This is a genomic window from Streptomyces sp. NPDC048383 (assembly GCF_040651775.1).
Classification (GTDB): domain Bacteria; phylum Actinomycetota; class Actinomycetes; order Streptomycetales; family Streptomycetaceae; genus Streptomyces.
The window spans coordinates 1-55410 of record NZ_JBEZKS010000058.1 but is presented as its reverse complement, the minus strand read 5'-3'; the positions used below and the strand labels follow the sequence as shown (position 1 = coordinate 55410).

Genomic DNA, 55410 nt, shown 5'->3' with positions numbered 1-55410 from the left:
CCGGGGAGCTCGGCGGGATCGGGGCGCCGATCGGGAAGGCGAAGAGCCCGCCGGGGCGCAGGGTCCGGCGCACGCCGGCGCCACGTCCGGGGTCAGCGGTCGCTGGGGGCGAGCAGGCTGGTGACCTCGGCGAGGGCGGCCGCGCCGGGCTTGAAGTACTTACGGGCGGCGCTGACGGACTTGTGCCTCGACTTCGCCATGAACAGCAGCAGCGAGACGCCCTGCTCGCCGAGGTGGGTCAGGCCGGAGTGCCGGAACTCGTACGGGTCCCAGCCGGTGCCCTCCTCGCCGCCGACGCAGGTGTGCCGGTCCAGCAGGGCGCGCAGCTGGCCGTAGGACAGGCGGGCCAGGCCGGTGTCGGGGCAGATGTCGCGCGGGGTGAGGACCTTGCCGGGCCCGGGGCGGCGGTGGGTGACGAGCAGCGGGCCGCGGGTCCGGTCGCCGATCAGGCGGGGCAGCAGCCGGGCGGTGGAGCAAACGCTCAGCGATCTCTGGGTCGTCCGAGCCCTCGGGGAGGACATCGACGAGATGGAAGGCGAAGTCGTAGCAAGCAAGGTTCGTGGGGGATCGTCTGGCCAGACAAATACCTGGTTACAGAAACCGGGGTGCCCGGGTTCCTGCACGCCGAGACTTCCTGAACGCCCTGGTTGGACACCAGAACTGGTCCCGGAATCTGGCTCCCGGGCGTGTCGCGGGGGTGTGCGGAAACGGATCGGATCTTGAACACGGTGCCAGAATCGTTTTTTCAGCATAAAGCTGGAGGAACCGACAAAGCAGAGACATCGGTTGCGGTGGGAGGGCAGAGTTGCCGTCGGCACTAGATGCCATCGCTCGATTGGCCCGCCGTCCTGGTCGAGCGTGGCAGACCGATCACACCTGCGGCCCTGGGTGGGGTGCCGCGAATGTCTACGCACAAGATCGAGAAGGAGTACGACGCGCGGTCAGGGCCCTTGGTGCGTCGGCATGCTCTTGAACAATCGATCTGGATTTGCATGGGCTGGGGCGACCGCAGCTTCCTCCCCTCCAGTGATCATGCTCTACCTAGGAGCTCCGTGGTGGGCTGTAGCTTTGATGTCTCTACCTGGTGCTGGGCGCCTTCTTGCTGCGGCGGTCTTCCCTCAACGATCAGAGGATCGATTGGCCTGGTGGCAGTCCTATTGGAACCGTGGCAATGCCACGCAGAGCCGTGATCAGAAGAACCTGGGAAGCGATCAGTCCCAAAACAAGCATGAGCTCGAACGCCCGCAGAACAGGCGTGACTCCGAACGGCCGAGTAGGCAGCAAGGACAGAGCCGGCCCGGTGAGAGGCAGCGACGGGATGAGGCCCAGCGGGTCGTCCCGGGGCGTTCCCGGAACCGTCGACGTCCTCGAAGTAGCTGATCTACCCGATCAGTGGGCTTCGTACAGAAACCCGTCCGCAGTGCTGTCGGGCCAGGCAGACTGGGGAACGGCACAGACGGAACCTGGAGTTGCTGCTGGGGGACCGCCCGCCAGCGTCCTCGGGTCGGGGCGTGGTGCCAGATGACCCTTGTTCTCGGATGTCAGTGGAGGAGTGCGGCGCGCGGTCGGCCCTTTGGCGCGTCGCCATGCCCGTGTACAACGTTCTCCTCGCCGCCCTTCCTGAGTTCCTCGGCAGCCTGGGCGCTGGCCTCGTACTTGCGACGGGAGCCTGGGCCACAGCCCGTCTTCGCAGCCGTCGCGCCGGCCGAGAGGAGGGTCAGGAGCCGGACCGGCTCGCCTAGTTGCTGGCACACTCGGGCGTCATGACGAAGTGCACCACCTGCCGCGAGGAATACGACGAGACCGACGCGGAAGCCGTCAGGCACCACACTGAGGGCGTCGACTGTGGCCAGTCCTGTCGGTGTAGGGGTAAGCCTCGCTGCAAGATGTGCTTCGGCTCCTTCTGCCTCTGCACGGCGCACTGACCCCAGATCTTCGATCTGCTGCTGGCCTGTGAGACTTCGACGGTGAGCACTACGCGCCGCCCCTTGGGCACCGGTCCGAGCATGAGCACCAGGACCCCGACGACGTCCGCCCCGCCGAGGCTGTTCCCTGCCGAACGGGCAGAGACGGATCGGCGGCTGGACGACGTCGTCGGGGACCAGGGCCTGCACTCGGGACAGGCTGGCGGAACCTCGGGCTGGGCTTCGCCTCGGTCCGAGAGCGTCCTGCGCAGCAGTAGTCGGTGCACTGCGCCGGTCTTGTCCGCTCATAGGCGCATGCTCGGCCCGGACTGGGTCGGCGTCGGGACGGTGTACGACGTCTGGTCGTCCTGCGTGGACGTCGTCTGCCGGCGTTGCTCGGCGGCCGCGGCCGCCTGCCTTTGCTGTTCGAGCGCCCGGGCGCTGATCTCCCTGTCGTGCAGCTGCGGGAACTTCATGGAGATCTCCCGGCGCTGCGCCTCCTCGGCCTGGGTGAGTTGGACGTGGCCGCTCCAGTAGACGGCTTGTTCGCTGGCCTTCACCGCGGCGCCGTGGAGACCGGCCGCCTTTCGCTCGTTGATGCCGTCGATGTCCTGGGCGTGCCGGGGCAGGGTGGCCCGCAGGGCGGCAAGGCGCTCGCCGAGCTCGTGGGCCTCCCGGGGCGGGTAGCCCGTGGCGCCGAGTCGCTCGGCGTACTGGCTCCCATGCGGTCCTCTGGGCGTCGTGGCTCGCCCGCCGGGCCCGCTGCTGTTCCGCGTCGCCCTCCAAGACCTGCCCGAGCTGGTGCCCCTCGACGTGTTCGTCGACAAGGGCCGGGAATGTCCCCATCCGCCCGGATCAGTGGGTCAGGTTGGCGAGGAAAGACTCGGCTGCCGACCACGGGGTCAACTCGATGCCGAAGCCGCTGTGTGCGTCGGGCCCTTGAATGTGGACCAATCGGCCGGACAGGTAGACGGCGTCGCCAGTGCGAAATGCCCTGGTGTAGGCGCCGAGGTAGCTGCGCAGGTGGGTGATCCGGGGGGCGAACACGGACGGCTCGTCGATGGTGGACTCCGTGACGGTATCCACCTCGATCCCGTAGAGCGCCGGCGTCGCCAGGCCTTGGGAGTGATCGGTGATCCGGGCAAGAACGGAGATCGCTCCTACTTCTTTGGCAACCACCCCGGCGAACGTCTTGTCGCCGTCGGCCCTGAGCGGCTCACAGTTGATGTGCGCCTCCGCGCCGGTTGTGAGGCCCTGGAGTTTTCGGGCTTCCTGGCGCATGGCGCGTCGAAGCTTCCTCCCACCATGTATTTGGCGCGCCGCACATACAGCCGGGTGAGGGTCTCGCCCTCGTACGGGCGGATGAGGGCCCGTTCGGCGAACAGTTCTCGGGCCGCCTCGTAACCGCGCGACCCGTAGCAGACCAGATCGATGTCGGAGCGGGCGTTGCAGGCGCCGACCAGGAAGGAACCGGTGACCCCGATGACGTCCGCGGCGCCGGCGGCGACGATCCAGTTGATGATGGCGAACAGGTCCTTACCGACCGCCGTTCGGTTCAGGAGGTCGGGGGTTTGGTGCAGGGCGGCGAGGGTCTGGCGGCAGGAGTAGTGGGTGACGATGTCTTCGCGGGGCACGCCGGTGATGACGCAGCCCACGGCGGGGGAGTAGAGGAGCACTCGGGTCGGGCGGCGAGGATTCCGAATGCTTTGGACACGACACTGTTCTGCCGGGACGTCCGGCCGAACAGCTCCCGGTCACCGCGTGCGTCCGGGTAGTACTTCATGTATCCGAGGAAGTGCGTGCCGGAGTGGACATCGCCGATGACTTTGAAAATCACCCCGGTGCGGTCCAGAAGGTAGTCGCGGTCACGGATGGTCGCCAGCACTGTGCCGAGTGGCGAACTCGTCAAGGCCGGGGAAGAGGGCGGTATCGACCGTCCTGGTGCGCTCATACTGCTCGAGTCCCTTCATGAAGAGATGACGGCGGTACTGCCACTTCAGGTGCTTGTCCATACGAGAGGGGTCGGTGGGCCGCATCAGGGCGAGGAAGAACAGGGCCTTGACGAGCAGGTATGCGCCCAGGTTCTGACTGACCGGCTGTCCGACCGTGTTAAGGGCCGCTTCGTCCAGCACGGCGAGGTAGCGACGCCGCTGAGCGGGGCCCGCGGTGTAGCCCTTGCTGCCGCCCTTGAAGGCAATGATTTCCAGGGCGGCTAGGACGTCGTAGCCGAGGGGAACCAGGCCGTGATGCTGCCAGTCGATGACCCCGGCCGGCAGGACATTGGGCAACCCGTAGTCGAGGTGGCCCCGCACCAGCGGAACCGAGCCTAGGTTGTCCAGTGCGTGATCGAGAGCGGCGTGTGTGCGGGTGTTGTCCAGGTCGGGGTTCTCCAGGAAGACGTTCTGGGTGAACCCGGCACTGTTCAGCCACTGCCGCAGGGCCCCGGGCTCGGGCGCGACAAGGTGGGCAGTCTGGGCGCGCAGCAGCCGGGCGCCGACCTGTCCGGCGGCGTCGACGACGTCGTCGTACAGGGCGCGGCCGCCGTCCAGGGATGCCACCGCTCGGTCGTGCAGCGTCTGCTCGCCCAGCGATTCCTCCACGACGTAGTAGTGACCGTCGCCGGTGACGCCCTCCTCCAGGACGTGGGGGACCGGGTAGTCCAGTTCCGCGATCCGGCGCTGGAAGTCTGCCTCTGCCCGGAGCTCGGCTCCGCCGGTGCGTCGGTAGAGCGTTCCGTCGGCCGACACGTACACCGCGCCGTCGGCAGCGGCAGTCCGCCTTTTGACGAACCTCCAGTCGTTCTCGTTCATCAGCTCGCTCCTTCTGGCTCCTTGGCAGAACCCTGGGTGATCGGGTCCTCGGGAATGGCCCGGGACAGGGTCCGGACTTCCATGACCCAGCGCATATCACCCACCGCGACGCGGCGCCGCAGTTCGGTGAGAACGTCACTCCCCGGTAGGTCGGTCCGGGCCAGGTGGGCGCGGCGCCAAAATTTCAGCAGGGCCGGGAGCTGTGCCTCGGTGATGCCCGCCCGCAGGTGCAGGGAGCACACCGGTAGGAACCAGGCGAGGAACAGCTCTCGTAGCAGGGGGCTGACGCGATGCACCTCGCACAGGCGCCGCAGCGCTGCGGTGTCGTCGTAAGGGATGCGCCCGTGCAGCGCGTACCGCAGCCGTGTTTCGTCGTGCCACCGGAACGGGGCCCCGTAGGCGGCGACGTTCGCCGCGGCGTTCTCGGTGAGCGTCATCACCGGCTGCCCGGCGCCATGCCGGGCGGCGGCGGCCAGTACGGCGATGTGCACGCCGGCCCGCGGGTCCAGGACCAGACCGTCCAGCCCGAGCGGCGCGAGACTGATCCCGTGCGCGCGGGTGCGCGACAGGATCAGCCTCTCCGGAACGTTCTGGGCGATGGTCAGCAGATGTCCCGGTGGCCGAGCCTGATGGGCGTGGAAGTCATCACGTACGAGTACCGGCGCGCCGGGGGGCCGGTCCCAGACCAGCAGCCGCCGGGTGGCAGGCCGGGAGCCCTGGTGCCCGCACGACCGGCAGGCGTGGGCGACGGCGCCGCTCATGTGACCGCAGCGGGCACAGAGATGGACTGCCGTAGGAACGACCGTCAAGGCGCTTTCCGCCAGACGGCGTTCGATCATCTCCAGCGCGAGGGCGGCCACGAGGGGCGTGGTGTCGGTGAGAACACCACCGGCCGGGGCAGGGCCCGGCGCGTAACTGGCGGCTATCGCAAGTTCCTCCCGCTCCTGCCGCCCGACGGTAACCCGGTCGTGGGCGTCACGGTGGCGCAGGTCCCCGGCCAGAGTGACCGTGTTCCACAGATGCGGGACTGGCCGGGCACCCAGAAGGAAGTTGAGTGCTTCGGCCGCGCGGATCCCGGCCGCCTTGCCCGGCCGTTCGGCGATGCTGAACGCGCCGTTCTGCACAGGACCGTTGAAGTACAGGACGTTCATGGCCGCAGCCTCCTCAACAGTTCGGCAGGACGGCGCCGCAAGCCTGGAACAGCACCCGGGTCGCGACGGCGAACTCGTCTCCGCCCAGGCGGCCGCCGACTCCCTGCGGCCCGGCCCAGCGCGCCAGGCGCTCGCAGGTCACGGCAAGGGCCTTGTCGCCGGCGGCATGGCCGTGGGTGTCGTTGAGTCCCTTGAAGTTGTTTTCCCGGACTAAGACTCCGGCCTGCAGAAGGTGCGACTGCGCCTGGCTAAGCTCTCGATCATGTGGAGACAAGTGGTCCAGGAGGTCTTTCCCAAGGCAGGCTTCCGGGAGCCTGCTCAGGTGCCCGAGATCGTCGAAGCCGAGAAGCGGCTGGGGCGGGCGTTGCCAGCGCAACTCAAGCAGTTGCTTCTCGAAAGCAACGGGGTGATCGGACGCACCCACGTGGACACGGTCTGGACCGTGGACCAGATCGTCGAGCAGAACCTGCTCTTCTGGTCTGACGAGTCCTTCGCCCAGCTGTATATGCCTTTCGACGCCCTCCTGTTCTTCGGGGACAACGGAGGTGGTGACCAGTTCGCCTTCGTGCAGAAGCCCGAACGGGCAGATGTGTTCGTCTGGGAACACGAGAGCGACAGCCGCAGATGGGTAGCCAACAACCTGCGGGACTACCTCGGTCGTTCGCTGCGCGACAGCGGAGACGACTGGTAGCGGCTGTAAGCCGTCCTGGAGTAACTCTGGTGGCGTTGGAGACGCCATGATGGTGACCTCCATGCGAGTGGAGGCGGGGCGCGACGTGCTTGGTAGGTGGGCCGCGCCCCGCGTGCTGTCAGGGCTTTCAGGTCTGCGGGATTCCGAGATCAGTGATGCGGGTTGTGGACTGTTTCGGGTCCGGTCCATGGCAGTGAGCTTGTTACGAGCGGCTTCGAGGCTGACTCGGAGACCTTCTTCCCGCCGGGTGGCTCTCCCGGGCTTCGGTCAGGTAGGTAACGGCGGCGTCCAGGTCCTCGCTGGCGTCGATCAGGTTGCCGAGGCTGGAGCTGGCAAGGATGTCGCGGGCCCGTTCGACCACGTCGATGAAGTCGGTCGCGGACGGGGTACGCGGCGTCGTCTCCTCCAGGAGGTGAGCGAGGTCCGCCACGAAGCAGCTGATGAGGGGGCGGGGAAGGTGTCGACGGTCTGGACGGGCATGGAGTGCTCCTCGTGGTGTCCGTGGTCCGCGGCCGGTCAGAACTGAAGCTGGATGGTGATGGGGGTGCGGCGGTCGCCATAGTCGCGGCGGGGGTCGTGGACGGTGCGGCGGTGCGCGGCGAGGCCGGCGGCCCCGCCCTGGATTGGCAGGCAACACTCGTCGCAGCCATGCGCCCACGCGTCACCGGCGGAAAGGTCAGCCGGGGTCAGCGGGTGGGGGTGCGGGCCGGGGGCCGCAAGACTCACTGCGGAGCTCCGGCCGCGCCGAGCTCGGAGATCCGGTACACGCCGGTGAAGCCCTCGTCGTATAGGAGGGCGGGGATGGAGAGGAGCTGGTGGTGCTCGCGCACGATGCGTACGGGCACCACCGCGCGGTCGCGGCTCTCGTTGCGTGCCTCGACCGTGGCCAGCGGTACGTCGAATAGGACCGCCACGATCGGGCGCTGCCAGTACCGGGCGCGGGCGAGAAGCCCGTTCCTGACGTGCACGTGCACATTGGTGGAGTCCACGACCGTGGTGAGCCCGCGGGCGAGGCGGGTGTCCAGGAGGAGGTTCTGGATCTCGACGGCGACGGGGGTGGATGACTGGTCGGTCTCGGAATCGGTGGCCAGGCTGCGTAGAGGTCCAGGGAGACGCGCCAGGTGTCGGGGTAGCGGGCGGCGAAGGTGGACTTGCCGGATCCCGGCGGGCCCACCGTCACGCAGACGGCGCCGGCGGGGAGGTCCAGCGGGTCCATCTCGGATCCTTCCGGTCGGTGGGCCGGCGCCTGGTCGCGGAGGTTGTCGACCCGAGCCGCGTCCGCGGCGAGCCGGGTGGCGATCTCGCGGAGGCGGGCGGCCGGTTCGGTGACGGGCTCGCGCCGGATGAGTCCGGCCGCGAAGGTCTTCGACTGGTCGGCCAGTTCGATGGCGGTGCCCGCCAGCTCTCCCAGCGCCTTCTCGACTCCAGGCCGCGTCGGACGGTGAAGGTCTCGGGGCTCGGGGCGGTCATCGGGTGGTCGCCTTGGTGGTGGCGATGAGCGCGGCGACGGTCTCCCAGCCGTGATGCCAGGCGGGGCCCGATCACGTGATCCGCGAGGTTGTGGCCGACGGAGAGAACCGCCCACACCGCGCCGAACGTCGCCAAAGTCGCGACCTGCTCAATGCTCGTCATCGGGCACCCACCAGAAGGCCGTGAGGCGAGCGCTCGGTAGTATCCTTCGTCAAACCCGCCGCCGTCGATCCAGCGGTCAGCCACAACGGAGAGCACTCATGCCGGTCGGTGACTTCGACGCATGGCAGCGAGAACTGCTGTTCACTGGCGGCTTCGTCCCGGACGGTGAGGCCTCCGAGTACGGGCCGGAGGCCCAGGCCCGTTTCGACCGCTACATCGAGCTGGCGGACATGGTCGACGGCACCGAAGGACCCGCAGCGGTTAAAGCCCTGATCACCTCGCTCCACGCCGAGGACGATCACGGTGCCCACGGGGCTGTCTACGGCGCTCTGGAACGCTTCCCCGGTCGAGACCTTGTCAGAGGCGCCGCCATGGCAGTTATCAACCTCTTGGAGATCCCCCGAGACAACAGCGGCCACGTCCTGCAGCTCCTGACATTGCTGACCAGCGACGACGACCTTCAGGCATTCGGTGCCGCCTTCGGTCAGCTGCAGCCCGGGATCCGAGCCGACCTGACGGCACTCATCGCCCACCATGAAGCCGATGAGTGGCTTGCAGACGAGCGCTCCTTCGGACGGCTCCGACTTGCGCAGAACTAACCTCTCGCGCGAGCGTTCAGCACCTTCCGCGTTAGTGCAGAGAACATCGAGGTGGAAGGCGCCGTTGAGTCCGTGCGAGGTGAGCCGGTAGAAGTTGCCCTTGCCGGTCTTGGTGGCGATCTTCTCCAGCAGTGTCGGTAGGTTCGGATATTCGGGCGTGCGGAATAGGGCAGCCGGGACCGATGTCTTCAGCTCGACCGGTCGTGGTGCTGCGGGAAGCACAAAGGGCCGGGGGCCGGGGTTCCTGGCCCACTCGGTAGCGTCTCCATGGTGAATCTCAACCTCTTCAACGATGTGCCCGACGGCCTGACCCGACGAGCCCGATCGTTCGTTCAAGCACACGGCGTCAAGGTCGATGTCCGGCCCTCGCTGAGCACAGGCAGTGGTGGCTTGAGCGAGACATCCCGGCGGCGGTCCTCGACCGGATGGTGGCTTATGAAGAGCGCTGGGGAGGTCTGGTTCTACCACCCGCATCGCAGTACGACGGCGGCCCGCGGTACCTGGAAGCGGACTCTCCCGAAGGCTCTGCATCTGAAGGATGGTGGTTCGAAGCAGGGATGCAGCGGACCGCAGTTCCCTATTCGTTCATGATCGGACCGTCTGGCGAGTTCGGCATTCACGCAGATCAGTGGGTGCCCCTCCATGCCACCGTCGAGGGCTGGGTGGAGTCGCTCGCGCTGACGGACCACGCGTCCACGTGCGCGAAGCAGATCGTCAAGGTCACCGGTGACGATGTCAATGGCATCGTGCTGGACGGGTACGAACAGGTGCGCGAGGTGATGGGTGTTGCCGACACCTGGTGGCGAGGAGCCGACTCACTTGTGGCGGTATATACAGGGGAGGCCGAGGCTCTCTCCTTTCCGCGAGGCCGCACCGCGTTGATCTACTCCGGCCTGGATGAGTGGGGCCTGCGAGGAGGTGTCAAGGACAGCGACAACTGAGAGCGTCATCCGTGGCAGGCACGGCGGTCGTCCTGGAGATCCAGCGACCCCCGGCCACGTTCACCACATAAGAACGAGCGCAGTCGAGTCGTGCCGTTGATGCAGAGAAGGTCGAGGGCGTAGGCGCCGGTGCCGAGGTGCGCCGCGGGCTTGCCCTCGGCGGTAACCGGGTGCACCGGGTGGGCGCCGGTGCCAAGGGAGTAGAACTCGCCCTTGCCGGTGACCTTGGCCAATGTCGGTAGCTTCGGACATTTGAGTGTGCGGAATAGGGCTGTAATCCGGCTCTGCTGCGCTTCACACCCCGCTGGCTGGGAAGCTTCGTGCTGCCTCGGTGAGCGAAGGGAAGGCAGCCGACTCGGCCATCGCACCTTCGCGGTAGCCTCTCGCCATGGGTCACGGGGAGGGCGAGGGCGCGCTGGTTCTGGAGGCGCTGGAGATGCTCGCCGTAGGGCAAAGTGACGAGGAGGTCTTCGCCGAGCTGGCCGCGAGGACCGGCAAATGGGGTGTCTGTCTGTTGGCCGTGTGCTTGGCCCTGGGTATGCCCCGAACTGACGCCGAGGCCCGGCTCCGCGAGGTCGAGCCACTCATCCTCCGAGCTCTGCACCGCGACGAGCAACTGCGTACCGGCAACATCGTCGCAGCAGACCGATCTTGGTTCTTCACCCTGTACTTCGACGCCACTGGGACCGAGCTCCTGGCGTGCAGCGGCGTCAAGAACGAGCGGCCCTCGCGGGGGAACGGTCAGAAGCTCCAGCTGTAGAGGCCGCCACCCGTTTTCGCCGCACACGCTGCGAGGCGGGCAACGCTCTGCAACACCTCAAGGAGATCATCGTCGGTCATATCGTCGCCGTCCTCAGACCGGAGTCGCGTAATCCAGCGGATTGCGAGCTCTTCGAGTTCGGCGGAAGTCGCTTTGCCGAGCGCTCGGGTCAGCCGCTTCGGCAGAGCGAACACCTCAATGCCATCGTTCAAGGGGGCGGTGACCCACTCCGGCCACGGCCGCCACGCATAGATCTGCTCAAGCGGCGGAGCCTCGGCCGAAGGTGCCTCGAAGTACATGTCCCACTCGGCGATGGCGCTGTCCGGCTCAATAAAATGGCAGGTCACAGACTCAAAGTCCTTGCCAGGTCCCCGCAGGCGGGTCGAGGCGGCCGTCTCGTCGTCAGGGGCGAGAAAGAAGATTATGTCGTGGGCCATTCGAGCATGATGGCAGTCTGCCGAGCAGACATCGGTGCTGCTCAATGGGTCTCAGCTGTCTGATCGGAGGGCCACCTCGGCTGCGTATGCGGTCCTGACGGCCCCGGCTGACCAGCGATCGGCAGCCGCAGGGCTGATCCCGAGCAGACGTTGGAGAACGCCCGGGGGGATCTGCGCACAGAGGTCGAGCAGGGCCGCGCTTCGTCCGGCTTCGGTGGGGAGTCCGATGGTGCGGAGGCGGCGGCCGAGTTGCTGGCTGGTCATGTGTCTTCCGGGCATCTGAAGCGATGGGAAGAGCCAGGGCGCGTTGTGCTCGTTCGATATCACCGTGCGTTCGTGGTCGCGTGCGAGGTCGACGAGCTGGAGGACAAGGCCGTCCATAGGCGGCTGGAGCTGCAGCGGGAGCGTGTTGAGGCGGAGGGCGACACTGTCTTCGTTGTGGATGACGTGGTCGACGGTCAGGCGGCAGGTCTTCGCCGGGAACTGGCCATAGAGCAGGACCATCAGCCCAGCGACGCGGTCCCTGGTCTCGATGGAGTCGTCGTTCAGGAGTCTCCGGGCGGTCGACCAGCGTTCGTCGGCGTCGAGCGAGCGGTGGTACGTCCGCTGCGGCTTGCCAGGAATGCTGATGTTGGTGGCGAACTTGCTGCGGACCGCCCAGCGGACGAACGGCCGTGCGACGTATGGGCCATGGTGGTCCTCCGAGGTGAGCCAAAGGTCGATGAGGGGCTGTCGGCAGGTTGCCAACGTCTCCTCCTGGCCCTTGATCCAGTTGAGGAAGGTGATGGCCTTGGCGATCTGGGTCTGGGCGATGTCGCTGGTGAAAGAGGCGAACGGATTGCCGCGGGCTCGTCGTCGGATGCGAGCGATGCGGTCCCAGCGGGCGAACGCGGTGATCAGGCGGCGGTCCTCTGGATCTTCGATGGCCGCGGTCTTCTGCTCGATCCATCGCTCAAGCCGTGCCAGGTACTCGTCCCGGACCGGGAGAATGCCGGCGGAGACCAGGACAGCCCGGAAGTACTCGACGGCCAGGTCCCGATGCTGGTGGCTCAGGCGGGCGTCGAGGGCTTCGTGGCTGAGCTCGCAGGCCCCGGCGGCAAGGTCGGCGACGAGACGGCTGGCGGTGGCTGACTCCCGCAGATAGAGCAGGGTTCGGCGGGGGTTGAGGTCCAGCAGGGCGGCTGCGACCTTGTCGAGCTCGGGACGGCGTTTGCCGTCGGGCGGCGTCAGCAGCGTCCGCAGCTGGCGTTCGCCTGCACATCGGCGGTAAAGACCGAAGTGGAACAGCCGCTCGACCACGCCGCACTGCTGGCAGGACCTATGGGCCTCGGGGGCTTTCTCCCAGCAGTTCTCGCAGACGGGTCCCCGGGCGGTCCTGGCGGTGACGCGGGAAAGACGTCCGCAGTCGATGCAGGGCTCCAGCTTGCGTGAGCATGCCCGGCAGCGAGGCGAGTCAGTCTTGGCGAACATGCAGCCGCGGAGCTTGCCGCAGGAACCGCACTGGACGACCGGCGGTTTGAGGCAGACAGAGCAGAGCGGACCGTCGGCGGTGCGGGCTGCGACGGCGTCGAGCCGCCCGCAGACACTGCACTTCTCCTGGTAGGCGGGCTCCTCCCGACGGCAGGTGATGCAAATCGGGGCGCCCGCATCGTCGCGGCCGGCGACCGGGCGATGGCGTCCGCACCACTTGCATGGCTCGGCCTTCGATCGGTTGTAGCAGGTCCCGCAGACCCGCATCCGCTTGATCGAGTGAGTCAGCCGAACCGCGCGATCGCAGTGTGGACACTTCGCTGCCGGGACGCCCTCGGCTCCGGCCTTGTGCAGCAGGTCGGCCAGCAGCACGGTCCGCGGCGAATGGTGGGGAGCCTGCCCCGCCAACAGGCCCGGTTGGTTCTGGAGGTCCCAGAGCAGACGGCGGGCAGTCGTGGTCTTCCCCTCGGTGACCTCGGCGATCACCGTCTGGAGCACGGCCTGGTCGAGCCCAAAGCCAGACATGTGGCTCAGCAGGTCGGCAGCCGGGTCCTCGGTGCAATCGGCCTTGAAGCAAGCGCGGCAGACCTCACGGCCGAAGCGGTCCAGGCCGTAGCGCGGGGTCTCGCCGTTGCCGCAGGCCATGCAGGCCCAGCCCTTGGCCCTCGTCCGGTAGTTGCCGCATGAATGACAGATCCGCAGCCCAGAGTCGTGGGTGCCCGTCAGCGGCGCCAGTTTGCCGCAGAGCGCGCAGGGCGGGCGGACGACGCGGACGGCTCCGCCCTCCTGCAGGAGGCGGATCAGGCGTTCGACCGAGGCTGGTCCTTCAGCCCGGCCCGAGGTCAGCAGCCCAGGGTCTCCGTCGAGGACCTGGGCCAGACGGACGGCGGCGGCCTTGAACCGAACTGCCTGATCGATTGCCGCGCGGACGGTTCCCGGTGGCAGATCCGGTTCGACCGCGGCGACCAGCTCACATATCACTGCGTGCGGGTCGACGCCGGTCCGCGCACACACGGTCACGACCCGGTGATTCTGGCCCGCTTGGGCCGGAAGTCGCCGACGCCGGTGGTCTCCGTTCCATCCGCGGCCTTCTTCGCCTGCGGCCTGCCCACGGCCACCGGCTCGATCAGGTCGTCCATCGAGCAGTCGAGGATGTCGAGCAGAGCCATCAGAACCTTGAGGTTGAGCCGTTCCGGGACCTCCACCACCAACCGGTAGATCTGGCTGGCGGACAGGTCGATGCCCCGCTCGGCCAGCACTGGCCGCAGATCGGTGGTCGAGAACATGCCCTTCGTAGCCATGACCTCGCGCAGGTGCCACGTGTAGTCGAGCTTCACCGTCATCCTCGTCCACTCCGTTCCAGGGCCCGGTCTCCGGGATCGTTGTCGAAGGCCAAGCCAATGGCCTTGAGCATCATCGTGTTGGCGAAGTCGCTGCTGACCGCGGTGTAGAGGGCGGTCGTGCACGCGTAGAGGTGGCCGACCTGTTCCTGAATGAACTTCGGATCGACGCCGTCCTCGATGCTGTGCGTGACGTACGAGTGCCTTGTGTCCGCAGAGGCCGTGTGCGGACGAGCGAGTGTTGCCATTGAACAGCGGGGAAGCAGTCGGTGGGTTCGCGACGTTCGTTGTCGGCGGTGTTGCATTCCACGCCCTCCGGTGTGACGCGAGTCACTCAGGGCATCAGATCTCGATCCGCCGCTTCCACCAGGGGAGGTCTCGTGGCGCGAACGGGTCGTTGACCGTTCGAGCGATGACCCGTTCGTCGAGAGGCCCGAGTTCTCTTCGCAGCTCTCGCCGGGCTCGTGGCCGCAGGGCCCAGGCGGTCCGTTCCAGCAGAGTTCTGACGTGGTGGTAGCCACTGCCCAGGTTCGAATCATCGTGTCCGTAGTCGGGAACCGGGTCGCGCCGTGGGCGTTTGCCTGAGTGTGCCCATCGCTTGAACGCGCCAGCGACGGAACCAGGGTGCAGGCCGTGGGCGCGTTCGAAGTCCGCGATCTGGCGGTTGGCAGAGAGGGATAGACCTCGTATGACCGCAGGCTGGCAAATAGTTGCAGGTCGGCCGCGCGTACTGCTTCGCGGTAGCTGTGACCTGATCTCGCCCGGTGATCGGCGAGGCATGGCGACTTCCAGGGGAACCGGTTCGTAGGACGCTGTGCCGTTGACCCTAGCGACATGCGACCGGCGAGCTCAAGAGCGTGGTCGGCTGCGGGCGCGGGCCAGGTCGCCGCCCCTGGTCGATGGTCTCGGTGCTGAGCCATCAGCTGCACGAGCCGATCACAGTGGTGCGGGCTGCGGGAAGTTGTGTCACGGATGCCGTCCCGGCGGCTTTGGCCCGGAGATGAACGATCTCATCGTGCTGAGCGGTGAGCCTGGCGAGGGCCTGGATGCGGAAGTCGTTGAGCTCCTCGACGGTGCTGTCCGACAAGGCAAGCCGGGCCTTGAGCTTGGTGATCTCTGTTTTGAGCCGCTCGATCTGGGCGTCCCTCGGGTCGGGGATGTCTCCGGCATCGTGGAGGGATCGCAGGCGGCGTTCGAACTCTTCGCGGAGGTGGGCATAGGGGCGAGTTCCGTAGAAGGCGGTGCGGTCGAGGGCGGCCTCGCGGGCGAGGGTCTTGATGTCGCACTTCCCGCCATGCGGGATCTCTCCGCGCAGGAGCCGGTCCATGGAGGCTCGGATGCGGTTCTCGTTCTCAGTCCGTTGTGCTGCGGTGATCCTCATTCGGAGTCCTCGTCGGGTTGGTCGAGGGCGGCTGCGTCGATCTCGGCGACCACCCGAAGGGCCCGGTCGTAGTCGTTCCGCAGGCGGGCGTGTTCGGTCTTGCGCGTCTTGCCCAGGTCGCCGAGGAACGTCTTCGTCCGTTCGGCGTGCTCGGCCCAGACGGGCCGGTGGCAGGGGTGGTGGGTGGCCTGCGGACAGCGGGCGGAGTCACACATCCCGACCAATGGCCGGTCGGCGGTGGGGGTGCCGGCGAGTTTGAGGCAGAGGGCGTGTGAGGGGTCGGTGAACCAGCAGAAGTTCGCCGGGCCGATGTGCAGGGTCTTGGCGCGCTTGGTCAGCAGGTTCAGCACGTCCCGGTCACTGCGCTGGGTCCTGGGTGCCGGTGCTGCGGCCGGTTCGAGCTTCTTGTCGACGCTGGCGAAGAACTCGGTGAGGCTGCGGGCGCCGGGGCCGGCGGGCAGGATGCCCTGCTGGTAGTTGCGGAACTCGGCCAGGACCAGGTCCAGGTTGCGGTCGCTCTCGTACTTGTTGACCTCGGCCAGGAGTTCGGCCTGGGCTCCACCGGGGCGCGAGCTGTAGCCCTCGGTCGTGGCGACGGCGATGTGCTTGAGGTGGATCTTGGTCGCGAGGACGCCGCCGGGCCGGTAGGCCATTTCCAGGGCCAGAGTGCGCCTGAGCATCCTCAGGTTCGCAGGTCCGTCGGGGATCGGCGCGAGGCCAAGTCGTTGTCCAGCATGTGAGTTGACCCAGTTGCGGAACCAGCGGTAGCGGATGGTGAAGGCGAACCGGCCGAAGATCAGGGCTCCGTCCTCGGGGTCCTCGTGGAGTTGTTCGGCGAGTTCGACGGCTCGATAGACCGGCTCGATGACGACCCATTCGTCGTCGGTCCCGCCGAGCGGCTGGCCTTTGACGACCTTGCTGACGATCCGGTAGCGGGTGAAGCTGGCGATGGGCTCCTCGGGTGGGCGGCGGCAGCCCACGCGCAGTTCCATCAACTCGCTCGCACGCATTCCGGAGATCGCCGCCAGGACGATGAACGATGCGGTGCGAACGATCCCGACCAGGGCGACCGCTTGGAGGCGGTGCAGGGGGACGGTCCACGGCAGGGCGGAGGTCCCGTCGGCGGCGGTGACCTGCTCGGCTTCTCGGGCGAAGGCCTTTTCCACTCCGACCGCGGCAACGGTCGTCTCCAGTCGGCTCCGTAGTTCTGGGAGCCAGCGCGACCAGAACTGGCTGAACCCGGCTTGCCGTGCCAGCACCCCGGTGGCCACCCGCAGCAGCGGATCTTCCGGGGGCCAGCCCTCGGCCAATCGGTCGGTGACGTAGTGCTCGGGCACCATGGTCAGCGGTGTGCACGTTCGCTCGTACTCGCCCAGCAGTCGGGTGACGTCGGCGCCGAAGGTGGGGCCGCCGTGGCTGAGTCCTTCCGTCTTGGTGGAGGAGACGAGGTCGGCCTGCCGCACTTCCCCGGTCAGTGCGACGGCGTGAGGGCCCAGGGTGGAGACCAGGTAGAGGGCGGCGGCGCGCATCGGCTGAAGAATCTGGTCCTGGATCGGCTGGGTCTTGTTCTCGGTTCTGCCGCTGGGCATCTCGGCGACCGCCGAGGCGGTGGCGCCGCCCCAGGGCCGTAGATCCGCGGGAACGCGGTCGGCGGTGAACAGTGCACGGTAGTTGACCAGGTCGACGGCGACCTGAGCGGCAGCGCGCCGGGTGCCTGGGCTGTTCTCGCCGACCACGGTGCCCTGCTCGTCGCGCACGTAGCGGCGGTGGGCCAGGTATGCCTCGCAGATCTGGGTGTCGACCTGCTGCAGGCTCGGGACACCGCGTTCGCCGAGCCACTGGAGGAACCGGGTGAGTTCGTCCAACCGTCCAGCGCAACTTCGCAGGTGAAGGGCTGTGCGGTGGGCGCGTGGCAGCGGGGCGACCGCCGGATGCCCCGGGGCGAGCATGGCAAGGACCAGTTCCTTGGCGACCAGCCGCCATCGCGGGTCGGTGATCACGGTGAAGTCGAAGCGCCGCGTGCAGAGGGCGAGTTGGACTGGCAGGCCGACCACGTCGGTGAAGTCCCAGGCATCGTCCTCGAAGATCGGACGGCGCGTGGTCTTGGGCAGCGTCCCGGCTTCCCGGCAGACGTCGGCGCCGGCGAAGACCGAGGACCGGTCGCGGTCGGGGTAGGCGGTGGCGGTGGTCATGCGGTCATCTCCTCGGGACGCAGGGGCAGTTCGTCGTCCCTGTCGGCGACGTGCGCTGCGGCAGCGGCCAGGAGCGCGGGGTCGAAGCGGCCCAAGACCTGCTGGATCCGGGCGGCGTAGGGGCCGAAGACGGCCATGAACTGAGCGGCGGGCATCTGCTGCCACTGCCGGGAAAAGAACGCCTTGAGCCGCAGCAGATTCACCGTGTGGCGCGGGGCGAACACCGCCAGCGGGCAGAGCAGACAGACCCACGGCCTGGCCGGACAGGGTTTGCCCTTGGGGCCATGCAGTCCCGAGAGCTGATCGCCGCAGGCGGCTGTGAACACGTCTCGCGCTCCACCGACCAGTTCGACGATCGCCGTGTCGTCCAGATCCATCGCCGCCACCAGCTGCGGGTAACCGGCGGCCAAGGCGACCGCGTCGTCCTCGGTGATCACCGTGGGCGGGTGGGAGCGACGCAGCAGATCGTGCTGGGCGTCCTCGACGATCGCCTCGACCGCGTGCTGCTGGGCCGGTGTGGTGGCGGTCAGATAGTGGTCGCCCTCGACGGACGGGGTGTGGTTCGGGTCGATGGTCGCCCTGCCGCTGCCGTTCCAGGTGCTCTTGTCCCGCATGGCCTGGTGGGTGGTGCGGATCCGGGACCGGTGGATCTTCAGCGGGCGTCCGTCATCCCCGGTTAGACCGTGGCGAAGGACCCCGCGCTGGACCGCGACGCGGTCGATCCGCCGCACTCGCCGATCGCCGCCGGCCCGGCTCACCCCCAACCACAGGCGGCCGCGTTCCCCCACGGGCACGAAGCTTCGCAGCAGCTCGGAGGGGGCCAGCCACTGCTCCAGCAGTCGCACTGCCCGACGCGGGAGCACCAGGCTCTCCGCCGCGGTGCGGCGTTTGACGTAGGAGAGCAGGACCGTGGAGTCCCCGGCCCAGTCGATGTCCTCGGACGATGCCGTCGGGGACAATGCCCGAGCAGATGCCGAACAGCAGCCGGTAGGCGATCAGCACGTCCAGGTGCGGGAACAGGGCCCGTGTGGCGTCGTGGAAGCCGCCCCGGTTGTGGACCACCGCCGCCGAGACATCCAAACGCTGCCCGAAGTCGCTGATGCTGACCGGGCCCACCCGGGCCAGCAGCCACCGCAGATTCCCCGGCTTCCACCCGCCCTCCCGGGGATGACGCCCCTCGGCGGCAGCGGCCAGGGCCTGCCGGTGGGCCGTGTAGGAATCGTCGACCAGGGTCCGGCAGACCTCGGTCAGCCGCTGCCACTCCGCCTCCGAGTAGGGCGGCAGAACGTGCCGGTTCGGCTGCGGATTGAAGTGCCGACCCGTTGCAAGCTCCATCACCCCGGCATCGAGGACACCTCCGACCTGGGCGAATCCCTCCCACAAGGCACGGGTCAGAGCTTCGAGCCGCCGGGGGCTGCCCATCCAGAACTCGGCGAGCTGCCCGCGCCGCAGCTGGGCGGCTCCGCCGGTGAACCCCTGCTCGGCCAGGGTTCGCACCATGTTCCGCAGAGCCTGGACGTAGAAAGTGACAGTCCCGGCCGAATCCGCCGTGCCGTGCGGATGGATCAGATCGACCAGGCCAGTGGCCAGATCCCTGGCCAGGCGCGGGTTGGGGAGCCCGTCCAGGGAGTACTCGGCCCGACGGCCGTCGTTGAACACGCAGGCCAGGGAGAGCGGCTCGTCGACGAGCATCGTCGGCATCACACACCCCCGTCCTCGTCGTCGGCGAACTCGGCCGCGGCCTCGTGCTCGGCCTCCGCACCGCTGGCCAACCCCGCCGCCGCCCCGGCGCCCTCGTAGGCGTCCCGGTAGATGCGGGTCGTGTCCAGGTGGCGCAGGTACTTTTCCGTGGTCAGGACGGTGGAGTGGCCAAGAAGATCACGTAGCACCAGCAGCGGGTCGGCCTTGGAGAGATAGAAGACCAGCGCGGCATCGGCGTCGGTGTCCCGCACCAGCTTCGCCGCCTGCCGGTAGTGCCCGCTGACCAGGTATTCCAAGGTCCTCATCGAGAACGTGTGGCGACATCGGTGGGGCCAGACGTGCGGGAACCGGGGCTCGAAGCGGGCACGGATCCGGTCCGAGGTCCGCTCGAAGACCGTGGCCCAGGCGGTGAACGGGCCGCCGCCGGCCTTCACGGCCAGCAGACACGAGCCGCCCTCGGGGGCGACCAGGCGGCGGCGTTCGGCCGGGGTGAGCGAGTCCCACGAGCGGCGCACCCCGTTGACCCGCCCGCCCCGGTGCTCGGGCTCGGTCACCATGAGCGGCTCACCCCACCGCCGCGGCGGCCTCCAGGCGGAGCCATCGGCCGTGGCCGCGCGGTCCAGCGCGAGGTAGTCGTGCAACCCGGCCAGGGCCTCGTAGGAGGTCCAGGTGGTGCGGAACTTCTTCCCCTTGGTGATCCCGGCCGGAACCGGGAACGGGATCGGCACCGCGGTCGGCTCCGGCGGCAGGGCGGGGATCTCCCACGGCAGCAGGTGGGTGAACTCCTGCAGCCGCAGGCCGGTGGCCAGCGCGAGGTCTGCGATCGCGGCGTTGCGGGTCAGTTCCCGGCCGTGGAAGCCGGTGTCCTGCGAGCCGTCATGGGCCAGCCCCCGCAGTCCCTTTCGGAACAGCTCGGTGAAGTCCGGCTCCAGGTACTTGATCGTCACATGCGGCTTCGGCGTGCGGCGGACCGCCAGATTCACCCGCACCTCCCGGCCGGTCCCGGCGAACAGCGCCCGCGCGGACCGGTAGGTGAACGGCTCCGCCGGCGCGTAGTCCTCGGCCATCGCCCACCGGTAGAACAACGACAGAATGCTCATGTGCTGACCCCACATCGTCGCCGCGAACCGCGCCTCGGCCGGCCCCGCTGCCCGGTGCTCGGCATACCGGCTCAAGCCCGCCTTCAACCGCTCACGCGAGTCGAACAGCCCCACCCCGTGCTCGGCCAGGAACTCCGTCCACGCCTTGAGCACCCTCGCGTAGTTCTCCCACGAGCTCGGCGCCGGTGCCCCACTCGCCGGTAGCTCACGTAACCAGCGGTTCACCACCGCCGCCGGGCGCGGCACGGCCGGGCCGTCCTCGAAGCGCAGGTCGTCGTCGACGAGCACGGGCATCCCCTCGGGGATCAACGGCCGGTGCTCGATGTCCCAGGACTGCCAGCCGTGGGACGAGAAGAAGTTCAGGATCACGGGCACTGACAGTAGAAACACCACACGGCCCGCGGCAACTCACAAACCCCAAGGCCAGATGCCTACTTGGAGTCAATCGCCACACGGGAACTAAGCAGAGACAAAATGCCGCAGGCAGTGCGGCACCAGCTCCTCCGGGAGCCCCAGCTCGTCACGGTAGAGGGCGAACCGGTCCTCGATCTCGCCCACCTTCAGCCGGCCACCGCGTTCGGTCAGCCAGAGCGCCGGGTGGGTGGGAAAGCCGTAACGAGGAAGGACGTTGACGACGTAGTCCTCCAGGGACTCCACTGCCCACGGCATGATGCTGGCGACGCTCCGCCTCCGCGGCCCCGAGCCCTTGGTGCCCTTGGCCTTGCGGACGTGCACCATGCCGTACCGGCCGAACTGCGGAGCTTGCGCATTCCTGTAGAGGTCCACGACGTCCAGGCCGGACGCCTCCGAGGCCCGCAGACCCCACCCATAGATCGTCTTGAACAAGGTGGCATCCCGGTAGGCGGTCAGCGCGCCCTTGCGGCCCCGCTTGATCGCTCGCTCCACGCGGGCGTCGATGTGGTCGAAGAGGAGCTGGCACTCCTCCCGCGTCATCGGCCGACGCTCTGCCTCGCCCTCGTAATCCACGAGGTGTTCGCGACGGTTGCCGTCGTGGAGGATCGCCGTCGGGTGCGTGCCGAACCGTTCCAGGCAGACGTCCGCCCACCCGTAGACCGGGTCGAGCAGGTAGTCCATGAACAGGCTCACAGCCCCCTGGTAGGTGCGGAGCGTCGACTTGGCGCGGTCGTGCTGCATCCCCAGGTCGGCCATCCACTCGTCGATGTGGGCGGCCGTCCAGTTCCACGGGTACTCATTCGTGAAGTCCCTGAACTGCTCAACGATCCGCTGGCGCCCGGCGGCCGTTCCCGCCTGGAGGCCGCGGCCGCCAATCTGCTGCCGTGCCCAGCCGGACATCATCGCGTCGAGTACGGCGTCCTCGGGATGTAGCAGATGCACCCCGGAAACCAGCTCAAGCCGCGCGGCCCCCTGCACTTCCCTCGTACCGTCGGACACTCCCACCCTCTCGCATTAGAGGGAAGAATCACGCATCTAACGACTGATCGCAAACAAACTTGCAGGTCAGGACGTCGATCAGAGCGGATGGCGTCAGGTAGCGAGCCGGTACACTTCCCGCAGTCCAGGGCCACTCGCCAACGACCGATCACGCGTCTGATGCAATTCCCGAGGATCGACGCCGCCGGGGACGCGGCGGTCGGCGATGTAGTGGGTGAGCCCGACAGGGCGAGCGCGGCCGCGGCGGCACCGGGGTGCAGTCGGATACCCAGGACCCGGGCGCGCCGGCCCCGACCACGACGGCCTGCGTGGCAGTGTAGGTCAGGCAGTGCCAGGCGCATGCCTTGATCCCGTCCCGGCTGCCGTGCGCGACGGGTTCCGTGTCCGGGCCGGCGGCGGGCATCAGCACCGGCTTGGCGTCGGTGGCGGCCTTAACCCGGGCGCAGTGGTCGTTCTGGATCCAGTGGTCACCGATGTTGGAGGCGGCGCGGCCGAGGCCGAGGACGGCGGCGAACAGGGCGGGGCGGTGATGCGTCATGCCGGGGTTCTCCTGATCTCGAAGGGGTGAGGGAGCAGGGCGCCGGCCTCTTGCCGATGCTGCGGCGCCCGTGATCTCGCCCCGGCCGATCCGGCCGGGGTGAGATGCGTTAACGCGGCCAGCCGGTACGCGGCCGCCGGGGGAGCGATGTAGCTGGCGGGATCGGCCGGGGTGCCGTCGTGGCACTCCAGGCAGCTGGCCAGGGACGTCGGTATTGGCGGAGTGCCCTTGTTCTGCAGCTGTCGTATGCCTGGATGTCGGCTTGGTGGGACAGCGAGCCGTCCTGTCGCGGCCCGGCGGCGGGCTGGCGATCCCGCCATCACCGCTGCGGGGTGGTCCTTGGCTGCAGCCGGTAGATATCCAGTTGGGCGCTTGACCGAGGAATGACAAGGTGAGGCTCATGCTGTCGCCCACCGTCGAAGAAATCCTCCGGGAACTGCACGCCTCGCTCACACTGCGCAAGCGTCCGGAGGATGTAGCCCGGCTCATCCAGGATCTGGATGCGACGCAGGGCACCGAACTCGACGAGGTCACTGAGGCCGCATTGGCCGCCGAACACTCGCTGCGCAACCTTTGGCACGGCTACACCTCCATGCGGGAGGATTTTGCCCGCCCGGTTGGCGCACAGCGCCAGCTCGCCCGTGCGGCAAGCCTGTTCACGGATGTGCCGGAGCTTCCGGACAGCGCCGGAGACGACCCGGACCGGATCGAGGTAGTGATCCGCGTTGCAGGCGAGTCCATAGGCCGCGTGTACGGCCAAAATGACTTCGGCGTGGACCGTCTCGACCGGGCCGAGCGAACTGCTGCCGGCCTCGGCGAGGTCTCCAAGCGCCAGTACAACAAGCGCTTCCGTCTCCTGCGCCGCATGGAGGCCAAGCTGGCGCGGCTGATCCACGAGCAACACCGCCGCGAGGTGACGATGACGGGTAAGGGAGCACTCGCGCACGTAGTGCCGTACGGCCTCTTCGCTGTGGACCCGAACACGGCGGCCTTCATCGCGTACATCACGGCGCGGGGCTACATGCGCAGCGTCTTCACGAACGGTCGCCAGCGCCAGGTCTACGACGAGGTCGCCGAGGCGCTGTTTCAGCGCTTGCGCGCGCAGCCCGAGCAGACCTGCTGGTCTGCGGTCGCGCATGTGCATCCCACGTCGGAGGTGCTCGCGGCAGTCTCCGAGGAGGACCTCGCTCAACTGCTGGTCCGATGGAACGGCTTCCTGCGCCAGGTCGCGGACCTGTTGGAGGACGCCTGGAATCGGCACCCGCTGGAGCGCGAAACGATGATCGTGCGCCGCGGCGACGACTCATCGACGTGGAATCAGGCCGCGCAGGCGTGGAACACGGCCAGAGCGCACTGGTTCGCGATTCTGTCCGAACTGGGCCAGGAGAAGATTCTGGACCGGGTCTGCCCGGGTAAGGTTCCCCGCCTGATGGCTGCCGATGTGGCGTATTGGCACCGCATGAGCGGCGGCGGGCTGCACCCTGACACCTACATCTGGGCAGAGCTGCCGTTGCCCTGGGAGGTACTCCGAGGGGAGAAGGATTGCCCACGTTCGTTGGTCGAGGCAGTCTGTGCCCGTCATCAGAGGGATCCCGTCGCCAGCGCTTGGACCGCCCCCAGGCCGACTGCTGAGGCTGTCGCCTTTCGCCGGACGCCCGAGCTTGTGCACGGTGTTGCCGTTGCGGACCCTCTCATGGCCAGTGCCCTCCGGTCGGCAGGCGTGTTCTCCGGCAATGGCAAGCGCGCAGCGGCGAGGGAGTGGCTGTGACTGCTTGCCCAGGGCGTGGGGAAATTGGTTGCCCCAAACGGCAGCCCCAGCCATGATCGACGTGGCGACGAGGAAGCTCTGCGGAGGAGCGCCCGGCTCTGATCCCGGGTGGACGTAGGTTCGAATCCTGCCCTCGTCGCCACTTCACTTGCCATCGCGTAGGTCAGGCCAACTTTGGGCTGGCGATGCAGTCAAGCCGGTCTCGTTTCGCTCAGCCGGTCCAGCGGAGGGCATTACGGACGCTGGTTCCGGTGCAGTCGTCGAGGACCGTTGGCAGGTCAGCGGCGTCCCCGGATTCGCTGGCACCGCGAGAACCCGCTGGTCTCCGTGTGAGGTCGTGAGCGATGCTGCACACGTGATCGATTGAGAAACAGCAGTTCGGATCGTTGAAGAACAGCTGGAACGCGACTACGAGACGGACCGCTCGGTGCGCCCGGACCCGATGCTCATGGCTGTTGCGGGAGTGGAAAAGCAGGAGCTGGCGTGGATCGTCTCCTGGACGTCCGAGGAGTACCTGCGCACCGGGAACCCGGACTTCATGGTGGTCGGAAACGGTCCCCACCTGGTTGATCGACTCGACGGGAGCCTGCACCAGATCGGCGTCGTCTTGGCGGTGTCTGATGGGTGGCCGGACGACTACAGAAGCCGCATCCGAGGCCAGGCTGTGCGGACGGCGGTGGATGATCTGCACGAAGAGGTTCACGGTGTGGCAGCTGCTCGTGGGCGAATCCACGCCATGCACACCCTGCGTCAGCGGCTGCCGGCGCTGTTTCTTGCCGAGGTCATCGAGTACGTGGGCGCCTTGAAGGACGGCACTGTTCCTGATCATCTTCTAAGGGTCGCTACGGAGGAGCTGGTGCCCCTTGTCAAGCCGGTGCTGACTGCGACGACCATCCGTGGGGGTGCCCGACCTACCGGCTGACCTCGCGTCAGTTTTTCTTGCGTGTGGTGATGCAGTCGAACCAGTCGCGTCTGGCGTATCCGGTCCATCGGGTGGCGTTGCCGATGCTGGTCGCGGTGAAGTCGGCGAGGACGGGTGCTGGCAAGCGGCCAGGGCGAGTCGGGCGCTGTTGCGGCCGGCAAGGGGTGTGATTCCGTGCTGCCGGAGTTTCAGGGTGAGGTGGGTGGCGCCGAGAGGGCGGGCGGGCTCCTGTCCAGGGAACAGTCGAGGGCGATCGGCCTGCCCGAGTCACCGGCCCGGCCGTCCCGGGTACGGGACGGCCGGGCCGGTAGCCAGGCAGGGCGGTCGGAACTGGGGTCAGTGCGCGCCACGCGCCGGATTATCAGCGACCTCACCAACCGTCTCCAAGCGACAAGCCGGTTCCAAGCCGGGGTCGAAGCGGTACACAGAGGATGGATCTCCTGAACCAGCGCGGAAGGAGGGGACCTCAAGAGCCCGCATCGGCCGGCCCAAGTCCTGGTGTGCGGTCAGCCGTCGACGACCCGTCCACCGGTGCCCTGTCCCTCGGCACCATGCCCGTGGACACAACCGTCACCCGGCGCGCCAGGACGGCAACCGCGTGCAAGACGCATCAGATCAACGTTGCCACCTACCCTGGCACCGGCAGCATCGGTCAGGACATCCTCCAGCCCTACCCGGCTCTCCAATCCACGAGCCAGAGCCCTGTGCAGTACGGGCCACGTGCTATCCCCGTCCCCGTGCAACAGCACGGGGACGGGGAGGCCGGCACTGTGCAACACCGTCAGGATCCGATCCGCTTCATCCAACGCACGCTGTCGCGGCATGCCAATGACCTCCACCAGCACACGGACGCACGAGCCGGCCGTCGTGCTCTCAAAGAGGAGACGCGCATCGGCTACCGACCGGATACCGGCCTCGACTCCGACGCCCATCCCGGCGAGCACATCCGCCATTTCACCGAAGCCCGGTTTGCTCAAGTTCAGTGACACGAAGGCAGGCAGCATGTCCGGCCGCCACCGGCTGACCAACTCCAGCCGACGCGACACATCCCCATCGGTGATCCACAGCCCAGTCGATACCCCTACCGGCAGCCGACAGGCAGCGCGTACCACACCGACGGCTTCCGGCGGACGAGGACACCGTGCGTGCCGCCGTCGACGCCCTGGGCCGGCTGTACGCGACGTCTGGACCGGGACGCCTTCGGCGTGCACCGGGCCAGGCCGGCGTCCGGGTGTACGCGGATCTGCTACGGCCCGGTGGCCAGTCATAGAGGAACCTCGCCCTCCTGCCCTGGAGTTGGGGCTGTCTGCGGATCAGCCGGATATCTCACGTTCGGCGGCGCTGCGTCGCAGCGATCAGGATTCCGAGCAGCACCGCAAGATCGGCCGCTTGTGGATTGAGCGCCCGCCTGGACGTGCGCTGGAGCTCTTGTGCTCTTGGGTGAGCTGAGCTTGGCCCCACTGTGTCCCGCGGGTAGTCCGGTGCACTGTTGGCACCGTCAGCCAGTAGGCGCTGGGTCCTGGTGCCTGTCCTTCGGTCCCTTCAGTCCCCGTGACTAGGGACTGAAGGGATAGGCCCCCCAAGCGGTCGTAGAGGCAAGGGACTGATGTGTTGGTTGGTCCCTCCCCTGGCGCTTGCTTTAGTCCCTGCAATAAATCGCAGGTCAGGACCCCCGTCGTCCCGATGTAGGGACTGAAGGGACTCAGTTTCACTACTTCCTCTCTTCGTGTGCGTGTGTATACGCGAGCGTGGAAGAGGAGGCCCTGTTCCTTGGTTGAGTCATAACTACGAAGTTGGGTCCCTTCAGTCCCTGCCGCCGCCCGAGAACTACCCCCAGCAGGTTTGGCAGTGACTGAAGGACTGAAGGACAGAAAGGTGACGGTTCAGGGCGCGCTTCCTGTTTGGGGAGGTGCTGAAGGGGGGCAGGGCGATGGAGGCGCCGAGGGGACCGAGGGGTGAAGGGTCTGAAGGCGCGATCTCCGCGCCACGCCCGGGGTTCATAAGAGGCCATATCGATAAATTCCTCACAGGAGGCTTACTTGGCGCCGGACTGAAGGGACTCAAGGGACTGAAAAGTGACTACGGTCCAGCAAGGTGCGGCGTTCGTGTCATCCGCTGCGCTAGGCTCCGCAATACTGAAACTTCGGTCCCTTCAGTCCCTGTGCCAAGACCAGAGGCTTCACACCAGCATCGAGACACACCGCAGGCAACCTGTCGAGGAAGCAGAACGTGCCAGCCCACTCCTACAACCAGACTCAAGCCACCCCTACTGTGTCCGAGCGGCATCCGGGAGTAGCACGCTGGTTCGCGGCCCAGGGCTATCCCGTACACCCGCTGCTGCCTGGCGTGAAGACACCCCCGGCGAACTGCCCCTCCTGCCGCCCTCCGGCGCAGCAACACGAGCCGCAGACATGCCCCTGCCTCACACAGGGCCTCTGGTGCCACGGCTTCCACGCCGCCACAACGGACCAAGCAGTGATCGAGAAGTGGTGGCGCCAGGCGCCCGAGTTCGGCGTCGCAGTCTCCTGCGGACCCGCAGGGCTCCTCGTCATCGACATCGACGCCCACTCACCCGTCCTGCCTGATCGGCAACGTTTGCTTCCCGGGATTCGCATAGACGAGCGTGTCGATTTGTCAGGCCTCGTTTCCGGGTTCGACACCCTTGCGCTTCTCGCGGCCTGCCGCTCACAGCCGAATCCGGCAGACGACACCGCGACACTTCGCGTACGGACGCCGTCGGGTGGACTGCATGTCTGGTACCGAGTGCCACGCGGTGGCCCTCGCTACCGTTCCTCCAGCGGTTCCAGCCCCCGCGTTGCGCTCGCCTGGCAGGTAGACATCCGGGCCACGGGCGGATACGTCGTCACACCCGGAACCCGAACCAGCTCAGGGACCTACCAGGCACTGCCCGGAGCCCGCACTCCCGCCATCCTGCCTCTCTGGCTGAGCGCCGAACTCATCCGGACAGGTCACACCGGCAACCCCGAGACAGCTCCAGTCGCTGCCCCCGCTCCCGCGCCGATTCATGCCCGCAAAAGGCGTGCCGACGATGCGGACGCCCTCCGGATCCTCAGGCCCCTCCTCGAGGAAGTCCGCGCCTGTGCGACCACACCCTCCGGGACGGCATTCACCGAAAAGCTCAACCGAGCCGCTTTCACCGCAGGAGGCCTGGCCGCGGCCGGCTACCTCACGCAGGCCGATTGCGCCGGCCTGCTGACCGAAGCCGCAGATGCCGCACGCCCCCGACAGAGCCGCAGAAACCAGCTCGTCATCGACTCCGCACTCCGCGCCGGCAGCAACCGCCCGATCCACCCCAAGGGACGTTCATGAGCAGCGCAGGCAGCACCGGATTCGACGCGCATGCCGCAGCCGAGCAGCTCGCCGCCTTCAACGCCGAAGCCACCCTCTCGGCCACCCCGCAGCTACCCGCTCAACAGGGAGTGACCGCCGACGGATTTCGTCCCGGAGACTTCGTCCAGTCCGGGCTGTTGGGAAACCTCACCGATCGCGGCAACGCAAAGCTCTTCGCCCACCTGCACAACCACCGCTTCCGCCACGTCGAGGGACTGGGCTGGTACGTCTGGGACGAATACCGTTGGAAGCGCACCGGCGGCGAGAAGGCCGCCATTTGGGCCGCTGGGGACATGGCCGAAGACATGCCCGTTCACGACCCGCGCGGCGTCTTCACCGACCGGGAACTCAACCAGCACCGCAAGCGGGCGATGTCCACGTCCGGCGTCAAGGCCATGCTCGCCCAGGCGAAGGCCTCACCCGGACTCGCCCTGGACCCCGACACCCTTGACGGCGACAAGTACGCCCTGTGCACCCCCGCCGGCGTCGTGGACCTTCGCACCGGTGATCTCCGCAAGCCCGATCCCCGGCGCGATCTGCACTCCCGCGCCACCTACGTGGCCCCCGAAGCCATGCCCACGCCCCGCTTTGAACGCTTCCTCACCGAGACGTTCGGCGACGACGACAAGGGCAGGGAAATGATCAACTTCCTGCACCTGCTCCTGGGCTACTCCATCACCGGTGATGTCGGCGGCCAAGTCTTGCCCTTCCTCTACGGCATCGGCGCCAACGGCAAATCCGCTCTCATGGACGTAGTCATCAAGATCCTCGGGGACTACGCCGACGTCGCCCCGCCCGGCTTCCTCATGGAACGCGGAAAGTTCAACGAACACAGCACCGAGCTCACCGAACTGCATGGCCGCCGACTGTTCGTCTGCAGCGAGCTCAAGCCCCACGACAAATTCGACGAAGCCCGCGTCAAGCTCCTCACCGGCGGCGACCGACTCAAAGCACGCCGGATGCGCCAGGACTTCTTCAGCTTCGAACCGACCCACAAACTGTGGCTCCTCGGCAATCACCGGCCCGAGGTCGGCACCGGCGGCCATGCCTTCTGGCGCCGCATCCGCCTCATCCCCTTCGACCGGGTCGTCCCCGACAACCGCAAGATCGACAACCTCGCCGAAGAACTCGTCGCCGACGAAGGCCCCGGAATCCTCCAATGGATGGTCCACGGGGCCATGGCCTACCTCGCGACCAAGCCCTCCCTGGGCGGACCTACCGTCGTCCGCACCGCCACCCAGGCCTACGCCACCACCGAAGACCACATCGGCCGCTTCCTCGCCGAATGCTGCACCACGACCACCGACCTCGACGAACCTTGCGATCTCCGCGTCGAGCAAGGCGCCCTCTACCGCGCCTACAGCACCTGGTGCCAAGAAGGTGAAGGACTGCGCCCGGCCACCACCCGCGCGTTCGCCACCCGCATCCGTGCCGAGGCCGGTATCTCCTCGCCCAGCGAAATGCTCCGATCCAACGGCCAGAAGTTCTATCCCGGCCTCGCCCTCCTCACCGAGGAAAGCCCACCGAGCGCGACGAACGGCGCAGCCCGCGCGTGAACCGACTCCGGCGTACTGTCCGCAGCAATCCCAGCCCTCTACGATGGACGGAAGAAACCATGACCCAAGTCCGGCACCCCATAGCCGGTATACGGCTACCTGCCGCGCACAGGGCCGCCTGCCCTACCGGGCAGGAACGCAAGACCGAGGAGGGACGAAAGCCATGAGCTCGCTACTCGAACCGAGCGATCTCGCCCATGAGAACAATGTGGTGTGGCTGGAGGATCCCGACGAACTCGACTACGTACGCCAGGCCCTCGACAAGACACCCCGCCGACGGGGCAAGCCCCGCTACTACCGGGACGGTCGCATGATCGGCTTCACCGAACTCGGCGACACGGCGGAGGCCGACCCCGACAGCGGACTGCAAAAGCGTCGCGTCTTTTACCTCCTCCCGCACGACCGGGACGCCGAGCCCAACGGCCTCTACAAGGAAGGCGCCCCGGGCGAGGCCGTGGACCCACGCACGATCGAGCCCCGCAAAGTCGGCCTCAAAACCCCACGCTCCCAGCGAGGACTCGCAGCCAGCGAAACAGTTGCCTGATTCAGTCCCTTCAGCCCCTGTCGCTCTTATATGTGCTCTGAGCTGGGCCTTTTCCAGGGACCGAAGGCAGAGTCGGATCCGGCCACACCGGCCGGCCACTTGATGCCGTTCCTGTTGCCACAGCGAGGATCGCCGCCAGGCGCTGTGAAGGGGCAGACTCGCAACAGCATTCGACGCAGGGAGCCGAGATGAGTGCACAGTCGATCCACCACCCATGGCGGCGTACGCGGTCACCTGTCCCAGTGCGAACACATCGGTCCCACGGTGGGAGGGCTGGGTCCATCATGAACCCGGACGAGCGAGTCGCCCGGATCACTCGTGGACGGTGTGGTGACCAGGACGCTCGATGCGGCTGCTGAAGGCGATCGACGAGGCCGCCGACGACGAGCGGGCGGGAGAGCAGTAGCGAGACGTGCCGCGGACCCAGGAACGCTCTGGTCGGATTCCGACCAGGCCGCTGAACTGGAGAGCGCCGATCCCCACCCGCCGCGCCTCTCGGACCACGTGAGCCCCGTTAGGCCGCAGGCGGCCGCCCAGACGGTCACCCGGTCCCCGGCCGGGACAACAACGGAGGACCCCATGCCACGGACCTGGGGAGCGGTGGAGTGATGGCGGCACGTCGACGGCGCCGGCGCTTGAAGAAGCAGACCCGCAAACGGTTGCAGGTCTGGGGTGCGGTGGCGGCGGTGATCCGTGGTGTGGATCGCCGGGAACTGGTCGATGGTCTGGCCCGTCCTGGTGGCTGTACTCGCCGCGGCCATGCTGGGCGGGGCAGGCTGGGCGCTGCTGCGGGCGCACCGCCGGGCGGTCGGCCAGGACCGCGCGTGGCGGGCGCAGGAGGAGGCCCGGGCGCGCGAGTTGTCCATGACCGAGGTCGACGCCTGGACTTCGAGAAGTACGTCGCGGAGCTGTGCCGGAGGGACGGCTGCAGAAAGGTCGTCGTCAGCGGCAAGAGCGGCGACCTGGGCGCGGACGTCGTCGGCTACCTGGCCGACGGCCGCAAGCTGGTCATCCAGTGCAAGAAGTACGCGGCGCACCGGAGCGTGCCCTCGCAGGTCATACAGAAGTTCGTCGGCACCGCCCGCCTCGAGCACGGCGCGGACGTCGCCTTGTTCGTCACCACCGGCCACGCCTTCACGCGGGACGCGCTGGGCCTGGCGCTGCGCCAGGACATCGTGGCCCTGCACCGCGATCTGCTGGGCTCCTGGGTCAAGGGCGCTCACCTGGAGACGCTGATCCCGTTGAACGGCAGTGGTGGCGGCACCAAGCGGCGTCCCTCTGCCTGACCGGCCGAAGGGGATGACGGACGGCAGGGCCCGGCGGGAGACCGCCGGGCCCTCCCTCTTGTCGTACGCGCGGGGCGACGACCTGGGCCAAAAGGGCGTTGGACCGTTGGGCGAGGCCTTCCAGGACTGGTGGGCGAGGGAAAGCTCGGCGTCGGCTCGGTTCGGGTCGGCGAAGGACAGTGCGAGGGCGAGGCGGACCTGCATCATCGCGCGCTCACCGGCGGCGCCGTGCTCTTCGGCTTCGGCACGGCCGGCCTCAAAGGCGGCGACGCCCTGGCCGATGTTGTGCCACCACCGTGTCTTTGGCGACATTAACTGGTCCCACGCACGACCCGGACAATTCCTATGCGGTATCGAGAGAAAAGGGACACATCGCAATGTCAGGCAACAACAGGACGTCTTTAACCCCGACCCGTCAGGCCCTCACACTGGCGGCGCCGTTCGCCGTGGGAGCCATCGGCACAACCGTCGCGTTTCTCCTGTTCAGGAGTTCCTTCGCCGGACAGGTCGCCACCCACTTCACTCTCGAAGGCAACGCCAACGGCTTCAGCTCCCCCGGCGCCGCACTTGGCCAGTACCTGCTGGTCTTCCTCATCGAAACCATTGGCATTGGCGCGGCTCTCGTGTCCGCCAAGACCGCGGTCATCACCGTCCGAGCGCTGGGCGTCTTCGCCTGGGGCCTAGCGTCCGCTACCGCCTGCCTGTTCGTGCTCGCCATGTGGGTCAGCACCGCTACGGAAGGCCAGGACATGCGACTTTCCATTCAACAGGTCGTCATAGCCGCGGGGGTGGGGCTCGCCGTCGCAGTGGCCGGCTGGCTCATCTCTCGGGAACGGGCATGAACCGGCAAGGGACACCGGGAACGGTCATGGTCTGGCGCCGCTCCCTCGTCAGCGGGTGGATGGTCGCGACCGACCTGGTCTCCGCCGCCGCTCTCCTGCCGGCGGCCGCAGTGGACCCCGCGCAACGGACCTGGGCTTCATACTCCTGGTCTTCCCCACAGCCTTTCTCATCACCGCCGCCGTCCGGGTCACCGTTTCCGACGCAACTCCATGATCACGAAGCCTGTGCCTGCCTCATCTGCCGCCCCAACCTGCTGGCGCCTCCCTCCGTCACTGCACGTCGCGCACCGCGAGTAGTTCGATCACTGCCCCAGACGACTCCAGCAGTGGTGCAGCGGTAGAACGCCTGGGATCGGCTCGGTAGCCGGCGAAGTCCTCGCTGCTGGGAAAGGTCACCAGGTGGGCCTCGACCCGATCGTCCAGAGTGCGCAGTCGACGCTGAAGACACCCTCCGTGCTCGGCAAGGAGGGGCAGAACGGCGCTTTCATAAGCGTCGAAGGCGCCCGAGCCCCCTGCAGGTAGCCGCGCGAGCATCAAGTAGGTGACGGCCATGACCCCTCACAACGATCCGAAACAATGATCGTCTGAGCCTAGCCGGGGCGTACGCCCCCAACACCGCCCGGACAACCCCCTATCTGCGCGACCTTTAAAAGCTGTGCGTCGTGGTCTCGCGCGTGCACGCGACGCTATGCGGGTAGAGCCCTCTACGGTTCGCGCCATGACGCCAGCGATCTTGATGTTTGGCCCGGCGCACGGGCGGGTTCTCACTACCGATTCAACGGACGGGAGGTACTTCGGGAGGCCGGGTGGAGCTACCAGCTGACCGGCGACGTGGACGAGCGGGGAGGTGTATTGCGCGGGCGTACATGGACTGACCAGGACGGCGGGGGCTGTCCCTGGAGACGGCCCCCGCTGTTGGTCAGTGCCTGGCGCGCAGGTGCGCCTGCCGTGCGATGACCAGGCCGCGCCAGCTGCTTCGGGCCTGTTGGCCGGTCGTCGTCGGGTACAGGCGTCCTGTGCTCGGCGGCGATCTGGGCGGCTTCGGGTCCTTCTTGTCGTCCCACTCGCTCGTGGGCAGCGCGCCGCGCCCCAGGCCGGGATGCACAGCTGTCACCAACCGACAGCTGCAGTGGGAGTTGGTCGCGGCCGCACTGGTTCTGTCGTCGAGGCGGCCCGCCGTGCCCTGTCGATCAGCATGCCCAGAATCCTTTCCGACCTGCCAGGCCCGGTGAGGGCGTCCTGCGTGGTGAGGCCGACACGGCGTCCTTGGCCATCCGGTGGCGTCGGGGCATGCTGACCGCATGGACGCCGACGCTCACCTGCCCGTACCCCCGCGCCCCCCTGCCGTGGTCGTGGCCCATGGGGACATGGACCTCGACACCAGCGCCCCGATCACCGACTCCCTCCTGGCCGCGGCCCACGCCCACCCCGTGGTCATCCTGGACACCAGCGGCATCACCTTCGCCGACTCCTCTTTCCTCAACCTTCTCCTGCAGGTCCACGCCCTGACCGAGCTCCGTATCGCGGCACCCCGGCACCAGCTCCAACGGCTCCGGGAGATGACCGGCGCCGACACCGTCCGCCACCTCCACCCCACCGTGCAGGCCGCGACCAGCGCCGCACACCTGCCGGACCGCGAGGCCGGCTGACGGGCGAGGACTCCGCCCCGCGCGCCAGCCTCCAGAGGACGTCACCCGTTCGGGCGCCGACGGGTGCCGCGCGCGCGGACGGGACGGAGGCTGGGCGCATGGCCGCCAAGTTGATCGTCTACCCGGCGGACGCACAGGGCTGGCGCCGGGTCCGCTCCGACGGCACCGCCATCGGAGTCGCCCACCGCCCGTCCGACATCCGCGTCTTCCTCGCCGAGGCCGGACTTGAGAACGCCGAGGACGTGGACCTCACCGACCCGGCCTTCGTGGAGTGGCGGGGCGCCGGCCCCGAGGAGTGGGAACCGTCCGTGTGAGGAACAGGGCCGGGCCTTGCTAGACGCCGGACAGCCATCCGGCTCCGGAATCTGAGAGGTCGCGTGCGCGCTGCGCCCGCTCCTCGATCAGCCGGCGAAAGCCCGCCAGCGCGTACCGCTCGCCGGTGGCCGAGCCGCGCCCGCGGATGCCGGCGACGTCGGCCATGAACTGTTGGGGCTGCGGCTGCCAGCCGAGGACCAGGACGCGCAAGCCCAGGCTTTCCGCCCGCCCGGTGCAGGGCCAGGAGATGGAGTAGGCCGCCGGCGTCCACGAGCCGGACTCGGTCGCAGTCCGGAGCGATGCCGTACGGCATGAAGCTGTCCAGGTCGATCGGGGAACCTGCGATGAGCAGCGAGTTGATGGGCGCCCGGCGCCGGTAAGGCGAGAGCCCTGGCGTACGACCCTGTTGCGTAGGCAGCCACGGCCACCGCCATTGTCGCGGCGGCCGGCCCCGCGACCCAGCGGGGCTCGTCCTCAGGGGCGGGGCGTTTACGGGTAGGTCACGACGGACAGTGAGAAGCGCGGCGAGGGGCCTGCGCGTGAGCCGCGTCCATGGTGACGGTCACCAGGGCAGGCTGGTGCACCCGCACCCGGGAGGCTGTGCGTGCCGAGCAAACCTCCAATCTTGCTCAAGTCAGATACTTCAAGGCGACATCTGCGGGAACGTCATCGTTGTGATTTCGACTGAGATTGCCGTGATTGTCGGGCCCGCCGCCGTCCTTGTGGCCGCGACCATTGGCGCTCTAATCAACAAGGCCGCAACGGGGCGGGCTGCACGCCGGGCGGCTGCCGTTGCCTGGAGCGGATCGCATGTGAAGGATCAACACAAGGCGGTGACAGACTTCCTCAGCGACCCATTGAGCGCCGACACGAACGGGGCCACGCTGAACCTGAGGTTCCTGGCTCCCACGCCGGAGATCCGGGATACGGCCCTGAGAATCCAGGCCCTGGACAAAGTCCTTGCTGCTCCGGAGCCGGAGGGAGCGGCCCCCGGAGCACTTGAGTTCGGAATTCTGCACATGCTGGCTGAGGTGGAGCAGTGGCACGAAGAGGATGGCAATCCGTTTCGGGACTTGCGCGATCAGATCGTACGGTTCTACATCGCGCAGAGGCGGGCCTTGGAGAGGGGTGAGCCAGGTCCGGACGAAAGCGCACTCCTTGGCGCGCTGACGACAGACGGGATGGAGGAGGCGTCAGCTAAAGCCCTCCTGTCGTATGGGGGCGCACGCGATGCGTTGGAGGCAGAACGGGTACGGGCACGCGCCGCTCACCAGTCGGCTGCGGCTGAACGAGAGCAACTTCACGCGCGCCTGGCAGGGCTGATGGCGGCTTGGGTAGCGACCCCGCCTGGCTGAGGCGGCCGGGAAGCAGCAGTAGCGGTCCCGTCTTCGCGCCGGCAGAACATCAACGTCGTTGGACCGTCGAACACCTCCCCCCGCCTTCGCCGGCTGCTGCTCACTCCTGACCTGCAAAGAGCCCTGCCTTGTGCCTGTCCCGCCGCGCAGCGGCCAGGTCAGGATCGGGCGGCGATCGACGCCCGGATCCGCGTGCTAGGGCGTGTCTGACAAATGATCACCTGGTCGATTCACGAAGCCAGAGAATCAGCGAGACCAGGATGACTCCGGCGCGGTAGCGAGTGGCGAGCTTGTCGAACCTGGTGGCGATCGCACGGAACTGCTTGAGACGGGAGAAGCATCGCTCGACCACGTTGCGGTCGCGGTAGACCTCTTTATCGAAGACGGGTGGGCGGCCGCCGAGGTTGCCGCGTCGACGGCGGTTGGCGATCTGGTCGCGGCGTTCGGGAATCGTGGCAGTGATGCCCCGACGCCGCAGCAGGTGGCGGATCGCCCGGCTGGAATAGGCCTTGTCGCCCAGCACCCGCGTCGGCGTCGTGCGCGGGCGGCCCGTGACGATGCGGGGGATGCAGATCTCGTCAAGGACCTGGGTGAACGCGGTGGCGTCGTTGACATTGCCGGGCGTGAGCACGATCGACAATGGCAGGCCCCGGCCGTCGACGGCGAGGTGGACCTTGGTGGTCAGCCCGCCTCGGGAGCGACCAAGGGCCTGGCGTGCCTGTGAGCGGCCCGGATCTTCCAGATTGTCCCGGCCTGCTGCCCCCTTTTGCGTGCGCCGGCGGCATGCTGATGGGCCCGGTTGATCGTGGAATCGACGGCGACTGTCCATTCCACCCGGCCCATCGCGTCGTCGCGGACCTGGACGTGCTCCAACAGTCTTGCCCAGGTGCCGTCCGCCTCCCAGCGGGCGAACCGCTCGTAAACGGTCTGCCACGGCCCGTACCGCTGGGGCAGGTCGCGCCAAGGAGCCCCAGTCCGCAGCCGCCACAACACACCATTGACCACCTGCCGGTGATCACGCCATGGACGGCCACGTCCGTCCGCCTGCGGCAGCAGGGGCTCTATCCGCTCCCACGCCGCGTCTGTCACCTCGCCTCGAGCTGCCACAAGATTGATTATCGGACCGGCTATAAGGTCCTCCCTGTGGCGAATCATCAGGACGAGACCAGGGCGGCCTACGACGAAGTCGTTGAGCTGTACGCATCACTGTTCGCAGACCGGCTGGAGACGCAGCCGTTCGCCCGGGCCATGATCAGCACTTTCGCCGAACTGGTGCGCGCGACGGGCAACCTGCGGGCAGCGGACGTTGGATGCGGGCCCGGACATCTGACGGCCATGCTGCACGAATTGGGCCTGGACGCCTTCGGACTCGACCTGTCCCACGGCATGGTCGACCACGCTCGACGGGCCAACCCGGCGCTGCGCTTCCAGGAGGCGCGGATGGAGTCCTTGCCGATCGAGGACGGCGTGCTCGGCGGCGTACTGGCCCACTACTCAATGATCCACACCCCACCGGGCGAACTGCCAGAGCTGCTCGCCGAGCAGGTCCGCGTCCTGGCGCCGGGTGGCGTGCTTCTGGTCTCCTTCTTCGGGACCGACGGACCGGAGCCGGTCCAGTTCGACCACAAGGTCGCACCTGCCTACAGCTGGCCGGCGGACCACCTCGCCGAACTGCTGGCCGATGCCGGGCTCGTTCCTTTCGCTCGGCTGCTCCACGACCCGGCCTCCGAACGGGGCTTTCTCGACGCACACTTGCTGGCCCGCCGCCCATAGGTTCTGCCCGGCAAAAGGTGCGAGCTGGTCGGCGTGCCTCCGGACCGCCTACTCAACGGGCGCTCGCTGATTCGACAAGAATTGTCAGACAGGTCCTAGCTGCCGCGAGCGCAGCCCGAGCGCTGTACCTGGCCCGGGGGCCGGGATCCGGACCCTTCGTCCTACCGTGGTAGTCATCTTCCATGAGCCAGTTCCGCGACTTCAACCTCAAGCTGCTCGTCATCGAGGAGCTCATGTACGGCCCCGAGCCGCTCCTCCCGGTCTACGACCTGCCCGCGCGGCTGGCCGAGCAGGGGATTGGCGACCCCGCGTCGCACGTCCTGGGGAATGGCCTCCATACGGAGGTGCTGCCGGAGTCCCGGGCCCATTTCGAGGCCCTGGAGATACCGGCCGAGCTGCTCGCTGGCATCGAGGAGCTGTGCTTCGACGCAGGGGCGGAAGTCTTCAGGCACTGCGCCCCCGCCTGGGACGGCGAGGACGACCTGTTCGACGTCAGGTCGCTCGACGATCTCGACCTGCTGCCCAACCTGCGGGAGGTCACTTTCGTGGACGACGGCGTCCTGGCGGTGCCGGACGCGGCGGAGGCCTTCGCCTCCCGAGGCATCGACACGGACTGATCCCGATCACTTGAGCAGCGCCGGTGTTCTGCCCGCGACATACCGGGTCGTTCTCGCGGGCCGGGGGATCGGGACCGTGGCGGACGAGGGCGGGGTCATCCCCTTCCCGGGCCGCTTTTACGCCTGGTTGGCGGCGTTCGGGCAGCGTGGGTTCCACGCGACCGCAGGCCGATGCGGTCGCTGCGTTCCGCCGGCGGACGCCGCCGCTACCCCGTTACCAGCTGCGCATCGCCGCCCGCGCCATCGGTCCACCACGTCGCCTGCTGAGGTTGCCAACAGTCTTTTGACCTCGACTCCACCGCTCCTAGCCACGTCCCGTCGCGGCGGGGTGGGTCGGGGCGCGTTGGCGGCCAACAAGGAGCTGACATTGCCGTGTACATGACCGTAGGCAGTTGTGGGATCGCGCCTCTCGGCCCGTGTTGACTTCTTCATCTAGTGCAGATTCACTAGATGGCACCAATGTCTGCACTATTTGGCGGCGAAGCGAGCTGAGGCCGGGTTCTGCCCCAGGACAGTACTCAGGGGCTTTGTTACGTAGTGCGTACTGCGTGAGCACGGGAGGTAGGGGAGGCTGTGGCTGTTCATGCGTTCACTTCGCATGCCGTGGTCGAGTCGGGCGCCGCGCGGGTGACTCTCGTCGGTGAACTCGACTGGGATACCGCCCCCTACCTCCGGAACGCGGTTGTGCTCTGTCTTGCGGAGGAGCCGACGAGCGTGCGTGTCGATCTGACCGATGTCTCCTTCTGCGATTGTGCCGGTCTCGGTGCCCTGCTCGCGGCCCGAGTGTCCGCCTTGCGGGCGGGGGCGGATTTCGTTGTGCAAGGAATCGGCTCGCAGGTGGCATTGCTGCTCTCCCTGACCGGAACGGGCGACATCCTCACCGAGGGGAACACTCACCCCGGTACGAAGTTGAATCTGGATCACTGCGCTTCGGGCGCCGTCGCAACGCGCCGGGACGTGCAACCCGCAGAAATCACGGAGTCACTGCTCCGGAACCTTCTGGCATGATCGTGCGGTCCGCCACCTGCAAGGATGCACCGATGCCTTCACCCTCCCCGCACAGCCGACCTGTCAGGATCCTGTTGGTCGAGGACCACGACATGGTGGCCGAAGCGATATGCCTTGCGCTGGAGCGCTCGCCTGATCTGCAGATCGTGGGACGCGCCGCGTCGGTGGCATCGGCCCTTGCCGACGCGTCCTGCTGTGAACCGGATGTCGTCCTCATGGACCGGCGGCTGCCGGATGGGGACGGGGTCGCCGCCATCGCCGACCTGCTGGCACTCGTCCCAAACGTGCGTGTCCTGGTCCTGGCGGGCGAGGGCGGCGGGTCGGTGGCAGCGCGCGTTGCGGAGACCGGCGGATCCGGGCTGATTTTGAAGGCTCGCGGTCTGAACGAGCTGGAGGACGCCGTTCGTCGGGTGGCGGCGGGTGAGGTGGTGTTCAGCCAAGACCTGCTCGGCGATGTGCTGGAAAGGCTGTCGGGCAGGGTGCGGGGGCTCGGTGCGAACCTGACTCCGCGGGAGCGGGAGGCCCTCGATCTGCTGCAGGAAGGGCGGACCACCGCGGAGATCAGCGTTCAGTTGGGGGTCGCTCTCAACACGGGGCGCAACCACGTCCAGCGGGTACTGGAAAAGTTGGGAGCGCGTTCCCAGTTGGAAGCCGTGGCGATCGCGCGACGTGAAGGGCTTCTCAAGTGACGCGGGAGACCGGAGAGCGCAAGCAAACGGCTCCGATGTCGGATGCGGCGTTCACCCTCCTCGTGCAGGGGGTGCTGGACTACGGCATCTTCATGCTCGACCCCCAGGGTTACATCATCAGTTGGAACGCGGGGGCGCAGCGGATCAAGGGATACAGGGCCGCCGACATCCTCGGGCGGCACTTTTCGGTCTTCTACCCGCCCGAGGACCAGTCGTCGGGCAAGCCGCAGTGGGAGCTGGAGACTGCCGTGGCCGAAGGGAGACTGGAGGACGAGGGTTGGCGCGTTCGTCAGGACGGCACCCGCTTCTGGGCGAACGTCGTCATCACAGCCCTGTGGGACGAGAAGGGCGTTCTCCAGGGATTCGGCAAGGTCACCCGGGACATGTCCGAGCGAAGAGCGGCGCAGCACGCCCTCAGCGAGCGACGGCGGTTGTTCGACCACCTGGTCCAGGCACAGGAGACGGAGCGCCGCCGCATCGCGTGGGATGTCCACGACGACTCCATCCAGACCATGGTCGCGGCCGGGATGCGCCTGGAGCTGCTGGCGGACCGGGTGCCACCACCGTACTCCGCGGAACTGCAGCGACTCGAAGTCTCGGTACGCGAGGCGATCGCACGCCTGCGCAGTCTGACCTTCCGGCTGCATCCGCCCGGAATCGACAGGCACGGGCTGGTCGAAGGGCTCTCCAGTCACCTGGACGACGTCCTGGGCTCCTGGGGAATGCCCTACGCCTTCGAACACCAGCTGGACCACGAACCCACACCCGAGACAGCCATCACCATCTTCCGCATCGTTCAGGAAGCCCTGCTCAACGTGCACAAACACGCACGCGCGAACAGGGTCGACCTCCTGATCACGTCAACTGACGGAGGCATACTCACGCGCGTGGTCGACGACGGAACCGGCGTACCGATGTCCTCGGACGGAGCCCGCGAGCATTTCGGGGTCATCGAGATGAGGGAACGAGCCCAAACGGCCGGGGGATGGTGGTCCATGCACAGCCGCCCCGGAACGGGGACGACGGTCGAGTTCTGGGTACCGAACCCCCCTCCCGTCCCGGCCTCGACACCGGACAAGACACCATGACACCGGCGCCGGGCTGCTCCCCTGACCTCTCGTTCAGTGTGCTCCTTTGCGATGACAACCTGATGCTGCTGGAGACCCTCCGCGAAGTTCTGCAGGCCCAGCCCGATATAGAAGTAGTAGGAGCCGCGCGCGACGGCGAGGAGGCGCTTCGACTCACACACCGTCATCAACCGGACCTCGTCGTGCTGGACGTCCGCTTCCCCGGCGGAGGCCCCTCCGTGGCCGCAGACATCGCACGCTGCTCCCCGTCCAGCCGGATCGTGGCGTTCTCCGCCTACGACGACAAGGGCACCATCGGACAGATGATGGACGCCGGCGTCTGCGCGTACGTGCTCAAGGGCGTGAGCAATCGCGAACTCCTGTCCGCTCTGCGCCGGGCGGCAACCGCAAAGAAGGCCGGCTGAGGTTCCGGGCGCGGTGGCGGCCCGACTCACTCCGGGGCCATCTGCAGACGTAGGACAAGGCCTCCTGCGGTCGCTCGGATCCACTCCTCGGCCGCCGGTCACGCCCAGGGCCGGGCCGGCGGCGGCCCATGAGGGGATCCGCTAGAGCGTGTCCCTTTGATGGGTTGAGCAGTTGATCGGACATGCCTGTCCGATTAATGATCACTGATGCGATGTGGGACCGGATCGAGCCGCTGATGCCTGCTGATTCGGTCCGCGGACGACGATGGGCCACCGCCGGCGGACCCTGGAAGCCATCGCGTGGAAGTACCGCACCTGCTCACCCTGGCGTGACCTGCCAGAAGAGCTGGGTCCGTTCCAAACTGCGCACAAGCGCCTGATCAGGTGGGCCGTGAACGACACATGGGAGCGGGTTTTTGCGGCGCTCCTTGGCCCCGGTGTCCTATCTCTGACCCACGGTGCAAAGCAGCTGCGGCTGGCCTCCGCCCTCCCGTTGCTTCGTGCCCCGCCTGTTCGTTGGGCCGAACGAGTAGTCGGCGGAGGGGTGGGGTTCATGCGCCGGGAGTGGTCGCCCGAGGACGTTGTGGCGTGCTGGACGCCGGTGGGGAGCGACTGGGACCTGGTCGCGAACAAGTCCGGGCCGACTCGGCTTGGCTTCGTGCTGATACTGAAATTCTTCGAGCTGGAAGGCCGGTTCCCCCAGTTCCTGGAGGAGTTCCCGCCGGCCGCGGTCGACTACGTGGCCGACGTGGTCAAGGTGCCGGGCGAGGACTTGGGGAAGTACGACCTGTCGTCCCGGTCCGCGAAGGGGCACCGTACGCAGATCCGCGAGGCCCTCGGATTCCGCCCGGCAACCCGCGCCGACGAGGAACGGCTGACCGACTGGCTCGCCGATGAGATCTGCCCCGTGGAGCTGGCCGAGGATCGGCTGCGCGAGGCCCTGCTCGTGCAGTGTCGCAGCGACCGCATCGAGCCGCCGGGCCGTATCGAGCGGATCGTGGCCGCGGCGCGGGCGCGGGCCGATCGTGTCTTCTACGCGCAGACCGTCGCACGCCTGGGCGAGGCGTGCGCCCGCCGCCTGCTCGACCTGGTGGCAGAGAGAAACGAGGACGGCACCGCACTGCTGGCCTCGCTGAAGCGGGACCCGGGCGCGGTGGGGCTGGACTCGCTGCTGACAGAGATCACCAAGCTGACCGCCGTACGCCAGCTCGGCTTGCCGGAGGGGCTGTTCGCGGACAGCTCGGAGAAGCTGGTGGCCGCATGGAGGGCGCGGGCGATCAAGATGTACCCCTCGGACTTCCGGGACGCAGGCGAGGACGTACGGACCACCCTGCTGGCCGCGCTGTGCGCGTCCCGTCAGGCGGAAATCACCGACGCCCTGGTGGAACTGCTCGTCGCCCTGGTCCACAAGATCAACGCCCGTGCCGAGCGGCGGGTGGAACGACAGCTGACCGCGGAGCTGAAGAAGGTGAGGGGCAAGGAAGGCATCCTTTTCCGCCTTGCCGACGCGGCGGTGGGCCGGCCGGAGGGGACCGTCCGCGCGGTGCTGTATCCGGTGGGGGGTGAGAAGACGCTGCGCGACCTGGTCGCGGAGGCGAAGGCGAACGAGAAGGCGTTCAAGGCCAAGGTCCGCACCACACTGCGCTCGTCGTACAGCTCGTACTACCGGCAGATGCTGCCGCCGCTGCTGAACACGCTGGGCTTCAAGTGCAACAACACCGCCTACCGGCCGGTGATGGACGCGCTCGCGCTGCTGGCCAAGTACGCCGACGTCGACGGCAAGACCCGCTTCTACGACGCTGGCGACACTGTGCCGATGGACGGTGTCGTACGCAAGGACTGGCGCGAGGCGGTCGTCGACGACAAGGGCAGGGTTGAGCGCATCCCGTACGAGCTGTGTGTCCTGGTCGCGCTGCGGGACGCGATCCGGCGCCGGGAGATTTACGTCGAGGGCGGGAGGCGGTGGGGCGACCCGGAGGACGACCTGCCCGGCGACTTCGACTCGGCCCGTACCGTGCACTACGCCGCGATCCGCCAGCCCGAGAACCCTAAGGAGTTCGTCACCGGACTCAAGCGCCGGATGACTGACGGACTGGACCGACTGTCGGCGGCGCTCGCGGACGGCTCGGCGGGCGGGGTGAAGGTCACCACCCGCAAGGGTGAGCCGTGGATCACCGTGCCCAAGCTGGAGCCGCTGGACGAGCCCACCGGCCTCCAGGCCCTCAAGGACGAGGTCGTACGACGGTGGGGCGTGCTCGACCTGCTGGATGTGCTGAAGAACGCCGACTTCCTCACCGGCTTCACCGACGAATTCTCCTCGGTCGCCGCGTACGAGCGCATCGACCGCGCCACCCTCCAGCGCCGACTCCTCCTGACACTGTTCGCCCTCGGCACGAATATGGGCATCCGGGCGATCGTGGCGACCGGCGAGCACGGCGAGACCGAGGCGGCCCTACGGCACGTCCGCCGGCACTTCATCACCGTCGACAACCTGCGGGCCGCTGTCACCAGGCTGGTGAACGCCACCTTCGCCGCCCGCGAGACCGCATGGTGGGGCCAGGGCACCGCGTGCGCCAGCGACAGCAAGAAGTTCGGGTCCTGGTCATCGAACTTCATGACCGAATACCACGCCCGCTACGGCGGCAACGGCGTGATGATCTACTGGCATGTGGAGCGGAAGAACGTCTGCATCTACTCCCAGCTCAAGAGCTGTTCCTCCTCTGAGGTCGCGGCGATGATCGAGGGCCTGCTGCGGCACTGCACGGACGCCGAGATCGAGTCGAACTACGTCGACACGCACGGCGCGTCCGTGGTCGGGTTCGCCTTCACCGAGCTGCTCAACTTCCGGTTGCTGCCCCGGCTGAAGAACATCGGCAGCATCCGCCTGTACCGCCCCGACGACACCCCGCCCGGCTGGCCGGCGCTCGGCGGCTCCCTGACGCGGCCGATCCGTTGGGAGCTGATCGCCCAGCAGTATGACCAGATGGTCAAGTACGCCACCGCACTGCGCCTGGGCACCGCCGAGGCCGAGCAGGTACTGCGGCGCTTCACCCGCGGCGGCCCCAAACACCCCACCTACGCCGCCCTCGAAGAACTGGGCCGCCGTACGCACGATCTTCGCCTGCGACTACCTCGCCAGCCCGGGCATCCGCCGCGAGATCCACGGTGGCCTCCAGGTCGTGGAGAACTGGAACAGCGCGAACACCGTCCTCCACTACGGCAAGGACGGCGCCCTGACCGGCCCGGACAAGGAGCACGCCGAGACATCGATGCTTGCCCTGCACCTACTCCAGTCCGCGCTCGTGCATATCAACACCCTGCTGCTCCAGCAGGTCCTCGGCGAACCGGCCTGGGCATCGAAGCTCACGAACGAGGACCGGCGCGGGCTGACCGCGCTCTTCTGGTCGAACGTCAACCCGTACGGAACCTTCCGCCTCGACATGAGCCAGCGGCTCGACTTGAGCTTGGTCGCGGCCGTCCCAAGGCCCCGCACGTTCACCGCTCCCGCAGGTTCGCGCGGCTGAAGCCTGCCCGTCGAGCGCAGGACACGCGAGCGGGTGCCGCTCCGAGGGTCACGCAGCCTTCCGGCCCAGGAGAGCCAGAAGCTGATGCTGAGGCGTGGCCTGCGCCGAAGCGGTCAGCGCGGGTGCGTACATTCCGGTAGCGGCGAATTGCTCCGCGATGGGAGCAATGGCGGTCAGGCACGCCTCGACGGCCTCGCCGTCAAGGGACGTGTCGAAACCCGCGGCCTGCGCGAGGTCCCAGGCGTGTACGAGCGGTTCGATGACGGCCGTGGCCAGTACCCACTCGGCCGTCACTTCGCCGTGATGTGAGGCAACACGGCTGTTCGGATCGGTGGTGTTCATCAGATCCAGCATGGACCGGCGAGTGGCAGTCCAGGCAGTGACCGGATGCCCGACGACCGCCTCGGCCGGATCCCGAAGTGGCTCACGAGGTCCCTGGCCCGACAGCAGAGCGGCGATCTGCTGCTGGCCGTCGATGATGTGTCCCAGCACGTGTAAGCCGGTCCATCCCGGGCAGGGAGAGGCGCTGCTCCAGCGGTGTGTCGGCACTCGATCGACGACGTCGCTGACGCCTGCGAGTACGCGCTGGTAACGCGCGAAGACATGGTTCATTGTGCTTCCTCCAAGGTGGGTGTCGTCAGGAGCGGGTGCAGGGCGTTCCACGCGGCCCGGGCCAGTGCTGTTGCCGCCGTGTGGGGTAGCCCGGCTCCGCCCATCAGCCAGTTGCGGGTGTATTCCTGAGCCGGTCCGATCCATACAGCGACCACCACGCTCAGGTCGGGCGTGCCGTCCCAGCCACGGTCCCTCAGCCATTGGGCGACAGCTTGGAAGAACTCCTCGCTACAGGCCGCGATCCGGGGAGCATCCCGAGGCGTGACCCAGTCCGGTGGCGCTGCAAGAAAGACAGCCAGCTCCGGGTGCGCCTCCACCCAGGCGAGGTGGCGGCGCACGGCCACCTCGATGCCGGCTTGAAGAGCAGCTTGAGGCGTCAGCACGGCCATCAGCTCGGCCTGGTGCTGTTGGAGACCGTGAAGGTAGACCGCCTCGGCAAGATCTTGCTTGGTGCGGAAGTGGTGGAAGAAGCTGCCGTTACTGACTCCCGCCCGCCTACGGACTTGCTCCACCGTCGAGCGTTGCACCCCGTTTTCGAGGAAACAGCCGAGGGCCGCGGTCAGGATGCGCTGGTACGTCTCGGAACCCAACATGGCGCCAGAGTAGTGCTCTAGAGCATCACTCCACCAGGAGATTCCGGGAAGACTGCAGGATGTCGAAAAACGATCGTCTGCCGACACCCGGAGACACGATCGCGAACCCGCAGGTGGGCAGTGTCGGCAACTCGCGTCGATAATCAACGTCGGTGAACGGTCCTGCCGATAGATTCCGACACATGCTCATCGGCTACGCGCGGATCTCGACCGCCGACCAGAACCCCGATCATCAGATCGACGCCCTGCTGCGGGTCGGCGTCGACCGAGACAACATCCACGTCGACACCGCGAGCGGCGCGAAGGCGTCCCGGCCCAAGCTCGACCTCGTCCTCCAGCTGCTGCGCGAGGGCGACACACTGAAGGTCACCCGGCTCGACCGGCTCTCCCGCTCGGTGCTCCACCTGGTTACCCTCGGTGCAGAGCTGCGCGAGCGCGGCATCGGGCTGCACGTCATCGAGCAGGGCATCGACACGTCCACGATGGAGGGGCGGGCGATGTTCGGGATGCTGTCCGTGCTCGCCGAGCTACAGCGCGAGCTGATCGTGGCGAATACCAACGACGGGCTCGCCTCCGCACGGGCCCGCGGACGGGTCGGCGGGCGCCGGCCCAAGCTCACCAACGACCAGGCGGTGCTCGCCCAGCGGCTCTACGACGCCCGCGAGAAGACCGTCCAGCAGATCGCCGACCTGTTCGGAGCGCCGCGGTCGACGGTGTACGGACACCTCGACAAGACCAAGACCGTGCCTCGCCAGCCCAAGAAGACCGCGGTCACGAAGTCCTGACCGCTACTTTGCACCTGGGGTCAGAGATAGGAGTCCGGGGCCTCCTTGCGGTGGCGGATGCCGATGACGACATGGAATGGACGGTCTCGGGGGCCTTGACCCCGAATCCTGAACACGGTTTATGCGGCTGGTACCAGCGTAGTTGGTTGTGTTGCGAGTGCGGTTTCGTAGGCGATGGGGCTGCGGTGTCCGAGGCTGGAGTGCCGGCGTCGGGTGTTGTAGCGGTTGAGCCATCGGAAGGCGTCGAGTCGGGCCTGGCGCTCGTTGGTCCAGCTCTTTCGGCCCTGGAGGATCTCGCGTTTGAAGGTCGCGTTGAAGGACTCCGCGAAAGCGTTGTCCGCGCTGGAGCCGACCGCGCTCATGCTCCGTCGGACCCCTGCTGACCTGCACGTTTCGGCGAATGCCCTGCTCGTGTACTGGGCTCCGTGGTCGGTGTGCATGATCGATCCGGCGAGGCTGCCGCGGGTCCGGACCGCTGCGGCCAGGGCGTCGATGACGAGGTCCGTGCGCATGTGGTCGGCGATGGCCCATCCGGCCAGGCGGCGTGAGGCGAGGTCGATCACGGTCGCGAGGTAGCAGAACTTCCCGCCGTCGATGGGCAGGTAGGTGATGTCGCCGACGTACTTCGTGTTCGGGTGTTCGGCGGTGAAGTCACGGCCGATCAGGTCCGGTGCCCTGGCCGCGGCGGGGTCGGGGACGGTGGTGCGGTGCCGGCGGCGCAGGCGGACGCCCTGGATTCCGGACGCCCGCATGATTCTGGCGACACGCTTGTGGTTGACCGGCTCACCGCTGTACTGGCGGAGCTCGGCGGTGATCCGCGGGGCTCCGTAGGTGCCGTCCGATTCCCGGTGCACGGCTCGTATCCGGTTGGCGAGGCGGGCGTCGGCGGCTTGCCGGCCTGCCCGGTCCGCAGCCGTGCGGCGCCAGTAGTAGAAGCTGGAGCGGGCGATGCCCAGGATGTCGCACAGCCGCTTCACGCCGTGACGGCGCTGGTGGTCGGCGACGAACTGGAAGCGGTTCACCAGCGCGTCTCCCCGGCGAAATACTTCGCCGCTTTCCGAAGGATTTCGCGTTATTCCTCCAGCTCCCGGATCTTCTTCCGCAGTGCGGCGTTCTCCACCTCCAGCGGCGCGGCAGCCTCGGCCGTTCCCTCGGCACGCCGTCCCCGCGGCCGACTTGCTCCGGCCGCCCGCACCCAGTTCCGCAGCGTCTCCGGATTGACCCCGAGATCGGCGGCGACCGACCTGATCGTCGCTCCCGGCCGCGACTCGTACAGCGCGACCGCGTCCGCCTTGAACTCCGGCGGGTAGTTCTTCATGACCACGAGATGTCCGTTCTCAGATCCTCAGGATCCAGTGTCTCGTGTGTTCAGGATTCGGGATCAAGGCCCCGGTGGACTCCACCGTCTGTCGGGCTCACCAGCATTCGGCCGGAGCCAGGAAAAGGGGGCGCCCGGCCGGTCCGAGCCCGCTGATCACGCTCTCGGACGCTCCGCGGCGGCTTGAGCACAAAGGTCCACCTGGCCAGCGACGGTCGGGCACGGCCTCTGTCCATCCACGTCACCGCGGGCCAGGCCGGTGACGCGCCGGCCTTCGAAGCGGTCATGGACAGAATCCGGATCCCTCGAAAGGGACCCGGCAGACCAAGGACCCGCCCAGCAATCGTCCTTGCGGACCGCGCCTACTCTTCCCGAGCGATCCGTGGACACCTCCGCCGGCGTGGCATCCGTGCGGTCATCCCAGAGCCAGCCGATCAGAGCCGTCACCGTTTGCGGCGAGGCCGCGCGGGAGGCCGCCCGCCCGGCTTCGACGCCGAGACATACAAGCAGCGCAACACCGTCGAGCGGTGCATCGCCCGACTCAAGCAGTGGCGCGGCCTGACACTGCGGACGGACAAACTCGCCATCGCCTACCAGGCCGCACTCCACCTCGCTGCCATCGCATCTGGACCCGGCGCTGAGCAAGGCGTCCAAAGGACTTCTCAGACCAGCCCATGGACGACGAGCCGGTTCTGTTCGCCGTCGAAGATGCCGGCCAGGACATCGGCCTCCCGCCGATCCCCACCGAAGAGACCTTGCTGGTCGACGTGCACGATCAGATTGTCGTAGCTGTCGATCACCTCGGAGATGCCCCGGGTCTCGATCGTGTCCGACCACGCGTCCAGGGTCCGGCCGAACCACTCCGGCAGCCCGCACGTGTAGGGTCCCGAATCTCGTGTCCTCTTTCGCGTGGCGATGTCCTGCTGGCATGTCGGTGAGTTCGGGGCCACCTGAGACCGCCTCGATGCCGACGCGAAACACGGACGGCACGGCCGTGACGGACCTTCCTCTGACACAAGAACAGAGGCACTACTCGGGCAGGTACTGGTCCTCGACTCCGCGCGACCACGTTGCCGGCGGGACCGGTTCATCCCGGTATGCACGGCGCACTGTGGGTGGGGGTGAGCATCCCAGGTAACCCTGTGCGCCCTGCCTGTGGTCACGGGTGACGGACATGATGGGCGCACCGCACATGAACCAGGCGATCCGCACCCCTGTCCCTCGGCCAGGGGGACATGCGGCGGAAGGAGCTCAGTGGTGTTGCTTCTCATCTCCCCGGACAGTGTCGAGGAAGCCCTCGATTGTGCGAAAGCGGCGGAGCACCTCGACATCGTCGACGTGAAGAAGCCCGACGAGGGATCGCTCGGCGCCAACTTCCCGTGGGTCATCAGGGAGATCCGCGACGCGGTACCGGCGGACAAGCCGGTGTCCGCCACCGTGGGTGACGTCCCGTACAAGCCCGGCACGGTGGCGCAGGCCGCGCTCGGCGCGGTCGTCTCCGGTGCCACGTACATCAAGGTCGGCCTCTACGGATGCACGACGCCCGATCAAGGCATCGAGGTCATGCGCGCGGTCGTCCGGGCGGTGAAGGACCATCGCTCCGACGCGCTCGTCGTCGCCTCCGGCTACGCCGACGCCCACCGCATCGGCTGCGTCAACCCGCTCGCCGTGCCCGACATCGCCGCCCGCTCAGGTGCCGACGCGGCCATGCTCGACACCGCCATCAAGGACGGGACCCGGCTGTTCGACCACGTTCCTCCGGACGTCTGTGCCGAGTTCGTACGGCGGGCCCACACCGCCGGTCTGCTCGCGGCCCTCGCGGGCAGTGTCACGCAGGCCGACCTCGGTCCGCTGACCCGCATGGGCACGGACATCGTGGGCGTGCGGGGAGCGGTCTGCGAGGGCGGTGACCGCAACGCCGGACGGATTCAGCCGCATCTGGTGGCCGCTTTCCGGGCGGAGATGGACCGGCAGGCCCGGGAGCACGCCGTCAGCGTCCCCGCCGGGAACTGACCGCCGGCATGCCGACGCCTGAGGCCGGCAGCCTCCCCGGAGGCCGGGCCGTACGTTTCTCCGTCGTCGACCCGGCCACCGGGGAGACCTTCGACGAGGCCCCCGACCAGCAGCCGGGCGCGTTGGACGGCGTGGTCGCCCGCGCTGAGCAAGCCTGGTCCGGCTGGCGCGCCGACCCCGCGGCCCGCACCGCGGCGTTGCGCGGCGCGGCCGACGCCGTCGAGACGGCCAGCGACGACCTCGCCCGGTTGCTCACCCGGGAACAGGGCAAGCCCCTGGCCGAGTCGTACGCGGAGGTCGCTCGTACTGCGGCCCGTCTGCGCCACTTCGCGGATCTGGCTCCCCGGACCCGCCGGATCGACGACGGCCGGCCTGTGCGTAGCGAGGTCCGCTGGCGCCCGCTCGGGCCCGTCGCCGCGATCGTGCCGTGGAACTTTCCCCTCCAGCTCGCGGCGGCGAAGTTCGCGCCCGCGCTCGCGGCGGGCAACACGATGGTCCTCAAACCGTCGCCGTTCACTCCGCTCGCCACCCGGCTGCTCGGCTCCGTCCTCGCCACCGCCTTGCCCGAGGACGTACTGACCATCGTCACCGGCCGCGAACCCCTCGGTGCCCGCCTCGCGTCCCACCCGGGCATCCAACACGTCACCTTCACCGGTTCGGTGCCCACCGGGCGGGCCGTCGCCGCAGCGGCGGCGGGCTCGCTCGCCCGGGTCACCCTGGAGCTGGGCGGCAACGACGCCGCCGTCCTGCTGGACGACGTCGACGTGGACCGGATCGCGGACCGGCTGTTCTGGGCGGCGTTCCGCAACTGCGGACAGGTCTGCATGGCGGTCAAACGCGTCTACGTCCCGGCCCGGCTCCACGCCGAGGTCGTCGAAGCCCTCGCCCAGCGCGCGAAGACCGTCGCCGTCGGGCCCGGACTCGACCCCGAAACCCGGCTGGGACCGGTCAACAACGCCCAGCAGCTGGCCCGGGTCGAACAGCTCACGGAGCAGGCCCTGGCGGACGGCGCCCGGGCGGCGTCCGGCGGCCACCGGCTGGACGGGCCGGGATACTTCTTCGCTCCCACGATCCTCACCGACGTCCCGCCCGACAGTCCGGTGGTGACCGAGGAACAGTTCGGACCGGTCCTGCCGGTGCTGCCGTACCGGAGCCTCGACGAAGCCGTCGACGCGGCCAACGGCACCGGCTTCGGACTGGGCGGCTCCGTATGGGGCACCGATCTCGACCGGGCCGAGGCGGTGGCCGACCGGCTCGAATGCGGCACGGCCTGGATCAACCACCACGCCGAACTGTCCCTCGCCCAGCCCTTCGCAGGCGTCAAGGACAGCGGCGTCGGCGTCGCGGGCGGACCGTGGGGGCTCTACGGCAACCTCCGGCCGTTCGTCGTCCACCGCCCGCGGGAGGCGTGACGATGAGGTTCCAGGCGGCCGTACTGCGCTCGTACGAGGACCCTTTCAGGGTCGAGGAGGTGACCCTGCGGACGGAACCCGCCGCCGGCCAGATCCTGGTCGAGATCGCAGGCTCCGGGATGTGCCGGACCGATCTCGCGGTCCGGCGATCCGCCGGCCGCAGCCCGCTGCCGGCCGTCCTCGGCCACGAGGGCGCCGGGGTCGTGGTGCGGGCGGGCAGCGGCCCTGACACCACGGTCAACGTGGGTGACCACGTCGTGCTGAGCTTCGACTCCTGCGGACACTGTCGGAACTGCCTCGGCGCGGCCCCCGCCCACTGCGACTCCTTCGCCTCCCTCAACCTCTTCGGAGGACGCGAGGAGGAACCGCCGCGGCTCACCGACTCGACCGGGAAGGCGCTGGCCCCTCGCTGGTTCGGCCAGTCCTCGTTCGCCCAGTACGCGCTCGTCCCGGTCCGTAACACCGTCCGGGTCGACCCCGCACTGCCGATCGAACTGCTCGGGCCGCTCGGCTGCGGCTTCCTCACCGGCGCCGGAGCCGTACTGAACACCTTCGGCGCCGGCCCCGGCGATACCCTGACGGTCCTCGGCGCCGGAGCCGTGGGCCTGGCCGCAGTGATGGCGGCCACCGCCGCCGGCGTACTGACCGTGGCCGTTGACCGGCATCCCCAACGGCTCGCCCTGGCCGAACGGTTCGGCGCGATCCCACTGCCCGCCGCAACGGCCGGACTGCCCGAACGGATCCGACGGTTGACCGACGGCGGCGCGCAGTACGCCCTGGACACCACGGCCTCGGCCCCGCTCATCAACAACGCGCTCCAAGCACTGCGCCCCACCGGCAGCCTCGGCCTGGTGGCACGCCTGCACACCCCACTGTCGCTCGAACCGGGCACGCTCGACCGAGGCCGCAGCATCCGCCACATCTGCGAAGGGGACGCCGTCCCCGGGCTGCTGATACCCCGGCTGACCGGACTGTGGCAGGCCGGTCGCTTTCCCTTCGACCAGCTGATCCGCACCTACCCGCTGGCCGACATCAACGAGGCCGAACGCGACTGCGACGCGGGCCGCGTGGTCAAACCCGTCCTGCTCCCAGAGCGAACAAGCCGATGAATGCGGCATCCCACACCGCAGACCTACTCCGTCCCACGAGCAGACACCCCGCACTCCCCACTCCCGCCAACGGAGGACATATGACCGGCCCGGCGCCGCAGCAGACAGACCTGGACGGCGTGGACGGAGGTGTGGGCCTGACCGCCCTCCTGGTCGCCGCGGCACGGGCGATCGAGACCCACCGCCACGACAGCCTGGCCCAGGACGCCTACGCGGAACACTTTGTACGCGCCGCCCCGGCGTGCACGGACTGGCCGGTACGCATCGAGCAGGTCCCGGACGGGGACGACAACCCGCTGTGGGGGCGCTTCGCCCGCTACTTCGGCCTGCGGACCAGGGTCCTCGACGACTTCCTCCTCCAGTCGGCCCGGACGGAAGCCCGCCAAGTAGTCCTGCTGGGAGCCGGGTTGGACACGCGTGCCTTCCGGCTGGACTGGCCGTCCGACCTGGTGGTCTTCGAGATCGACCGGGCGGGCGTGCTGGCCTTCAAGCAGCAGGTGCTCACCGGTCTGTCGGCCGCCCCGAAGGTGAAGCGCGTCCCCGTACCGGTCGACCTGCGCGCGGACTGGGTCACCGCGCTGATCACCGCCGGCTTCGACCCGGCCGTGCCGAGCGTCTGGCTGGCCGAAGGACTCCTCTTCTACCTGCCGGGCCCCGCCGAGACGTACCTCATCGACACGGTGGACAGGCTGACCACCGGAGGCAGCGCTCTGGCCTTCGAAGCCAAGCTGGAGCCGGACCTGCTGGCGTACCGCGACAGCCCGATCTACACGGCGACGCGCGAACAGATCGGCATCGACCTGCTCCACCTCTTCGAAACCGGACCACGACCCGACTCCGTGGGCGACCTGACGGCCAAGGGCTGGTTCACCTCGATGCACACGCCCTTCGACTTCACCCGCCGGCATGGACGAGGCCCCGTCCCTGAGGCGAACGACGCGCTGGAGGGAAACCGGTGGGTACTCGCGCACAAGCCCCGGCCATGACGTCCCCAGCGCTCACGACGACGTCCGAACAAGGCCGGGCACCCCGTACCTGGCCGGGGGCGTCACCGGGATCAGGAACGACCACCCGAGCACAGGATTCGAGGGCGGGGCCCTGCCGCAGGCCCCGCCCAGTAGGACACACCCTGGCACAGGCACGAGCTGGGGCGCGTCGTAGCGGTCGCCGCCCGCGCCCGGGACGCCGAGCGGCGTTCCATGATCACGAGCGACAGCGTCCCGGGACAGTCGCTCACGCGCGGTCTCAGACCCGGGCAGCCACCAGCTCGTCGCCCGGGATCCCGGCCATGTCCGGAGCGTAGTAGTCCTCGATGCCGGAGGCCCACGTAGCCACAGTGATGCGGTCCTCGGCATCCGGGCCGAAGGCGTCGAACAGCGCGTGGATGTTCGCCTTCTCGAAGCCGATCGCCGTCATCAGCGATTCGAAAAGCGGGCGCTCGATCAGGCCGTCCTGATCGGGGTCGCCGAGTGCGGCGAGCGCCTGGGCGAACTCGGCGATCGTGGGACCGAAGCGCTTGGGATCCAGCACGAACGGACGGAACTCCTCGACGGTGATCACACCATCGCCGTTGGCGTCCAGTTCCGTGGCCAGCACCGTCCAGTAGCGGCGGAACGCGGCCCGGATAGCGGCCTTGGCGCCGTCATCCGATGCGGCCGCCGCCTCCAGAACACGGCCCGTCATGAGGTCGAAGTCGTTGGAGTCGATGACTCCGTTGCCATTGGCGTCGAAGAGGGAGAAGACCAGTTCAACTCGCTTGGCGGCCTCGGTTCGCATGTGTGTCACCTGTCTTCTGCGGCCTGTCGATCCCGGCCTGGCTCAATGAGTGCTCCTACGTAACCGTGCCGCGAGAGAGGCGTGACGGTGAGACGGCCTCCGTTACCGGAAGGAGTGAGTCCGCCGTCAATCAGTTCGGGCGGGTCGGGCAGGACACGTGCGATCCGGGCGAGGCTGCTTACCTCCAGCCAGCGGTTCTCCGGCTCGACGGGCGGCCCGCCCCGCCCGGACCGCAGCGCTGGCCACCGCGACATCCGTCACCCTGCTCCTGCTCGCCCTACCACCGGCGCGCACCCCGCGTCGCACCACCCGCCCAAGAGGGACGGGGAGTTCTTGAATGACCCGCGTCGTCGGCATCGGAGCAAGCCACATGGGCTTGGTCATCATCCGCGGCCTGCGCATCAACCTCCCCGGCCAGCTGCTCACCGTCGTCGAACCCTCCGGCAGCCCCCACCCAGGCCCTGCGGGACGAAGGCATCGATGTGGAACCCCCGGGGGCCCCTCCCTTTCCCATCGGCGGTGTCCACCGTGACTAACACGACGCGGCCCCTAGGACCTGTCCGGTCGATCATTGAGGCGATGGCGTTTGACGGCTGTGTATCTCGTTGTCGAAGGTCTCGTCGAGTGAGGTAGAAGGGGGGCATGGATACCGTCGTACTTGAACAGATGCTGGACCAGACCTTCGATCACGCTGTTGTGCATCACGGATACACCAACTACATGCGCGACTACGAGGTCATCATCTACGCGACGGCTGCTCCTCGTACCGGCATCACGCCGTCCCACCTGCGGTATCTCTTCCGGTACTGCGTTGAGGCCCGTTGTGAGAGTGCGGAACGTGAGTAGTTGTCCGTTTCGGGGTTGGGTTTGAGTGAGGGCTGCTGGTCACCGGGTCGTGATGAGGCTCAGGTGCCAGGCTGGGCGAACAGGCCGGGTTCGGGTTCGGCTTCCCCGATCTGGCGGCCGCCGCCCGCCTGCTGCCCGCCGGAACCGTCCTGGACGGGGAGGTCGTCGTCTGGCACGCGGGCCGCACCGACTTCG

At 68.0% G+C, this 55410-nt stretch carries 53 protein-coding genes, 1 tRNA gene and 11 pseudogenes; 34 read left to right on the top strand and 31 right to left on the bottom strand.

Annotation, left to right across the window (positions count from 1 at the left end; all coding sequences use genetic code 11):
* Positions 1 to 92: 92 nt before the first annotated feature.
* The 7 genes and pseudogenes from AB0D46_RS31100 to AB0D46_RS31070 form a co-directional block, all read right to left on the bottom strand.
* Positions 93 to 470, bottom strand: a pseudogene (locus AB0D46_RS31100) (site-specific integrase); the annotation flags it as partial.
* Positions 471 to 2209: 1739 nt separating this feature from the next.
* Complete coding sequence (locus AB0D46_RS31095) at positions 2210 to 2731, bottom strand: hypothetical protein (RefSeq protein WP_362882422.1); 522 nt, start codon at positions 2729 to 2731, stop codon at positions 2210 to 2212.
* Positions 2732 to 2759: 28 nt separating this feature from the next.
* On the bottom strand, positions 2760 to 3083 hold the full coding sequence (locus AB0D46_RS31090) for a hypothetical protein (RefSeq protein WP_362882420.1): 324 nt from the start codon (positions 3081 to 3083) through the stop codon (positions 2760 to 2762).
* Positions 3065 to 3538: a hypothetical protein gene (locus AB0D46_RS31085; protein WP_362882418.1), complete on the bottom strand. Its 474-nt coding sequence runs from the start codon at positions 3536 to 3538 to the stop codon at positions 3065 to 3067. Before AB0D46_RS31085 ends, AB0D46_RS31090 begins: the two co-directional genes overlap by 19 nt.
* Before the next feature lie 231 nt (positions 3539 to 3769).
* Complete coding sequence (locus AB0D46_RS31080) at positions 3770 to 4714, bottom strand: phosphotransferase (protein WP_362882417.1); 945 nt, start codon at positions 4712 to 4714, stop codon at positions 3770 to 3772.
* A complete protein-coding gene (locus AB0D46_RS31075; protein WP_362882416.1) occupies positions 4714 to 5865 on the bottom strand; it encodes a hypothetical protein in 1152 nt (383 codons plus the stop codon). The genes AB0D46_RS31080 and AB0D46_RS31075 overlap by 1 nt, the downstream gene beginning before the upstream one ends.
* 67 nt (positions 5866 to 5932) lie before the next feature.
* Positions 5933 to 6139 (bottom strand): annotated as a pseudogene (locus AB0D46_RS31070) (diguanylate cyclase); the annotation flags it as partial.
* Between AB0D46_RS31070 and AB0D46_RS31065 the strand changes: the two are divergent.
* The gene (locus AB0D46_RS31065) at positions 6128 to 6556 is read left to right on the top strand and encodes an SMI1/KNR4 family protein (RefSeq protein WP_362882414.1); all 429 of its coding nucleotides are present in this window, start codon (positions 6128 to 6130) and stop codon (positions 6554 to 6556) included. The pseudogene AB0D46_RS31070 and the gene AB0D46_RS31065 sit on opposite strands and share 12 nt — an antisense overlap.
* Positions 6557 to 6758: 202 nt before the next feature.
* Here the strand turns inward: AB0D46_RS31065 and AB0D46_RS31060 are convergent, their stop codons facing one another.
* The 3 genes from AB0D46_RS31060 to AB0D46_RS31050 form a co-directional block, all read right to left on the bottom strand.
* Complete coding sequence (locus tag AB0D46_RS31060; protein WP_362882413.1) at positions 6759 to 6986, bottom strand: hypothetical protein; 228 nt, start codon at positions 6984 to 6986, stop codon at positions 6759 to 6761.
* A 292-nt stretch (positions 6987 to 7278) separates the two neighbouring features.
* Positions 7279 to 7647: an AAA family ATPase gene (locus AB0D46_RS31055; RefSeq protein ID WP_362882430.1), complete on the bottom strand. Its 369-nt coding sequence runs from the start codon at positions 7645 to 7647 to the stop codon at positions 7279 to 7281.
* A gap of 537 nt (positions 7648 to 8184) precedes the next feature.
* The gene (locus AB0D46_RS31050) at positions 8185 to 9123 is read right to left on the bottom strand and encodes a hypothetical protein (RefSeq protein ID WP_362882411.1); all 939 of its coding nucleotides are present in this window, start codon (positions 9121 to 9123) and stop codon (positions 8185 to 8187) included.
* An 89-nt stretch (positions 9124 to 9212) separates the two neighbouring features.
* Here AB0D46_RS31050 and AB0D46_RS31045 point away from each other — a divergent pair, with 89 nt between their 5' ends.
* A complete protein-coding gene (locus tag AB0D46_RS31045) occupies positions 9213 to 9728 on the top strand; it encodes a hypothetical protein (protein ID WP_362882409.1) in 516 nt (171 codons plus the stop codon).
* Between the two features lie 5 nt (positions 9729 to 9733).
* Here AB0D46_RS31045 and AB0D46_RS31040 read toward each other — a convergent pair whose 3' ends face one another.
* On the bottom strand, positions 9734 to 9961 hold the full coding sequence (locus tag AB0D46_RS31040) for a hypothetical protein (RefSeq protein ID WP_362882408.1): 228 nt from the start codon (positions 9959 to 9961) through the stop codon (positions 9734 to 9736).
* 155 nt (positions 9962 to 10116) lie between these two features.
* On the opposite strand from AB0D46_RS31040, the gene AB0D46_RS31035 reads away from it, so the two are divergent.
* Complete coding sequence (locus AB0D46_RS31035) at positions 10117 to 10488, top strand: hypothetical protein (RefSeq protein WP_362882406.1); 372 nt, start codon at positions 10117 to 10119, stop codon at positions 10486 to 10488.
* On the opposite strand, the gene AB0D46_RS31030 is transcribed toward AB0D46_RS31035, so the two are convergent.
* From AB0D46_RS31030 to AB0D46_RS30980, 11 genes and pseudogenes are all read right to left on the bottom strand, one after another.
* Positions 10470 to 10925 carry a hypothetical protein gene (locus AB0D46_RS31030; protein ID WP_362882405.1) on the bottom strand — a complete coding sequence of 152 codons (456 nt, stop codon included), beginning with the start codon at positions 10923 to 10925 and terminating at the stop codon, positions 10470 to 10472. The genes AB0D46_RS31035 and AB0D46_RS31030 overlap by 19 nt on opposite strands.
* 51 nt (positions 10926 to 10976) lie before the next feature.
* Positions 10977 to 13415 (bottom strand): hypothetical protein, encoded by a 2439-nt coding sequence (locus AB0D46_RS31025; protein ID WP_362882403.1) that lies wholly within the window; start codon positions 13413 to 13415, stop codon positions 10977 to 10979.
* Positions 13412 to 13738, bottom strand: coding sequence for a helix-turn-helix transcriptional regulator (locus AB0D46_RS31020; RefSeq protein WP_362882401.1), 327 nt, complete (start codon positions 13736 to 13738; stop codon positions 13412 to 13414). Before AB0D46_RS31020 ends, AB0D46_RS31025 begins: the two co-directional genes overlap by 4 nt.
* Positions 13735 to 13941 (bottom strand): annotated as a pseudogene (locus AB0D46_RS31015) (site-specific integrase); the annotation flags it as partial. The gene AB0D46_RS31020 and the pseudogene AB0D46_RS31015, both read right to left, overlap by 4 nt.
* 713 nt (positions 13942 to 14654) lie before the next feature.
* Positions 14655 to 15116, bottom strand: coding sequence for a hypothetical protein (locus AB0D46_RS31010; protein WP_362882399.1), 462 nt, complete (start codon positions 15114 to 15116; stop codon positions 14655 to 14657).
* Positions 15113 to 17308 (bottom strand): site-specific integrase, encoded by a 2196-nt coding sequence (locus AB0D46_RS31005; RefSeq protein ID WP_362882397.1) that lies wholly within the window; start codon positions 17306 to 17308, stop codon positions 15113 to 15115. Before AB0D46_RS31005 ends, AB0D46_RS31010 begins: the two co-directional genes overlap by 4 nt.
* Positions 17305 to 17922 (bottom strand): hypothetical protein, encoded by a 618-nt coding sequence (locus AB0D46_RS31000; protein WP_362882396.1) that lies wholly within the window; start codon positions 17920 to 17922, stop codon positions 17305 to 17307. The genes AB0D46_RS31005 and AB0D46_RS31000 overlap by 4 nt, the downstream gene beginning before the upstream one ends.
* 52 nt (positions 17923 to 17974) lie before the next feature.
* A complete protein-coding gene (locus AB0D46_RS30995; RefSeq protein ID WP_362882394.1) occupies positions 17975 to 19009 on the bottom strand; it encodes a hypothetical protein in 1035 nt (344 codons plus the stop codon).
* Complete coding sequence (locus AB0D46_RS30990) at positions 19009 to 20478, bottom strand: site-specific integrase (protein ID WP_362882392.1); 1470 nt, start codon at positions 20476 to 20478, stop codon at positions 19009 to 19011. The genes AB0D46_RS30995 and AB0D46_RS30990 overlap by 1 nt, the downstream gene beginning before the upstream one ends.
* A 90-nt stretch (positions 20479 to 20568) precedes the next feature.
* Positions 20569 to 21465, bottom strand: coding sequence for a tyrosine-type recombinase/integrase (locus AB0D46_RS30985; RefSeq protein WP_362882390.1), 897 nt, complete (start codon positions 21463 to 21465; stop codon positions 20569 to 20571).
* A gap of 205 nt (positions 21466 to 21670) precedes the next feature.
* Entirely contained in the window at positions 21671 to 22060 is a 390-nt protein-coding gene (locus AB0D46_RS30980; RefSeq protein ID WP_362882388.1) for a hypothetical protein, read from the bottom strand.
* Between the two features lie 400 nt (positions 22061 to 22460).
* Here AB0D46_RS30980 and AB0D46_RS30975 point away from each other — a divergent pair, with 400 nt between their 5' ends.
* The 12 genes and pseudogenes from AB0D46_RS30975 to AB0D46_RS30920 all read left to right on the top strand — a co-directional run bounded on the left by AB0D46_RS30975 (position 22461) and on the right by AB0D46_RS30920 (position 32329).
* Positions 22461 to 23828 (top strand): hypothetical protein, encoded by a 1368-nt coding sequence (locus AB0D46_RS30975; protein ID WP_362882386.1) that lies wholly within the window; start codon positions 22461 to 22463, stop codon positions 23826 to 23828.
* 66 nt (positions 23829 to 23894) lie between these two features.
* Positions 23895 to 23970 (top strand) — tRNA-Gln (locus AB0D46_RS30970).
* Positions 23971 to 24207: 237 nt separating this feature from the next.
* A pseudogene (locus AB0D46_RS30965) lies at positions 24208 to 24750 on the top strand (YrhB domain-containing protein); the annotation flags it as partial.
* Positions 24751 to 25080: 330 nt separating this feature from the next.
* Positions 25081 to 25194: pseudogene (locus tag AB0D46_RS30960) on the top strand (helix-turn-helix transcriptional regulator); the annotation flags it as partial.
* Positions 25195 to 25307: 113 nt separating this feature from the next.
* Positions 25308 to 25736, top strand: coding sequence for a hypothetical protein (locus AB0D46_RS30955; RefSeq protein ID WP_362882384.1), 429 nt, complete (start codon positions 25308 to 25310; stop codon positions 25734 to 25736).
* 89 nt (positions 25737 to 25825) lie between these two features.
* Complete coding sequence (locus AB0D46_RS30950) at positions 25826 to 26020, top strand: DUF6207 family protein (RefSeq protein ID WP_362882428.1); 195 nt, start codon at positions 25826 to 25828, stop codon at positions 26018 to 26020.
* Positions 26021 to 27021: 1001 nt separating this feature from the next.
* Positions 27022 to 28080: a bifunctional DNA primase/polymerase gene (locus AB0D46_RS30945; protein ID WP_362882426.1), complete on the top strand. Its 1059-nt coding sequence runs from the start codon at positions 27022 to 27024 to the stop codon at positions 28078 to 28080.
* The gene (locus AB0D46_RS30940; protein ID WP_362882383.1) at positions 28077 to 29657 is read left to right on the top strand and encodes a phage/plasmid primase, P4 family; all 1581 of its coding nucleotides are present in this window, start codon (positions 28077 to 28079) and stop codon (positions 29655 to 29657) included. Before AB0D46_RS30945 ends, AB0D46_RS30940 begins: the two co-directional genes overlap by 4 nt.
* 163 nt (positions 29658 to 29820) lie before the next feature.
* Positions 29821 to 30201: a DUF6009 family protein gene (locus tag AB0D46_RS30935; RefSeq protein ID WP_362882381.1), complete on the top strand. Its 381-nt coding sequence runs from the start codon at positions 29821 to 29823 to the stop codon at positions 30199 to 30201.
* 824 nt (positions 30202 to 31025) lie between these two features.
* Positions 31026 to 31487 carry a restriction endonuclease gene (locus AB0D46_RS30930; RefSeq protein ID WP_362882379.1) on the top strand — a complete coding sequence of 154 codons (462 nt, stop codon included), beginning with the start codon at positions 31026 to 31028 and terminating at the stop codon, positions 31485 to 31487.
* Positions 31488 to 31616: 129 nt separating this feature from the next.
* Entirely contained in the window at positions 31617 to 31802 is a 186-nt protein-coding gene (locus AB0D46_RS30925) for a hypothetical protein (RefSeq protein ID WP_362882377.1), read from the top strand.
* A 62-nt stretch (positions 31803 to 31864) separates the two neighbouring features.
* Positions 31865 to 32329: a hypothetical protein gene (locus AB0D46_RS30920; protein ID WP_362882375.1), complete on the top strand. Its 465-nt coding sequence runs from the start codon at positions 31865 to 31867 to the stop codon at positions 32327 to 32329.
* Between the two features lie 270 nt (positions 32330 to 32599).
* Here AB0D46_RS30920 and AB0D46_RS30915 read toward each other — a convergent pair whose 3' ends face one another.
* Positions 32600 to 32881: a hypothetical protein gene (locus AB0D46_RS30915; RefSeq protein ID WP_362882373.1), complete on the bottom strand. Its 282-nt coding sequence runs from the start codon at positions 32879 to 32881 to the stop codon at positions 32600 to 32602.
* A gap of 367 nt (positions 32882 to 33248) precedes the next feature.
* Positions 33249 to 33443 (bottom strand): hypothetical protein, encoded by a 195-nt coding sequence (locus AB0D46_RS30910; protein ID WP_362882371.1) that lies wholly within the window; start codon positions 33441 to 33443, stop codon positions 33249 to 33251.
* A 187-nt stretch (positions 33444 to 33630) separates the two neighbouring features.
* On the opposite strand from AB0D46_RS30910, the gene AB0D46_RS30905 reads away from it, so the two are divergent.
* On the top strand, positions 33631 to 33978 hold the full coding sequence (locus AB0D46_RS30905; protein ID WP_362882369.1) for an STAS domain-containing protein: 348 nt from the start codon (positions 33631 to 33633) through the stop codon (positions 33976 to 33978).
* A 98-nt stretch (positions 33979 to 34076) separates the two neighbouring features.
* Positions 34077 to 34292 (top strand): hypothetical protein, encoded by a 216-nt coding sequence (locus AB0D46_RS30900; RefSeq protein WP_362882367.1) that lies wholly within the window; start codon positions 34077 to 34079, stop codon positions 34290 to 34292.
* A 19-nt stretch (positions 34293 to 34311) separates the two neighbouring features.
* On the opposite strand, the gene AB0D46_RS30895 is transcribed toward AB0D46_RS30900, so the two are convergent.
* Positions 34312 to 34503, bottom strand: a complete 192-nt coding sequence (locus AB0D46_RS30895) for a hypothetical protein (RefSeq protein ID WP_362882365.1) — start codon at positions 34501 to 34503, stop codon at positions 34312 to 34314.
* A gap of 464 nt (positions 34504 to 34967) precedes the next feature.
* Here AB0D46_RS30895 and AB0D46_RS30890 point away from each other — a divergent pair, with 464 nt between their 5' ends.
* Entirely contained in the window at positions 34968 to 35648 is a 681-nt protein-coding gene (locus AB0D46_RS30890) for a hypothetical protein (RefSeq protein WP_362882363.1), read from the top strand.
* 195 nt (positions 35649 to 35843) lie between these two features.
* Here AB0D46_RS30890 and AB0D46_RS30885 read toward each other — a convergent pair.
* Positions 35844 to 36803 (bottom strand): annotated as a pseudogene (locus AB0D46_RS30885) (IS5 family transposase).
* Here AB0D46_RS30885 and AB0D46_RS30880 point away from each other — a divergent pair.
* The 8 genes and pseudogenes from AB0D46_RS30880 (at position 36792) to AB0D46_RS30845 (ending at position 44751) form a co-directional block, all read left to right on the top strand.
* Positions 36792 to 37421, top strand: a complete 630-nt coding sequence (locus tag AB0D46_RS30880; RefSeq protein WP_362882361.1) for a class I SAM-dependent methyltransferase — start codon at positions 36792 to 36794, stop codon at positions 37419 to 37421. The pseudogene AB0D46_RS30885 and the gene AB0D46_RS30880 overlap by 12 nt on opposite strands.
* Positions 37422 to 37603: 182 nt before the next feature.
* Positions 37604 to 38038, top strand: coding sequence for a hypothetical protein (locus AB0D46_RS30875; protein WP_362882360.1), 435 nt, complete (start codon positions 37604 to 37606; stop codon positions 38036 to 38038).
* 573 nt (positions 38039 to 38611) lie between these two features.
* A complete protein-coding gene (locus AB0D46_RS30870; protein WP_362882358.1) occupies positions 38612 to 39046 on the top strand; it encodes an STAS domain-containing protein in 435 nt (144 codons plus the stop codon).
* Complete coding sequence (locus AB0D46_RS30865; protein WP_362882357.1) at positions 39043 to 39735, top strand: response regulator transcription factor; 693 nt, start codon at positions 39043 to 39045, stop codon at positions 39733 to 39735. Before AB0D46_RS30870 ends, AB0D46_RS30865 begins: the two co-directional genes overlap by 4 nt.
* Before the next feature lie 35 nt (positions 39736 to 39770).
* Positions 39771 to 40823: a PAS domain S-box protein gene (locus AB0D46_RS30860; protein ID WP_362882355.1), complete on the top strand. Its 1053-nt coding sequence runs from the start codon at positions 39771 to 39773 to the stop codon at positions 40821 to 40823.
* On the top strand, positions 40721 to 41227 hold the full coding sequence (locus tag AB0D46_RS30855; protein WP_362882353.1) for a response regulator transcription factor: 507 nt from the start codon (positions 40721 to 40723) through the stop codon (positions 41225 to 41227). Before AB0D46_RS30860 ends, AB0D46_RS30855 begins: the two co-directional genes overlap by 103 nt.
* Positions 41228 to 41409: 182 nt before the next feature.
* Positions 41410 to 41657, top strand: a pseudogene (locus AB0D46_RS30850) (transposase); the annotation flags it as partial.
* A gap of 123 nt (positions 41658 to 41780) precedes the next feature.
* A pseudogene (locus tag AB0D46_RS30845) lies at positions 41781 to 44751 on the top strand (Tn3 family transposase).
* A 48-nt stretch (positions 44752 to 44799) separates the two neighbouring features.
* Here AB0D46_RS30845 and AB0D46_RS30840 read toward each other — a convergent pair.
* Together AB0D46_RS30840 and AB0D46_RS30835 are read right to left on the bottom strand one after the other, a co-directional pair.
* Positions 44800 to 45363, bottom strand: a complete 564-nt coding sequence (locus AB0D46_RS30840; protein ID WP_362882351.1) for a TIGR03086 family metal-binding protein — start codon at positions 45361 to 45363, stop codon at positions 44800 to 44802.
* Entirely contained in the window at positions 45360 to 45956 is a 597-nt protein-coding gene (locus tag AB0D46_RS30835) for a TetR/AcrR family transcriptional regulator (RefSeq protein ID WP_362882349.1), read from the bottom strand. The genes AB0D46_RS30840 and AB0D46_RS30835 overlap by 4 nt, the downstream gene beginning before the upstream one ends.
* A gap of 182 nt (positions 45957 to 46138) precedes the next feature.
* Between AB0D46_RS30835 and AB0D46_RS30830 the strand changes: the two genes are divergently transcribed.
* Positions 46139 to 46741: a recombinase family protein gene (locus AB0D46_RS30830; RefSeq protein ID WP_362882348.1), complete on the top strand. Its 603-nt coding sequence runs from the start codon at positions 46139 to 46141 to the stop codon at positions 46739 to 46741.
* Between the two features lie 119 nt (positions 46742 to 46860).
* Here the strand turns inward: AB0D46_RS30830 and AB0D46_RS30825 are convergent.
* Positions 46861 to 48065, bottom strand: a pseudogene (locus AB0D46_RS30825) (IS3 family transposase).
* Between the two features lie 68 nt (positions 48066 to 48133).
* Here AB0D46_RS30825 and AB0D46_RS30820 point away from each other — a divergent pair.
* A pseudogene (locus AB0D46_RS30820) lies at positions 48134 to 48700 on the top strand (IS5 family transposase); the annotation flags it as partial.
* Between the two features lie 21 nt (positions 48701 to 48721).
* On the opposite strand, the gene AB0D46_RS30815 reads toward AB0D46_RS30820, so the two are convergent.
* Positions 48722 to 48976 carry a hypothetical protein gene (locus AB0D46_RS30815; protein ID WP_362882424.1) on the bottom strand — a complete coding sequence of 85 codons (255 nt, stop codon included), beginning with the start codon at positions 48974 to 48976 and terminating at the stop codon, positions 48722 to 48724.
* A gap of 340 nt (positions 48977 to 49316) precedes the next feature.
* Here AB0D46_RS30815 and AB0D46_RS30810 point away from each other — a divergent pair, with 340 nt between their 5' ends.
* The 4 genes from AB0D46_RS30810 to AB0D46_RS30795 all read left to right on the top strand — a co-directional run bounded on the left by AB0D46_RS30810 (position 49317) and on the right by AB0D46_RS30795 (position 53579).
* Positions 49317 to 50072, top strand: coding sequence for a (5-formylfuran-3-yl)methyl phosphate synthase (locus AB0D46_RS30810; protein ID WP_362882346.1), 756 nt, complete (start codon positions 49317 to 49319; stop codon positions 50070 to 50072).
* An 8-nt stretch (positions 50073 to 50080) separates the two neighbouring features.
* On the top strand, positions 50081 to 51484 hold the full coding sequence (locus tag AB0D46_RS30805) for an aldehyde dehydrogenase family protein (protein ID WP_362882344.1): 1404 nt from the start codon (positions 50081 to 50083) through the stop codon (positions 51482 to 51484).
* Positions 51485 to 51486: 2 nt separating this feature from the next.
* On the top strand, positions 51487 to 52593 hold the full coding sequence (locus AB0D46_RS30800) for an NAD(P)-dependent alcohol dehydrogenase (protein WP_362882342.1): 1107 nt from the start codon (positions 51487 to 51489) through the stop codon (positions 52591 to 52593).
* Positions 52594 to 52673: 80 nt separating this feature from the next.
* On the top strand, positions 52674 to 53579 hold the full coding sequence (locus tag AB0D46_RS30795; RefSeq protein ID WP_362882341.1) for a class I SAM-dependent methyltransferase: 906 nt from the start codon (positions 52674 to 52676) through the stop codon (positions 53577 to 53579).
* 259 nt (positions 53580 to 53838) lie between these two features.
* On the opposite strand, the gene AB0D46_RS30790 is transcribed toward AB0D46_RS30795, so the two are convergent.
* Complete coding sequence (locus AB0D46_RS30790; protein ID WP_362882339.1) at positions 53839 to 54369, bottom strand: EF-hand domain-containing protein; 531 nt, start codon at positions 54367 to 54369, stop codon at positions 53839 to 53841.
* A 642-nt stretch (positions 54370 to 55011) separates the two neighbouring features.
* On the opposite strand from AB0D46_RS30790, the gene AB0D46_RS30785 reads away from it, so the two are divergent.
* Positions 55012 to 55215 (top strand): hypothetical protein, encoded by a 204-nt coding sequence (locus AB0D46_RS30785; protein WP_362882338.1) that lies wholly within the window; start codon positions 55012 to 55014, stop codon positions 55213 to 55215.
* 101 nt (positions 55216 to 55316) lie between these two features.
* A pseudogene (locus AB0D46_RS30780) lies at positions 55317 to 55410 on the top strand (ATP-dependent DNA ligase); the annotation flags it as partial.

Coding starts and splice junctions, on each gene's coding strand:
- AB0D46_RS31080 (WP_362882417.1), bottom strand. CDS start 4,714: ATGAACGAGAACGACTGGAGGTTCGTCAAAAGGCGGACTGCCGCTGCC.
- AB0D46_RS31075 (WP_362882416.1), bottom strand. CDS start 5,865: ATGAACGTCCTGTACTTCAACGGTCCTGTGCAGAACGGCGCGTTCAGC.
- AB0D46_RS31065 (WP_362882414.1), top strand. CDS start 6,128: ATGTGGAGACAAGTGGTCCAGGAGGTCTTTCCCAAGGCAGGCTTCCGG.
- AB0D46_RS31045 (WP_362882409.1), top strand. CDS start 9,213: ATGGTGGCTTATGAAGAGCGCTGGGGAGGTCTGGTTCTACCACCCGCA.
- AB0D46_RS31035 (WP_362882406.1), top strand. CDS start 10,117: ATGGGTCACGGGGAGGGCGAGGGCGCGCTGGTTCTGGAGGCGCTGGAG.
- AB0D46_RS31030 (WP_362882405.1), bottom strand. CDS start 10,925: ATGGCCCACGACATAATCTTCTTTCTCGCCCCTGACGACGAGACGGCC.
- AB0D46_RS31020 (WP_362882401.1), bottom strand. CDS start 13,738: ATGACGGTGAAGCTCGACTACACGTGGCACCTGCGCGAGGTCATGGCT.
- AB0D46_RS31010 (WP_362882399.1), bottom strand. CDS start 15,116: ATGAGGATCACCGCAGCACAACGGACTGAGAACGAGAACCGCATCCGA.
- AB0D46_RS31005 (WP_362882397.1), bottom strand. CDS start 17,308: ATGACCACCGCCACCGCCTACCCCGACCGCGACCGGTCCTCGGTCTTC.
- AB0D46_RS31000 (WP_362882396.1), bottom strand. CDS start 17,922: ATGCGGGACAAGAGCACCTGGAACGGCAGCGGCAGGGCGACCATCGAC.
- AB0D46_RS30995 (WP_362882394.1), bottom strand. CDS start 19,009: ATGCCGACGATGCTCGTCGACGAGCCGCTCTCCCTGGCCTGCGTGTTC.
- AB0D46_RS30980 (WP_362882388.1), bottom strand. CDS start 22,060: ATGACGCATCACCGCCCCGCCCTGTTCGCCGCCGTCCTCGGCCTCGGC.
- AB0D46_RS30975 (WP_362882386.1), top strand. CDS start 22,461: ATGCTGTCGCCCACCGTCGAAGAAATCCTCCGGGAACTGCACGCCTCG.
- AB0D46_RS30940 (WP_362882383.1), top strand. CDS start 28,077: ATGAGCAGCGCAGGCAGCACCGGATTCGACGCGCATGCCGCAGCCGAG.
- AB0D46_RS30935 (WP_362882381.1), top strand. CDS start 29,821: ATGAGCTCGCTACTCGAACCGAGCGATCTCGCCCATGAGAACAATGTG.
- AB0D46_RS30920 (WP_362882375.1), top strand. CDS start 31,865: ATGTCAGGCAACAACAGGACGTCTTTAACCCCGACCCGTCAGGCCCTC.
- AB0D46_RS30915 (WP_362882373.1), bottom strand. CDS start 32,881: ATGGCCGTCACCTACTTGATGCTCGCGCGGCTACCTGCAGGGGGCTCG.
- AB0D46_RS30905 (WP_362882369.1), top strand. CDS start 33,631: ATGGACGCCGACGCTCACCTGCCCGTACCCCCGCGCCCCCCTGCCGTG.
- AB0D46_RS30900 (WP_362882367.1), top strand. CDS start 34,077: ATGGCCGCCAAGTTGATCGTCTACCCGGCGGACGCACAGGGCTGGCGC.
- AB0D46_RS30875 (WP_362882360.1), top strand. CDS start 37,604: ATGAGCCAGTTCCGCGACTTCAACCTCAAGCTGCTCGTCATCGAGGAG.
- AB0D46_RS30865 (WP_362882357.1), top strand. CDS start 39,043: ATGATCGTGCGGTCCGCCACCTGCAAGGATGCACCGATGCCTTCACCC.
- AB0D46_RS30860 (WP_362882355.1), top strand. CDS start 39,771: ATGTCGGATGCGGCGTTCACCCTCCTCGTGCAGGGGGTGCTGGACTAC.
- AB0D46_RS30855 (WP_362882353.1), top strand. CDS start 40,721: ATGGTGGTCCATGCACAGCCGCCCCGGAACGGGGACGACGGTCGAGTT.
- AB0D46_RS30840 (WP_362882351.1), bottom strand. CDS start 45,363: ATGAACCATGTCTTCGCGCGTTACCAGCGCGTACTCGCAGGCGTCAGC.
- AB0D46_RS30835 (WP_362882349.1), bottom strand. CDS start 45,956: ATGTTGGGTTCCGAGACGTACCAGCGCATCCTGACCGCGGCCCTCGGC.
- AB0D46_RS30830 (WP_362882348.1), top strand. CDS start 46,139: ATGCTCATCGGCTACGCGCGGATCTCGACCGCCGACCAGAACCCCGAT.
- AB0D46_RS30805 (WP_362882344.1), top strand. CDS start 50,081: ATGCCGACGCCTGAGGCCGGCAGCCTCCCCGGAGGCCGGGCCGTACGT.
- AB0D46_RS30800 (WP_362882342.1), top strand. CDS start 51,487: ATGAGGTTCCAGGCGGCCGTACTGCGCTCGTACGAGGACCCTTTCAGG.
- AB0D46_RS30795 (WP_362882341.1), top strand. CDS start 52,674: ATGACCGGCCCGGCGCCGCAGCAGACAGACCTGGACGGCGTGGACGGA.
- AB0D46_RS30790 (WP_362882339.1), bottom strand. CDS start 54,369: ATGCGAACCGAGGCCGCCAAGCGAGTTGAACTGGTCTTCTCCCTCTTC.
- AB0D46_RS30785 (WP_362882338.1), top strand. CDS start 55,012: ATGGATACCGTCGTACTTGAACAGATGCTGGACCAGACCTTCGATCAC.